General features: G+C 55.5%; 43 protein-coding genes and 1 rRNA gene. 14 read left to right on the top strand and 30 right to left on the bottom strand.

The features are described 5' to 3' along the window. Positions 1 to 436 precede the first annotated feature (436 nt). From tyrB to dnaB, 3 genes are all read right to left on the bottom strand, one after another. Positions 437 to 1,630, bottom strand: a complete 1,194-nt coding sequence (gene tyrB, locus G6Q29_RS20930) for an aromatic amino acid transaminase (RefSeq protein WP_165466964.1) — start codon at positions 1,628 to 1,630, stop codon at positions 437 to 439. Positions 1,631 to 1,739: 109 nt separating this feature from the next. Beyond that, entirely contained in the window at positions 1,740 to 2,819 is a 1,080-nt protein-coding gene (alr, locus tag G6Q29_RS20925; protein WP_165466963.1) for an alanine racemase, read from the bottom strand. 16 nt (positions 2,820 to 2,835) lie between these two features. Then, complete coding sequence (gene dnaB, locus G6Q29_RS20920) at positions 2,836 to 4,248, bottom strand: replicative DNA helicase (RefSeq protein WP_003860298.1); 1,413 nt, start codon at positions 4,246 to 4,248, stop codon at positions 2,836 to 2,838. Between the two features lie 60 nt (positions 4,249 to 4,308). Here dnaB and G6Q29_RS20915 point away from each other — a divergent pair, with 60 nt between their 5' ends. After that, positions 4,309 to 5,292, top strand: coding sequence for a quinone oxidoreductase (locus tag G6Q29_RS20915; protein WP_165466962.1), 984 nt, complete (start codon positions 4,309 to 4,311; stop codon positions 5,290 to 5,292). Between the two features lie 184 nt (positions 5,293 to 5,476). Here the strand turns inward: G6Q29_RS20915 and pspG are convergent, their stop codons facing one another. Together pspG and dusA are read right to left on the bottom strand one after the other, a co-directional pair. After that, on the bottom strand, positions 5,477 to 5,719 hold the full coding sequence (gene pspG, locus G6Q29_RS20910; RefSeq protein WP_165466961.1) for an envelope stress response protein PspG: 243 nt from the start codon (positions 5,717 to 5,719) through the stop codon (positions 5,477 to 5,479). A gap of 136 nt (positions 5,720 to 5,855) precedes the next feature. Beyond that, positions 5,856 to 6,851 (bottom strand): tRNA dihydrouridine(20/20a) synthase DusA, encoded by a 996-nt coding sequence (gene dusA / locus G6Q29_RS20905; protein ID WP_165466960.1) that lies wholly within the window; start codon positions 6,849 to 6,851, stop codon positions 5,856 to 5,858. 147 nt (positions 6,852 to 6,998) lie between these two features. Here dusA and G6Q29_RS20900 point away from each other — a divergent pair, with 147 nt between their 5' ends. Together G6Q29_RS20900 and G6Q29_RS20895 are read left to right on the top strand one after the other, a co-directional pair. Then, positions 6,999 to 7,262, top strand: coding sequence for a type II toxin-antitoxin system HicA family toxin (locus G6Q29_RS20900; RefSeq protein ID WP_165466959.1), 264 nt, complete (start codon positions 6,999 to 7,001; stop codon positions 7,260 to 7,262). Beyond that, a complete protein-coding gene (locus G6Q29_RS20895) occupies positions 7,259 to 7,594 on the top strand; it encodes a type II toxin-antitoxin system HicB family antitoxin (protein ID WP_197092504.1) in 336 nt (111 codons plus the stop codon). Before G6Q29_RS20900 ends, G6Q29_RS20895 begins: the two co-directional genes overlap by 4 nt. Positions 7,595 to 7,626: 32 nt before the next feature. On the opposite strand, the gene traF is transcribed toward G6Q29_RS20895, so the two are convergent. Continuing rightward, positions 7,627 to 8,874 carry a conjugal transfer protein TraF gene (gene traF / locus G6Q29_RS20890; protein WP_165466958.1) on the bottom strand — a complete coding sequence of 416 codons (1,248 nt, stop codon included), beginning with the start codon at positions 8,872 to 8,874 and terminating at the stop codon, positions 7,627 to 7,629. A gap of 168 nt (positions 8,875 to 9,042) precedes the next feature. Next, complete coding sequence (locus G6Q29_RS20885; protein ID WP_165466957.1) at positions 9,043 to 9,531, bottom strand: cupin domain-containing protein; 489 nt, start codon at positions 9,529 to 9,531, stop codon at positions 9,043 to 9,045. Positions 9,532 to 9,647: 116 nt separating this feature from the next. Between G6Q29_RS20885 and zur the strand changes: the two genes are divergently transcribed. Then, on the top strand, positions 9,648 to 10,160 hold the full coding sequence (gene zur / locus G6Q29_RS20880) for a zinc uptake transcriptional repressor Zur (protein ID WP_003860309.1): 513 nt from the start codon (positions 9,648 to 9,650) through the stop codon (positions 10,158 to 10,160). Positions 10,161 to 10,213: 53 nt separating this feature from the next. On the opposite strand, the gene G6Q29_RS20875 is transcribed toward zur, so the two are convergent. The 4 genes from G6Q29_RS20875 to G6Q29_RS20860 form a co-directional block, all read right to left on the bottom strand. Then, the gene (locus tag G6Q29_RS20875) at positions 10,214 to 10,423 is read right to left on the bottom strand and encodes a CsbD family protein (RefSeq protein ID WP_003860314.1); all 210 of its coding nucleotides are present in this window, start codon (positions 10,421 to 10,423) and stop codon (positions 10,214 to 10,216) included. Positions 10,424 to 10,542: 119 nt separating this feature from the next. Then, complete coding sequence (dinF, locus tag G6Q29_RS20870) at positions 10,543 to 11,880, bottom strand: MATE family efflux transporter DinF (RefSeq protein WP_165466956.1); 1,338 nt, start codon at positions 11,878 to 11,880, stop codon at positions 10,543 to 10,545. A gap of 63 nt (positions 11,881 to 11,943) precedes the next feature. Then, positions 11,944 to 12,552, bottom strand: coding sequence for a transcriptional repressor LexA (gene lexA, locus G6Q29_RS20865; RefSeq protein WP_165466955.1), 609 nt, complete (start codon positions 12,550 to 12,552; stop codon positions 11,944 to 11,946). A 108-nt stretch (positions 12,553 to 12,660) separates the two neighbouring features. Beyond that, positions 12,661 to 13,029 (bottom strand): diacylglycerol kinase, encoded by a 369-nt coding sequence (locus G6Q29_RS20860; protein ID WP_165466954.1) that lies wholly within the window; start codon positions 13,027 to 13,029, stop codon positions 12,661 to 12,663. A gap of 154 nt (positions 13,030 to 13,183) precedes the next feature. On the opposite strand from G6Q29_RS20860, the gene plsB reads away from it, so the two are divergent. After that, entirely contained in the window at positions 13,184 to 15,604 is a 2,421-nt protein-coding gene (plsB, locus tag G6Q29_RS20855; RefSeq protein ID WP_165466953.1) for a glycerol-3-phosphate 1-O-acyltransferase PlsB, read from the top strand. 92 nt (positions 15,605 to 15,696) lie between these two features. On the opposite strand, the gene ubiA is transcribed toward plsB, so the two are convergent. The 5 genes from ubiA to malK all read right to left on the bottom strand — a co-directional run bounded on the left by ubiA (position 15,697) and on the right by malK (position 20,809). Continuing rightward, complete coding sequence (ubiA, locus tag G6Q29_RS20850; RefSeq protein ID WP_165466952.1) at positions 15,697 to 16,566, bottom strand: 4-hydroxybenzoate octaprenyltransferase; 870 nt, start codon at positions 16,564 to 16,566, stop codon at positions 15,697 to 15,699. Between the two features lie 12 nt (positions 16,567 to 16,578). After that, positions 16,579 to 17,076: a chorismate lyase gene (gene ubiC / locus G6Q29_RS20845; protein WP_165466951.1), complete on the bottom strand. Its 498-nt coding sequence runs from the start codon at positions 17,074 to 17,076 to the stop codon at positions 16,579 to 16,581. A gap of 172 nt (positions 17,077 to 17,248) precedes the next feature. Beyond that, positions 17,249 to 18,202: a maltose operon protein MalM gene (malM, locus tag G6Q29_RS20840; RefSeq protein WP_165466950.1), complete on the bottom strand. Its 954-nt coding sequence runs from the start codon at positions 18,200 to 18,202 to the stop codon at positions 17,249 to 17,251. A gap of 111 nt (positions 18,203 to 18,313) precedes the next feature. Then, entirely contained in the window at positions 18,314 to 19,657 is a 1,344-nt protein-coding gene (locus tag G6Q29_RS20835) for a maltoporin (protein WP_165466965.1), read from the bottom strand. 42 nt (positions 19,658 to 19,699) lie between these two features. Beyond that, positions 19,700 to 20,809, bottom strand: a complete 1,110-nt coding sequence (gene malK, locus G6Q29_RS20830) for a maltose/maltodextrin ABC transporter ATP-binding protein MalK (protein WP_165466949.1) — start codon at positions 20,807 to 20,809, stop codon at positions 19,700 to 19,702. A gap of 371 nt (positions 20,810 to 21,180) precedes the next feature. Here malK and malE point away from each other — a divergent pair, with 371 nt between their 5' ends. The 3 genes from malE to malG all read left to right on the top strand — a co-directional run bounded on the left by malE (position 21,181) and on the right by malG (position 24,946). After that, positions 21,181 to 22,371: a maltose/maltodextrin ABC transporter substrate-binding protein MalE gene (gene malE / locus G6Q29_RS20825; protein WP_017382618.1), complete on the top strand. Its 1,191-nt coding sequence runs from the start codon at positions 21,181 to 21,183 to the stop codon at positions 22,369 to 22,371. A gap of 125 nt (positions 22,372 to 22,496) precedes the next feature. Continuing rightward, positions 22,497 to 24,041 (top strand): maltose ABC transporter permease MalF, encoded by a 1,545-nt coding sequence (gene malF, locus G6Q29_RS20820; RefSeq protein ID WP_165466948.1) that lies wholly within the window; start codon positions 22,497 to 22,499, stop codon positions 24,039 to 24,041. 14 nt (positions 24,042 to 24,055) lie between these two features. After that, a complete protein-coding gene (gene malG / locus G6Q29_RS20815; RefSeq protein ID WP_006810496.1) occupies positions 24,056 to 24,946 on the top strand; it encodes a maltose ABC transporter permease MalG in 891 nt (296 codons plus the stop codon). A gap of 93 nt (positions 24,947 to 25,039) precedes the next feature. Here malG and psiE read toward each other — a convergent pair whose 3' ends face one another. The 6 genes from psiE to pgi all read right to left on the bottom strand — a co-directional run bounded on the left by psiE (position 25,040) and on the right by pgi (position 31,419). Then, positions 25,040 to 25,450: a phosphate-starvation-inducible protein PsiE gene (gene psiE, locus G6Q29_RS20810; RefSeq protein ID WP_000202963.1), complete on the bottom strand. Its 411-nt coding sequence runs from the start codon at positions 25,448 to 25,450 to the stop codon at positions 25,040 to 25,042. A gap of 178 nt (positions 25,451 to 25,628) precedes the next feature. Beyond that, positions 25,629 to 27,725, bottom strand: coding sequence for a YjbH domain-containing protein (locus tag G6Q29_RS20805; protein WP_165466947.1), 2,097 nt, complete (start codon positions 27,723 to 27,725; stop codon positions 25,629 to 25,631). After that, positions 27,725 to 28,462 (bottom strand): capsule biosynthesis GfcC D2 domain-containing protein, encoded by a 738-nt coding sequence (locus G6Q29_RS20800; RefSeq protein ID WP_165466946.1) that lies wholly within the window; start codon positions 28,460 to 28,462, stop codon positions 27,725 to 27,727. The genes G6Q29_RS20805 and G6Q29_RS20800 overlap by 1 nt, the downstream gene beginning before the upstream one ends. After that, positions 28,459 to 29,097: a YjbF family lipoprotein gene (locus G6Q29_RS20795; RefSeq protein ID WP_207309813.1), complete on the bottom strand. Its 639-nt coding sequence runs from the start codon at positions 29,095 to 29,097 to the stop codon at positions 28,459 to 28,461. Before G6Q29_RS20795 ends, G6Q29_RS20800 begins: the two co-directional genes overlap by 4 nt. A gap of 63 nt (positions 29,098 to 29,160) precedes the next feature. Then, complete coding sequence (gene yjbE / locus G6Q29_RS20790) at positions 29,161 to 29,403, bottom strand: exopolysaccharide production protein YjbE (protein WP_003860341.1); 243 nt, start codon at positions 29,401 to 29,403, stop codon at positions 29,161 to 29,163. Between the two features lie 366 nt (positions 29,404 to 29,769). Then, positions 29,770 to 31,419, bottom strand: a complete 1,650-nt coding sequence (gene pgi, locus G6Q29_RS20785; RefSeq protein ID WP_165466944.1) for a glucose-6-phosphate isomerase — start codon at positions 31,417 to 31,419, stop codon at positions 29,770 to 29,772. Between the two features lie 374 nt (positions 31,420 to 31,793). On the opposite strand from pgi, the gene lysC reads away from it, so the two are divergent. The 3 genes from lysC (at position 31,794) to G6Q29_RS20770 (ending at position 34,504) form a co-directional block, all read left to right on the top strand. Further along, the gene (lysC, locus tag G6Q29_RS20780; RefSeq protein WP_165466943.1) at positions 31,794 to 33,143 is read left to right on the top strand and encodes a lysine-sensitive aspartokinase 3; all 1,350 of its coding nucleotides are present in this window, start codon (positions 31,794 to 31,796) and stop codon (positions 33,141 to 33,143) included. Between the two features lie 93 nt (positions 33,144 to 33,236). Further along, positions 33,237 to 34,181: a ketopantoate/pantoate/pantothenate transporter PanS gene (gene panS, locus G6Q29_RS20775; RefSeq protein WP_165466942.1), complete on the top strand. Its 945-nt coding sequence runs from the start codon at positions 33,237 to 33,239 to the stop codon at positions 34,179 to 34,181. Positions 34,182 to 34,231: 50 nt separating this feature from the next. Continuing rightward, on the top strand, positions 34,232 to 34,504 hold the full coding sequence (locus tag G6Q29_RS20770; RefSeq protein WP_047354151.1) for a DUF3811 domain-containing protein: 273 nt from the start codon (positions 34,232 to 34,234) through the stop codon (positions 34,502 to 34,504). Here G6Q29_RS20770 and rluF read toward each other — a convergent pair whose 3' ends face one another. After that, complete coding sequence (rluF, locus tag G6Q29_RS20765) at positions 34,505 to 35,377, bottom strand: 23S rRNA pseudouridine(2604) synthase RluF (protein WP_003860347.1); 873 nt, start codon at positions 35,375 to 35,377, stop codon at positions 34,505 to 34,507. Positions 35,378 to 35,574: 197 nt separating this feature from the next. On the opposite strand from rluF, the gene G6Q29_RS20760 reads away from it, so the two are divergent. Together G6Q29_RS20760 and G6Q29_RS20755 are read left to right on the top strand one after the other, a co-directional pair. Beyond that, positions 35,575 to 35,877, top strand: a complete 303-nt coding sequence (locus G6Q29_RS20760; protein ID WP_023315213.1) for a type II toxin-antitoxin system RelE/ParE family toxin — start codon at positions 35,575 to 35,577, stop codon at positions 35,875 to 35,877. A 6-nt stretch (positions 35,878 to 35,883) separates the two neighbouring features. Continuing rightward, positions 35,884 to 36,171, top strand: a complete 288-nt coding sequence (locus tag G6Q29_RS20755; protein ID WP_022650216.1) for an addiction module antidote protein — start codon at positions 35,884 to 35,886, stop codon at positions 36,169 to 36,171. Here the strand turns inward: G6Q29_RS20755 and G6Q29_RS20750 are convergent. Together G6Q29_RS20750 and metH are read right to left on the bottom strand one after the other, a co-directional pair. Beyond that, positions 36,168 to 37,799 carry a Na/Pi cotransporter family protein gene (locus tag G6Q29_RS20750; protein ID WP_165466941.1) on the bottom strand — a complete coding sequence of 544 codons (1,632 nt, stop codon included), beginning with the start codon at positions 37,797 to 37,799 and terminating at the stop codon, positions 36,168 to 36,170. The genes G6Q29_RS20755 and G6Q29_RS20750 overlap by 4 nt on opposite strands. A gap of 116 nt (positions 37,800 to 37,915) precedes the next feature. Beyond that, complete coding sequence (metH, locus tag G6Q29_RS20745) at positions 37,916 to 41,599, bottom strand: methionine synthase (RefSeq protein ID WP_165466940.1); 3,684 nt, start codon at positions 41,597 to 41,599, stop codon at positions 37,916 to 37,918. A 193-nt stretch (positions 41,600 to 41,792) separates the two neighbouring features. Here metH and iclR point away from each other — a divergent pair, with 193 nt between their 5' ends. Beyond that, positions 41,793 to 42,620, top strand: a complete 828-nt coding sequence (gene iclR / locus G6Q29_RS20740; RefSeq protein ID WP_165466939.1) for a glyoxylate bypass operon transcriptional repressor IclR — start codon at positions 41,793 to 41,795, stop codon at positions 42,618 to 42,620. Here iclR and aceK read toward each other — a convergent pair. The 5 genes from aceK to rrf all read right to left on the bottom strand — a co-directional run bounded on the left by aceK (position 42,574) and on the right by rrf (position 48,910). Next, positions 42,574 to 44,337, bottom strand: coding sequence for a bifunctional isocitrate dehydrogenase kinase/phosphatase (gene aceK / locus G6Q29_RS20735; RefSeq protein ID WP_165466938.1), 1,764 nt, complete (start codon positions 44,335 to 44,337; stop codon positions 42,574 to 42,576). The two genes, iclR and aceK, sit on opposite strands and share 47 nt — an antisense overlap. A gap of 118 nt (positions 44,338 to 44,455) precedes the next feature. Further along, positions 44,456 to 45,760, bottom strand: a complete 1,305-nt coding sequence (aceA, locus tag G6Q29_RS20730; RefSeq protein ID WP_207309812.1) for an isocitrate lyase — start codon at positions 45,758 to 45,760, stop codon at positions 44,456 to 44,458. A 31-nt stretch (positions 45,761 to 45,791) separates the two neighbouring features. Continuing rightward, the gene (gene aceB, locus G6Q29_RS20725; protein WP_165466936.1) at positions 45,792 to 47,393 is read right to left on the bottom strand and encodes a malate synthase A; all 1,602 of its coding nucleotides are present in this window, start codon (positions 47,391 to 47,393) and stop codon (positions 45,792 to 45,794) included. A 270-nt stretch (positions 47,394 to 47,663) separates the two neighbouring features. After that, positions 47,664 to 48,593, bottom strand: coding sequence for a homoserine O-acetyltransferase MetA (metA, locus tag G6Q29_RS20720; protein ID WP_165466935.1), 930 nt, complete (start codon positions 48,591 to 48,593; stop codon positions 47,664 to 47,666). Between the two features lie 202 nt (positions 48,594 to 48,795). After that, positions 48,796 to 48,910: ribosomal RNA gene (gene rrf / locus G6Q29_RS20715) — 5S ribosomal RNA — on the bottom strand.

Raw genomic sequence — 48,910 nt, 5'->3', positions numbered from 1 at the left:
CTGATGCCCCCACCCCAGCCCTCTCACACAGGGAGAGGGAGAACAACCAGCCCGTAGGCTCGGTAAGCGTAGCGCCACCGGGCGAAATTTACGGCGGCCTGATGCTCTCACCCCAGCCCTCTCACACAGGGAGAGGGAGAACAACCAGCCCGTAGGCTCGGTAAGCGTAGCGCCACCGGGGGGAAATTTACTGCGGTCTGATGCCCTCACCCCAGCCCTCTCACACAGGGAGAGGGAGAACAACCAGCCCGTAGGCTCGGTAAGCGTAGCGCCACCGGGCGAAATTTACGGCGGCCCGATGCTCTCACCCCAGCCCTCTCACACAGGGAGAGGGAGAACAACCAGCCCGTAGGCTCGGTAAGCGTAGCGCCACCGGGCGAAATTTACTGCGGCCTGATGCTCTCACCCATGAGGAGAAAGGAAAATTAGTGAGTACTTACATCACCGCAGCAAACGCCTGCGCCACGCGCTGGACGTTGCCGGCGTTCAGCCCCGCCACGCACATACGGCCGCTGGCAATCAGGTAGACGCCGAACTCTTCACGTAAGCGATTGACCTGCGCTGCGCTCAGTCCGGTGTAGCTGAACATTCCGCGCTGCTTAATCAGATAGTCGAAATTCTGCCCCGGCACCGCCTCTTTCAGCACGTTAACCAGCTCCTGACGCATCGACAGGATGCGTTTACGCATACCTTCCACTTCCGCAAGCCAGGTGGCTTTCAGCTCTTCGTCACCCAGTACGGTCGCTACCACCTGCGCACCAAAGTTCGGCGGGCTGGAGTAGATCCGGCGGACCGTCGCTTTCAGCTGACCGAGTACGCGTCCCGCTGATTCGGCGTCTTCACACACCACGGACAGACCGCCAACGCGCTCGCCGTACAGGGAGAAGATTTTTGAGAAAGAGTTGCTGACCAGAGCGGGAAGCCCCGCGCTGGCAATCGCGCGAATGGCGTAGGCGTCCTCGTCCATGCCCGCGCCAAAGCCCTGATAGGCGATGTCGAGGAACGGGATCAGGTTACGCGCCTTCAGCACCTCGATCACCGCATCCCACTGGGCATTGGTGAGGTCCGCACCGGTCGGATTATGGCAGCATGGATGCAGCAATACGATACTGCGCTCCGGCAGGGTGTTCAGTTTTTCCAGCAGCGCATCAACGCGCACGCCGTTGGTTTCGCTGTCGAACCACGGATAGGTTTCAACCCTGAAGCCTGCACCCTCGAAGATCGCAACGTGGTTTTCCCACGTCGGGTCGCTGACCCACACGCCGGAATCCGGGAAGTACTTTTTCAGGAAATCTGCACCCACCTTCAGCGCACCCGAGCCACCCAGCGTCTGGATAGTCGCCACGCGCTTTTGCGCGAGCACCGCGTGGTCCGCACCAAACAGCAGCGGCGCGATAGTGTTGCGGTAGGTGTTTAATCCCTCCATCGGCAGATAAAGCGAAGCACCGTGCGGAGTTGCGTTAAGACGCGCTTCAGCTTCGGCAACGGCTTTCAACTGAGGAATGATGCCGTCTTCGTTGTAGTAAAGACCAATGCTGAGGTTCACTTTGTCGCTGCGAGGATCTTCTTTGAAACGCTCCATCAAGGAGAGAATAGGGTCGCCGGCGTAGGCGTCTACTTTCTGAAACACGCGATGTTCTCCGGATTATTATGAGGCAGGGAATTCAACAATAAACCGGAAGCGGAAGAAGATCGAGGGGATGTTAACAGAAGCGGGATGCATCGCATCCCGCTCATGCTTAGTCGACGTATTTCATCGCGACCCTTGAGGTAAGGCGCGTGATAAGTTCGTAAGCACTCACTTTTGTTATTTCAGCAATACGCTCTACCGGCAGGCCTTCGCCCCACATCACCGCATCATCCCCCGCTATATCCTGCGCGTCGGGCCCCAGATCAACACAAATCATGTCCATCGCCACGCGACCGACAATCTTCACTTCGCGACCGTTGACCAGCACCGGCGTGCCCGTTGGCGCGGCGCGGGGATAGCCGTCACCGTAGCCCATCGCCACCACGCCAAGACGCGTATCGCGCTCGCTGATCCAGGTGCCGCCGTAACCCACCGGCTCTCCCGCTTTGTGCTCACGCACGGCAATCAGCTTTGAAACCAGCGACATCACCGGCTTAAAGCCAAAGTCCGGCCCCCAGGGTTTGTTCTCAAGCGGCGAAACGCCATAAAGAATGATGCCCGGACGCGCCCAGTCGAAGTGCGACTGCGGCCACAGCAGGATCCCGCCGGACGCCGCAATGGAGCGCATCCCCGGTTTGCCTTCGCAGAAGGTGTTGAAGATATCAAGCTGCTGTTCCGTTGCGCCGCACTCAGGCTCATCGGCGCGGGCAAAGTGGCTGACGATGTTCACCGGCTGACGCACATTTTTGCACTGACACAGGCGCTGATAAAACGCCTCCGCGCTTTCAGGTCGCACGCCGAGACGGTGCATGCCCGTGTCGAGCTTCATCCAGACGGTGACCGGTTCGCTCAGTTCGGCCGTTTCCAGCGCGGCCAGCTGTTCTTCGTTATGCACCGCCGTGTGCAGGTGCTGATCGGCAATGGTCGGCAGGTCCGAGGCTTCAAAAAAGCCTTCGAGGAGCAGAATCGGTTGCGTAATTCCGCCTGCGCGCAGGCGGAGAGCTTCTTCGAGACGGGCGACGCCAAAAGCGTCGGCATCGGGGAGCGTTCGCGCGGTCTCAAGAAGACCGTGTCCGTAAGCGTTCGCTTTCACGACTGCAACGAGCTTACTGGCGGGCGCCAGTTCTCGCAAACGTTGCAGGTTGTGTCGCAGAGCGCGGCGGTTAATCACAACAGTTGCCGCTTGCATTTGAATTCCTTAGAAATTACTCATCATCATATTGAGGACCGGCATAGTTGTCGAAACGCGACCACTGGCCGTTAAAGGTCAGACGCACCGTACCGATGGGGCCGTTACGTTGCTTACCAATAATAATTTCGGCGATCCCTTTCAGATCGCTGTTCTCGTGATAAACCTCATCACGGTAGATGAACATGATTAAGTCGGCATCCTGCTCGATGGAGCCGGATTCACGCAGGTCGGAGTTGACCGGGCGTTTATCGGCGCGTTGTTCCAGAGAGCGGTTCAGCTGCGACAGCGCCACCACCGGCACGTGCAGCTCTTTGGCTAACGCCTTGAGCGAGCGGGAGATCTCTGCAATTTCCAGCGTACGGTTGTCAGAGAGCGACGGCACGCGCATCAGCTGAAGGTAGTCGATCATGATCAGGCCGATGCCACCGTGTTCACGGGCGATACGGCGCGCGCGGGAGCGCACTTCCGTCGGCGTCAGGCCGGAGGAGTCATCAATATAGATGTTCCGTTTTTCAAGCAGAATCCCCATGGTGCCGGAGATCCGCGCCCAGTCCTCATCGTCCAGCTGGCCGGTACGGATGCGGGTCTGATCCACGCGCGACAGGGACGCCAGAGAACGCATCATGATCTGTTCTGAGGGCATCTCAAGACTGAAGATAAGCACCGGTTTATCCTGCAACATCGCCGCGTTTTCGACGAGGTTCATCGCAAAAGTCGTCTTACCCATCGACGGACGCGCAGCGACGATAATCAAATCCGATGGCTGAAGACCTGCCGTTTTCTTGTTGAGATCGTCATAACCGGTGTTCACCCCCGTCACGCCATCGTGCGGCTGCTGGAAAAGCTGCTCAATACGCGCAACCGTGGCGTCGAGCACATCGGCGATATTTTTCGGGCCTTCGTCTTTGTTCGCACGGCTTTCGGCAATTTTAAAGACGCGGGATTCCGCCAGGTCGAGAAGATCTTCGCTGGTGCGGCCCTGGGGATCGAAACCGGCCTCGGCGATCTCATTCGCCACCGAGATCATCTCGCGGACAACGGCACGTTCACGGACGATATCAGCGTAAGCGCTGATGTTCGCGGCACTTGGCGTATTTTTCGACAGTTCTGCCAGATAGGCAAACCCGCCGACGCTGTCGAGCTGTCCCAGACGCTCCAGCGATTCTGCGAGCGTAATCAGGTCAATCGGGCTGCCCGACTCCTGCAAACGCGCCATTTCCGTAAAGATGTGGCGGTGCGGGCGGGTATAGAAGTCTTCCGCGACAACGCGCTCGGCGACGTCGTCCCAGCGTTCGTTATCCAGCATTAAACCGCCCAACACCGACTGTTCCGCTTCAATCGAGTGCGGCGGGACTTTTAACCCGGCGACCTGATAATCACGCTCACGAGGTTCAGTCTGTTTGTTGAAGGGTTTGTTTCCTGCCATAGTGAATGGAGTTACCGAGATAAAGAGTGGGTCGAAAGATTACCACATTCTGGAGGAAGCATGGCAACACGTATTGAATTTCACAAGCATGGTGGCCCTGACGTACTCAAAGCGGTGGAATTTACCCCCGCTGCGCCTGGCGAGAACGAAATCCAGGTGGAAAACAAAGCGATCGGCATTAACTACATCGATACCTATATTCGCGGCGGCCTCTATCCACCACCGTCGATGCCGAGCGGGCTGGGCACAGAGGCGGCCGGTATCGTCAGCAAAGTGGGCCGCGCGGTTAAGCACTTTAAGGAAGGCGATCGCGTGGTATACGCGCAGTCGGCGCTGGGCGCTTACAGCTCCATCCATAACGTTCCGGCCGAGAAAGTGGCACTTCTGCCAAATGCGATCGGCTTCGAGCAGGCTGCCGCCTCATTCCTGAAAGGGCTGACGGTCTATTATCTGCTGCGCAAAACCTACGAAATTAAGCCTGACGAGCAATTTTTGTTTCACGCAGCCGCAGGTGGCGTGGGGCTGATTGCCTGCCAGTGGGCGAAAGCCCTGGGCGCGAAGCTGATCGGCACCACAGGCAGCGCGCAAAAAGCGCAGCGCGCGCTGGACGCGGGCGCATGGCAGGTGATCAACTACCGGGAAGAGAGCATCGTTGAGCGGCTGAAAGAGATCACTGGCGGCAAAAAGGTCCGCGTGGTGTATGACTCGGTGGGGAAAGACACCTGGGAATCTTCGCTGGACTGCCTGCAACGTCGCGGGCTAATGGTGAGCTTCGGTAACGCCTCCGGGGCAGTCACCGGCGTCAACCTGGGCATTCTGAATCAGAAAGGGTCGTTGTACGTCACTCGCCCTTCCCTGCAAGGTTACATCACCAACCGGGAAGAACTCGAGGAAGCCAGCAACGAGCTGTTCTCGCTGATCGCCAGCGGGGTAATTAAAGTAGATGTGGCAGAGGCGCAGAAATATCCGCTGACCGATGCGCAACGTGCGCATGAGGTGCTGGAGAGCCGGGCAACGCAGGGGTCTAGTCTGTTAATTCCCTGAGCCGTAAAAAGAAATTGGGCTTCCCGTGGGAAGCCCTTTCTTTTTTTAGTTCGGCTGTATGTAGGGTACAGCTCGATGAATTCTTTAGCGGCAGCAATAGTGACAGATTCGATAAATAAATCCTATTCTGTTCTAAGGATTGCGGCCGGAAAAGTTGCAGGTATGTGACGTACCCCTCAATACCTTAGTAACGGAAGCGGTTATTACGCTGATAAGTGGGCAGTTTTGGTGATTTAATCGCCCGTATCGCCCATACCACCGCAATCGCCAGAAGTAACCACGGCATGAGTTTAATCGTCAGAGCAAATAAACCACCAACGAACATCACCACTGTGGCCACAACGAGCGCGGCCAGGATACCGAGCAGCGACACGCCCGTGACCATCAGCATGATAAAGAAGCCAATCACAAAAAGTAGTTCCAGCATGGTGCTCTCCCACGAGTTCCCGAATGATGCTGCGATCATTACAAGAAACATGCCAAAAATAAGTCTTTGTTCTGAAAGCAAAACGCCCTGCAATAGTTTGCAGGGCGTGGCGTATTTGACCATCTTTTAGCGAAATTTAACGTTTATCCGCAACCAGACGCAGCGCGTGTTCCAGGACCTCAATATCCGCACCGGCTTTGTGCGCGTTCTCACTGAGATAACGACGCCACTGGCGCGCGCCGGGAATGCCCTGGAACAGGCCGAGCATATGGCGGGTAATGTGGCCAAGGTACGTACCCTTACTCAGCTCGCGCTCAATGTACGGATACATGGCGCGCACGACGGCAACCGGATCGGTGTCAGCACCGTCAACGCCAAAGATTTCCCGATCAACCGTCGCCAGAATGCCCGGGTTCTGATACGCCTCGCGTCCGATCATCACGCCATCCATATGGTCGAGATGCGCTTTGGCTTCATCCAGCGACGTAATACCGCCGTTGATCGACATGGTCAGGTGCGGGAAGTCGCGTTTCAGCTGGTACACGCGCGGGTAGTCCAGCGGCGGGATCTCGCGGTTTTCTTTCGGGCTGAGGCCAGAGAGCCAGGCTTTACGGGCGTGGATGATAAACATCTCGCATTCACCCTTCCCTGATACGGTGTTGATGAAATCACACAGGAATTCGTAGCTGTCCTGGTCGTCTATGCCGATACGGGTTTTGACCGTGACCGGGATAGAGACGACGTCGCGCATCGCTTTGATGCAGTCCGCCACCAGATGTGCATTCCCCATCAGACACGCGCCGAACATACCGTTTTGCACACGGTCGGACGGGCAACCGACGTTGAGGTTAATCTCGTCATAACCGCGTTCTTCGGCCAGCTTCGCGCACTGCGCCAGCGCAGCCGGATCGCTGCCACCCAGTTGCAGCGCAACCGGATGCTCCTCTTCGCTGTACGCCAGATAATCGCCCTTGCCGTGAATAATTGCGCCGGTAGTGACCATTTCGGTGTACAGCAGCGTATGGCGGGAGAGCTGGCGCAGGAAATAGCGGCAGTGTCTGTCCGTCCAGTCGAGCATTGGCGCAATGGAGAAACGGTGTGCAGGGAAAGCGGTCTGGAATTCTGACGACATGGCGAAGTTTTAAGCATTTGGTGGAAAAGGGGCGCTACTATAGCATAGGCTTAAAAAGGATACGATCCGGCTTGATGTGATATCAAAAAGTGATATCATTCAATGCAACTTTGGCGGGGAAGAAAATTAAAATGGACTCTATCAACTATGAAAACATTGAACCCCCGCCACCAAAATACATTGCAGTTGATTTTCTCTGTACCAACGCCAAGCTCTCTGGAATGGCGCAGGATTGAAGCGCTTTTCATCGCACTGGGTGCGAAAGCCTCAGAAGGTAGCGGCTCAAGGGTAAGATTTGAAATCAATGGGGTTGTGGCCTCGTTTCATCGTCCTCATCCGGATAAAGAAGCGAAGGTTTATCAGGTTCGCGACGCAATGGCTTTTCTCATCGCAACAGGGGTTTCTCCATGATTAACACCATGACTTATAAAGGCTATGCCGCAAAAATTGATTACAGCGACGAAGATCTATGCTTCGTTGGGCATGTTGCTGGCATAAGAGATGTTATCGGTTTTCATGCGGATAACGTCGCAGCCCTCCGTAAAGCGTTTGAAGAAGCGGTTGATGATTATCTTGCCTACTGTACAGAACAAGGTCGAGAACCTCTGCGTCCGGCAAGCGGAAAAATCAGCCTGCGCATCGCGCCCGAGATACATTCCGCAATTAACATCGCAGCCGAAGTTTCAGGTAAAAGCGTAAATCAATGGATAAGCGATACGCTGACCAAAGCGGCACACGGATAAGCTAAGGGCACCATTAACGGTGCCCTTTTTATTTAAAACGTCATGCTCAACTGTGCCCCTGCACCCCAGGTCTCGTCTTCGCCATAAAGCCCCATCAGGTCAACGTGGACGGAGTTGAACGGTGCGAAACCGACACCGCCGGTAAAGACGTTGCTGTCGTTCCCTTTCATATCCGCACGATAACCGGCGCGTACTGCCAGCCAGCTCAGCGGCGTGACTTCGGCACCAACGCCAACGTACTGGGAGGTGTCTTCGCTTTTAAAGCCCTTGGTTTCGGTCAGATCGCCGTCTGCGGTCAGCGTGACCAGATCGTTGTGCCAGGCGGCCCCGGCTGTGACGACAGGACTAATTTGATAGGTATCGCGTACCCCATCGACTTCTTTGGTATCGATATCGCGTGAGAAGAGATTCTGCCCGGTCAGACCAACCGTCCAGTTTTCCCCAAAGTCCGCCGCAAGGCCGGCATCGACGTTAAAGCCAGTGTCATCATTACGGTAACGGCTACTGTTTATATCATCACTGTCAAAGTTGTAGATAGAAACAGTGTAATTATAAAGCCATGTTTTTTGGAGCTTTGGAGTGATCCCGACGGAAACCGGCACACCGCTGAGATCAAACTGACGTGCGATTGCAACTCCATAATCTGAAACGATTGCCGCACGGCCATACCCTTTTGATTTAAGATCATTCGGGTTAACGCCAAATACGGCAACAGGCGTAGCCTCTACCAGACGTAACTTATCGATATCGCCCTGATCGATATAAGAGCTCACGCGTGCACGCGCATTGGCTTTCGCTACAAAAGCGACTGAAAGTACATCATTAGGAATGCTTACGGCGATCCCACCCCCCGCTTTACCGCTGGCGTTTTTCCCTTTCAGTGAATTCAGCTGATCGGCAAGATTGCCTGCCGCCGAAGAGACCTGCAAAGAGGCAGGGCTTGAAGGGTTAAAAAGATCGACAGGATTAATATTATTCAGTGTGCTGCGATAGTTATTCACATCATCGCTGATGTCATCGATCTTATCCCGTAGATTGTCTTTATCCGTAATCTGCGCACCAATGGACGGCAGGATCACGGTGACACCATCGTCCGGTCTCGCTTTTGCCAGCAACGCGGGGTTGATTAACGCCCCACTGCCATAGCTCCCTGCCGCGACACCCGTTCCGCCCATTGCGTCGCTACGCGCTTCCGTCCAGGTATTGGCTGCTCCCGCCTGATTTGCCATAAAAAAGGAGACAGCGATGCTAACCATCGAAAATTTATAATGTTTTTTCACAGTATGCTCGTAAATAGTTTGTTATTAGTTAACCCTGTCTGTTATCACCTAAACAGGAACGAACTATTGCTGTGAATAAGTACAAAAAGATCCGCTATTTCCTTAAGTTAAATTCCATCCAGGCCTGTTGTAATATGTGACGGCCATCAATATTTATAGAAGAGGAAATTATTTTCGCCCAGGTTTTCCGTCGTGCGGCCCGAAAAACTGAGGCGGATGGTCGACCCAGCGGTCTTCGCGCGTCGCGGCATACACCGGATTAAGCGGATAGTAGATACGGTTATGTTTTTTATTAGCCTCACCCACCACCAGTAAGCGCACCTCTTCTTCGGTATTATTGATAAAGGTGTGACACACGCCTGTCCCGGCAGGAAATCCCACGCTGTCTCCGGGTTCGAGCTTCCATAAATAGCCATTGATCCAGGCCTCGGGGTAACCCTCCAGAACGTAAACAAACTCCTCTTCGTCGCTTTCCGCATGCGGATATGACGTGCGGCGTCCGGGCGGCAGCCGTTCATGGTGAATACCCATGCGGCCGAGACCCAGTTTGCGGGCCAGCGGCGCGCCTATAGAAAAACGTTCGTTGCTGTCAGGATACGTTGCGTCATCGGCGCCTTCCACGTCCCGCCAGTGCCGAATACAGTCAGGTCTTTTCATTATGCGATCTCCCGATTTGCGATGCGTCAGGTATAGCACAGCCTGGGGATCTCGGTGTTTTTAGCAGAACATGATAAAGTGAAGGTTTTCACCCCTTACCACATCCGAGGTGCCCGATGGACAAGTCCACAAAAGAGCTGTTAGCGCAAGCTGAAAAGCTGTGCGCGCAACGCAATGTGCGCCTGACCCCGCAGCGCCTTGAGGTACTGCGTCTGATGAGCCTGCAACAGGGTGCCATCAGCGCCTACGATCTGCTCGATCTGCTGCGTGAAAGCGAGCCACAGGCAAAGCCGCCGACCGTCTATCGGGCGCTGGATTTTCTGCTGGAGCAAGGGTTTGTGCATAAAGTGGAATCAACAAACAGCTATGTGCTGTGCCATCTTTTTGACCAGCCGACACACACATCCGCCATGTTTATCTGCGATCGCTGTGGCGTGGTGAAGGAGGAGTGTGCGGAAGGTGTGGAAGATATTATGCATACGCTGGCAGCCAGAATGGGCTTTGCGCTGCGCCATAACGTGATCGAAGCCCACGGCTTATGTTCAGCCTGCGTAGAGGTGGAGTCATGCCGCCATCAGGATGACTGTCAGCACGATCACTCTATCCTGGTAAAGAAAAAGCCACGTTAAAGCAAAAGAAAAAGAAAAAGGCGGCTTATAGCCGCCCTTGGGGATAGATACGGTTACCAGCGGTAGTCGTTACGGGTTTCCCAGTCTTTGACTTCGTTTTCCGCCTGATCTTTTTCATAACCGTAGCGCTCCTGGATTTTACCTACCAGCTGATCGCGCTTACCTTCAATGACGGTCATATCGTCATCTGTCAGCTTACCCCACTGTTCTTTCGCTTTACCTTTGAATTGCTTCCAGTTGCCGCCGATTTCGTCTTTATTCATAATCGTGTCCTCGTGTTAAGCGTCTATGAGTATCGTCCGCTTCGTTCTTTTCTGCTGGACGTGATTATTATTGTAGTTAAGGATTCGGTAGTTGTTTTTATATTCGGAATCTTTAACCGTTACGATATATCGTGCGGGGCTGGAAACCAGGTATTGTTTCGCCAGTGACGATGCCAGATAACGGCCAGCGAAAGGCCACGCAGTGATAAAAAGACCGCCAGCGCCAGCCACAGACCGTGATTACCGAGATATGGCAGAGTCAGCAGCGTCAGGCCGAACCCCGCCGCAGCGACGGCCATGCTGTTGCGCATCTCCGCCCCTCGCGTGGCGCCAATAAACATGCCGTCCAGCAAATAACACCACACGCCCACCACGGGTAACACTACCTGCCAGAGAAGGTAGCGATCGGCCAGCTCGCGCAGCGCGGGTATTGAGGTCAGCAGTGCGACAATATGCTCGCCAAAACAGGCGTAAACCAGGGCAAATATCAGCGCCACCAGACCCGACTGACGACAGGCAGCCCGCCAGACTTCTCGTAACTGGCCACTTTCACGCGCGCCATAGGCTTGTCCTGAATGCGCCTCCACGGCGTAAGCAAAACCATCCAGTGCGTAAGCAGTAAAGGTCAGTAACGTCATGAGCACCGCGTTGACTGCGACGATCTCAGGCCCAAGACGAGCACCAAAAACGGTTAATGCGCCAAAGCACAGTTGCAGCAGAAGCGAACGGAGCATGATGTCGCGATTCAGCGCCAGCAGCTTACGAATATTGCCGCGCCAGGCCGATTTCAGTAGTGCAAGCGAGATACCGCGCATCGCCAGCACGCGCCAGACCATCCACAAACCGATCAGCAGCGTACCGTACTCGGCAATCGCCGTAGCCAGCGCCGCGCCCCTGACGTTCATGTGCAGCCCCATCACCAGCCAGAGATCGAGCACAATATTAAGCAGGTTGCCCACCACCAGCAGGATCACCGGCGCGCGGGCGTACTGCACGCCCAGCAGCCAGCCCAGCAGGACCAGGTTTGCCAGTGACGCGGGCGCGCTGAGCCAGCGAATTTCGAGGAACCGCCGGGCCTGCTCCAGTACGGCATCGCTGCCACCCACAATATGGAGCGCAAGATCAATTAGCGGCGTACGCAACAGAACGATTAACGCGCCAGCAGCAAACGCCAGGATAAGCGGCTGAACCAGCGCACGTGCCAGACGAAGGGGATCTTTTGCACCATACGCCTGGGCCGTCAGGCCTGTCGTACTCATGCGCAGAAAGAGCAGCAGCATAAAGAGGAAGCTGGTCGCTGTTGCGCCGATCGCAACACCGCCCAGATAAATCGGCGAATCCAGATGCCCGATTACCGCCGTATCCACCAGCCCCAGCAGAGGAACGGTAATATTGGAAAAAATCATCGGTAGCGCAAGACGCCACAACGCCTTATCGGCAGACGTTAGCAATGCCATGGAAATTACCGGAATCAGAAATTAGGCCAGGCTGTAGAGGAACTACAGCCTGTCAGGAAGAGATTATAGCCACTCACCGTTGCGGATAACGCCGACCGCCAGGCCTTCAATGGAGAAGCTCTGCGCGCGGAGATCCACCACAATCGGGGAGAACTCGTTGTTTTCTGGCAGAAGCTGAACGGTGTTACCTTGTTTTTTCAGGCGCTTAACCGTCACTTCATCATCAATGCGCGCTACCACGACTTGCCCGTTACGCACGTCCTGCGTTTTGTGTACCGCCAGCAGATCGCCATCCAGAATACCGATATCTTTCATGGACATCCCGCTAACACGCAGTAGGAAATCGGCGCTCGGCTTGAACATGCCAGGGTCAACCTGATAATGCCCTTCGATGTGTTGCTGTGCCAGCAGGGGCTCACCTGCGGCAACGCGGCCCACCAGCGGAATACCGGTCTCTTCTTCCACCAGCAGACGAATACCGCGTGAGGCGCCGGAAACTATCTCAATCACGCCCTTACGCGCCAGCGCCTTAAGGTGCTCTTCGGCAGCATTCGGAGAACGGAAACCCAGACGCTGGGCAATTTCTGCACGCGTGGGTGGCATACCGGTCTGGCCGATATGATCCCGAATGAGATCAAACACCTCTTGCTGCCTGGTCGTTAACGCTTTCATACCGCCCCCTGGGTGTATATACAGTTATGCTGTGAGTATATACAGTCAAAGGCGATTTTGGAACCAAAAACTGCACAAAAAACCAGGGACTTAATTATTCCTCGAGGCTCATCGGAAATGCGACCAAAGCAGCGTGACCCAGGTGATCGCCGCAGTGATAATTGACAACAGTACGGCAGCGGAACCCATGTCTTTTGCCCGGCCAGACAGTTCATGGAATTCCGACCCAATCCGATCCACAACGGCCTCAATAGCGCTATTGAGAATTTCCACTATCATCACCAGAAGGACAGATCCGATGAGCAGTACGCGGGTGATAGCATCGACATCAAGGAAGCAGGCGATGATAACGGCAACGATTGCGGCAACCGCTTCCTGGCGGAAAGCGGCTTCATTAATCCATGCGGCGCGGAAACCTTTCCATGAATAACCGGCAGCTTTAATGATTCGGGTTAACCCAGTGGTATTATTGGCCATTAAAAGAACCTTTTATGATAAATAGCGTCAGTTACTACAGTCGCAGCGCGTTTTGCTGCAACCTGAAGTATGACGGGTAACAACAGAAATTTTGCGCGCTTTCTGTTATCCTTGCGCCGCAATTGCATTATTAACCAGAGGCTTTACATCGTTTATGTCCGGCTGGCCACGAATTTACTACAAATTACTTAATTTACCATTAAGCGTACTGGTAAAAAGTAAGTCTATCCCAGCAGAACCCGCGCTGGAATTAGGGCTCGATACGTCGCGCCCGATTATGTACGTTTTGCCTTATAACTCGAAGGCAGACCTGCTTACGCTTCGCGCTCAATGTCTGGCGCATGATTTACCTGACCCGCTTGAACCGCTGGAAGTCGACGGTACGCTGCTGCCGCGCTACGTGTTCATCCATGGCGGACCGCGCGTGTTCACCTATTACACGCCGAAAGAAGAGTCCATTAAGCTGTTCCATGATTACCTCGATCTGCACCGCAGCAACCCCGAACTGGACGTGCAGATGGTGCCGGTATCGGTGATGTTCGGGCGTCGTCCGGGGCGCGAAAAAGGGGAAGAGAACCCGCCGCTGCGTATGCTTAACGGCATTCAGAAGTTCTTCGCCGTCTCCTGGCTGGGACGCGACAGCTTCGTCCGCTTCTCGCCTTCCGTTTCATTGCGCCGCATGGCGGATGAACATGGCACCGACAAAATTATTGCGCAAAAGCTGGCACGCGTTGCGCGTATGCACTTTGCACGTCAGCGTCTGGCGGCTGTTGGGCCACGTCTCCCGGCGCGTCAGGATCTGTTCAACAAGCTGCTGGCTTCTAAAGCGATTGCCCGTGCCGTAGAAGACGAAGCGCGCAGCAAGAAAATTTCGCACGAGAAAGCGCAGCAGAACGCGATAGCGCTAATGGAAGAGATCGCCGCGAACTTCTCTTACGAGATGATTCGTCTCTCCGATCGCATCCTCGGCTTCACGTGGAACCGCCTCTATCAGGGGATTAACGTCCACAACGCCGAGCGCGTGCGTCAGTTAGCGCACGACGGCCACGAGATTGTCTATGTGCCTTGCCACCGCAGCCACATGGATTACCTGCTGCTCTCTTACGTGCTCTATCACCAGGGTCTGGTGCCGCCGCATATTGCTGCCGGTATTAACCTGAACTTCTGGCCAGCAGGTCCGATTTTCCGCCGTCTGGGTGCGTTCTTCATTCGTCGTACCTTTAAGGGTAACAAGCTCTACTCCACCGTCTTCAGGGAATATCTGGGCGAGCTGTTCAGCCGCGGTTATTCCGTGGAGTACTTTGTTGAAGGGGGCCGCTCCCGCACCGGTCGTCTGCTCGATCCGAAGACCGGCACGCTGTCGATGACCATTCAGGCCATGCTGCGCGGCGGTACGCGTCCTATCACGCTTGTGCCTATTTACATTGGTTATGAACATGTGATGGAAGTGGGCACCTACGCGAAAGAGTTACGCGGTGCGACCAAAGAGAAAGAGAGTCTGCCGCAGATGCTGCGTGGGCTGAGTAAATTGCGCAACCTTGGCCAGGGCTACGTGAACTTTGGCGAGCCCCTGCCGCTGATGACATATCTGAACCATCATGTTCCGGAGTGGCGCGAATCTATCGATCCTATCGAAGCGGTACGTCCGGCCTGGCTGACGCCAACGGTCAACGGCATCGCGTCCGAACTGATGGTACGCATCAACAATGCCGGTGCGGCAAACGCCATGAACCTCTGCTGTACCGCGCTTCTGGCCTCTCGCCAGCGTTCACTGACCCGTGAGCAACTGACCGAGCAGATTGATTGCTACCTCGACATCATGCGCAACGTGCCGTATTCCGTGGATTCGACCGTGCCGTCTGCCACCGCCAGCGAGCTTATCGATCACGCGTTGCAGATGAACAAGTTCGAAGTCGAGAAAGATACGATCGGTGACATCATCATTCTGCCGCGCGAGCAGGCCGTGCTGATGACCTACTACCGTAATAACATTACGCATATGCTGATGCTGCCGTCGCTGATGGCGGCCATTATTACCCAGCATCGCCGTATTTCACGTCAGGAGCTGCTGCGCCACATTCAGGCCATCTATCCGATGCTGAAAGCAGAGCTGTTCCTGCGCTGGAGTGAAGATGAGCTGGCGGCAGAACTCGATAAAACGATCGCGGAGATGCATCGTCAGGGGCTGATTACCATCAGTGATGACGAACTGCATATCAACCCGTCACGTTCTCGTACCTTGCAGCTGCTGGCTTCCGGCGCGCGTGAGACGTTGCAGCGCTACGCCATTACCTTCTGGTTATTGAGTGCAAATCCGTCCATCAACCGCGGTACGCTGGAAAAAGAGAGCCGGACGCTGGCCCAGCGCCTCTCCGTTCTGCATGGCATTAACGCCCCGGAATTCTTCGACAAAGCGGTATTCAGCTCTCTGGTGCTGACGCTGCGTGACGAAGGGTTTATTAGCGATACGGGCGACGCCGAGCCGGAAGAGACGATGAAGGTTTATCAGATGCTGGCAGAGCTGATTACCTCGGATGTGCGTTTGACGATTGAGAGTTCAACGCAGGGCGAGTGATGTTAAAAAGCCGGGTGGCGGCTTCGCCTTACCCGGCCTCTTATGCTGCACAATATGTAGGCCCGGTAAGCGCCAGCGCCACCGGGCATTTTTCAGGAAAAGTAACTCATCGCCAGCCCCAGAAACAGCACCAGCCCGACGTAGTTGTTATTCAGAAACGCTTTAAAGCAGGCTTCACGCTCGCGCTTCGCGATCAGCTTTTGCTGGTACGCAAACAGCAGTCCCGCCACCAGCACGGACCAGTAAAACTCCCAGTTCAGCCCGTTCAGGCGACCAATCGCCACCATCAGCGCCAGCACCGCCACCTGCAATATGCCGATGATCAGTTTGTCGTGACGCCCAAACAGGATCGCCGTCGATTTGATGCCAATCCTGAGATCGTCATCGCGATCGACCATCGCGTATTGGGTATCGTACGCAACGGCCCAGAGAATATTCGCCAGGAACATCAGCCAGCAGCTGAGCGGAACAGACTCGCTAACTGCGGCAAACGCCATGGGAATCGACCAGCCAAATGCCGCACCCAATACGACCTGCGGCAGATGGGTGTATCGCTTCATAAACGGATAAACCCAGGCCAGCGCCAGAGCAGCAACGGACAGCAGAATGGTCATGGTGTTAAGGGTTAACACCAGCATGAAAGAGAGAAGCACCAGCACCACAAACAGAATGCGCGCCTCTTTCCCGGTCACCTGACCGCTCGGCAGAGGACGATTCGCGGTGCGCTTAACATGTCCATCAAATTTCCGGTCAGCATAGTCGTTGACCACACAGCCCGCTGCGCGCATCAGCCAGACGCCCGCCACAAACACCGCCAGGATCCACAGCGGCGGCACGCCCGGCGTGGCAACCCACAGCGCCCATAATGTCGGCCACAGCAGCAGCAGCGCGCCAATGGGTTTATCAGTACGCATCAGGCGGTGATAGGCCAGCAGCTTATTCTGCGTCAGACTCCACTCCATTTTTTCTCCCTCTTAGTACAACGGCGATGCAGGCAAAAAAAGTTCCGTCAGGATTAACGGCTTGCCACTCAAACGAAGGCGGGAACGGCGCCCCCACAAACCGGCATCGCAACCAATTTCAATAAAATCACGGGTCAGTTCAGACGAGGTGAACAGATAGCGCCCCAGGGGCGTTTTGCCGAGGCGTTGCAAAGCCAGCTCCGGCCCGGAAAGTGTAGACTCAGGAACCACCGTCCGCCCGGCAAGCCACGGCTCGCCATCTGCACACAGTAAAATTTCACGCAGCCAGTAGCGTTCTTCCTGGGGCAGCAGCGGCAGCTCGCTGGCAATCTCCGCAGGCGAAACAAACCCTTCCTGAATCATCGTCACCGTGACCGTTTTACCCTGCTGCTCAAAACGTTTTGTCATGGAATCTTCCAGCAGCAGCCAGTCCAGTTGCTCCGGGTTAAGCGCGGGTATTTGGTCGAAATAGCGTAGCGCACGCAGCTGCGTGAGCGCGGGGTGTGACATGCCAGACTCTCCGATACATAACGTAAAGGCATTGTATCGCAGATTGGCAAAATGAGGACGGACAAACCAAATTTAGCGATCACTATCGCAACAATGGTGCAACTTAGCCAAAAAAAGTGCGCCCGTGAAGGCGCACTAAACAACTAACAAAATCAGCACTGTGGGGAGACGATTACCCCTTGCCTTTTACACTGCTGATAAAGGTGGAACGGGCAGTGGTTGAACCTAAACGCTCGGCTTCATCAAGCAGTTTCAGCGCTTTATCGACATCGCCGTTTTTAACCGCTTGCTTGATGGCGTTGTTAAAGTAAGTTTCAGTATCGTTAAGCACCGGCTCGGCTTTTTTCGCCGGGGCCGGGGCCGCAGTCGCTACCGGTGCGGCTGTGGTGGCAGCTGGCGCGGTATAGGCAGGTGCAGCGGTATTACCCACGGTTACCGGGCCGCTACCGGAGGAGCCAAACAGCGGGCCGACCAGCACGCTGGAACCGCTGTTAGTTTTCACCTTCAGCTTTAACGTTCCGTCAGTAACGTGACGTGCGATAGGATCTGGAATATCCGGAACCGCGTTACCGGTACCTTTTGCGTAGGCTTTGGCCGGGTCGAGCAACGTGGTGGTTTTTTGAAGATCTTGCTCAGTGGTAAAGACCAGTACATAAAGTTTTTGTTGGCCCAACGCAGGCGTCAGACGCATAACGCCTTCCAGACGATCGGCGCTCATTACGCCAGGTTCCTGATAAGTAAAATATTCACTTGGGAAAAAGGCCGATGGTGTCATGTTCTGATCGAGAATTAACACGTTTGGCGCAAATACGCTCGTCTGCTTGTTGACTTCACTGGTCAAGGTGATGGCCAGTTCTCCGATATTGGCAGGTACGCTATACGCAGCGACCGGGCCTGTAATACCCGGAACATTAATCGTTTGTCCGCCCGTGGAGAGCTGGGTAGTCTGGGTTTTAGACTGATCGACAGGCGTCCAGACCAGCTGTTGCAATGTCGCCGCCGGAATGGCAGGCGCGGATGTTGTGTTTTGCGGAACGAAATTCACGTTAGCGAGCGTGACAGCAGGCGCGCTTGCCAGCAGCCCTGCGGATAAACAAAGGGCAAGAAGAGTTTTGTTCATTTTCATTGTTATCACCTCAAAATGCACAGGTCAGCGGTAGCCAGGCAATAGCGCGCCGTCCCAAGGATTGAGGGGCTTTCGCCCCTCAGTTTGGTCATTACGTCAGATTAAGACGGATTACCACCAGATTTCCATCTGGGCGCCGAAGGACCACTCATCGTTGTCGCCGCGACCGAAGGAACCACCGTTGAAGCCATCTTTAACCGCTTTACCGAAGTTAGGGTTATTCGCTGGGCTACCGTTGTAGTCATAGCCCCACTTTTCATCCCACTTCGCATAGGTTGCGAAGACGCGGATAGCAGGACGAGACCAGATGCTGTCGCCAGCCTGCCACTGTTGAGCCAGGGTGATTTTGTACTGGTTGTTGGTTTCGCCAGTTTCCTGGGATTTGACGTTGTCGTAGCCCACTTCCAGCAGGGTGCTCATGATTGGCGTCCATTTGTACATTGGACGTACGCCCACGGTCCACCACTTGGTGCCGTTGTTGTTATCCCAGTCGATGTCCTGATACATCCCGACGTACATCAGGTCCCAGCTATCGCCCAGGGAGATTGCACCGTGGTCGAGGATACGCAGCAGGCTGCCGTTGTTGTTGATGTCATACGCAAAGCCGGAGTTGCCATCAATGCCTACGCCAGAACCTTGAGACAGGCCTTTACCCTGAGAGGTCATGGAGTCGGTGGCGTACTGAACCACAAACTTGTTGTAGCCTTTCAGCATGCTCTGGGTGTGTTCAGCGGTGAACATCCAGCCGTCTTTAGACGCGCCGTCAACCAGGCGATAGTCATCACGTGGGTTAGCACGACCGTAGTCAACACCCAATTCCAGCGTACCGCCTGGGTTGATTTCCATCTGCGCTAAACGAACGTCAAAGACATCGTTCGCTGTGCGGGTGGTGTAATCATAAATACTGTTGCTGGCGAAGGAGGAAGAACCGCCTGCTTCAGAAGAACGGGTTGCTGCCAGAGAGAGTTTACCGAAGCCGACGTCGATATTTTCCAGGCCCGCACCAGGACCAGAGATATCCCAGTAGTAGAAGTCGATCATGTGTACGTCATGACGCTGATAGAAGCGCTTACCGGCCCAGATGGTGGAGCCTGGCAGCCATTCAATCAGGTTTTTACCCTGCACGTTAGCTTCACGGAACGCCGGATCGGTACCTTCCCAGTCGTTCTGCTGTGCCACGGAATACGCTACGTTGGTGTCGAAGTAGAAGCTCTTGTCACCTTCTTTCCACACTTCCTGGCCCAGTTTCAATTCCGCATAGGTTTCACATTCGTTACCCAGACGGTATTTACTTTGAGCACCGGTTGCCTGGAAGCACTGTTGTTCGCCGCCACTACCCGTCCAGCCGATACCGGAACGAGCATAACCATGGAAATCCACTGCCAGTGCCTGAGCAGACATTACGCCCGCTGCGACGGCAACTGCCAAAGGAAGTTTGCGCAGAGTAATCATTATTCTATCTCCTGAGATCATTGCTTTTCTTTGTAATTGGAATGCTTAAACGCCTGGCTCTTTGTGCAACCGACGACATGCAGTGCCATCCTCACGGAACAGATGGCAACGCTCTGGCGGCAAACCGATAGCGAATGTGGCACCCTCTTCTACCAACACCACGTCATTCTGGCGGTAGACCAGGTTCTGACGGATGGCGGGGATCTGGATATGAATCTGTGTTTCGTGACCAAGCTGTTCGACGACCTGAACGTCACCTTCCAGCGTCACATCAGCGATGTGGCTCGGCAGTAAATGCTCAGGGCGGATACCGAGGGACATATTGGCCCCCACCTGTACGTTGGCGCTGTCGACCGGCAGCCAGACCTGCTGGCGGTTTGGCAGCTCCACCTGTACCTGTTCAATGGCTGTCGCGGTCACTTTTACGGGCAGGAAGTTCATCTTTGGCGAACCAATGAAGCCCGCAACAAAGCGGTCTGCCGGGTAGTGATACAGCTCCAGCGGTTTGCCCACCTGCGCCACGCGACCGGCGTCCAGCACCACGATTTTGTCGGCGAGCGTCATCGCTTCGACCTGATCGTGAGTGACGTAAATCATCGTGCGTCCAAGGCGTTTGTGCAGACGGGAGATTTCGATACGCATCTGGACGCGCAGGGCGGCATCCAGGTTGGAGAGGGGTTCATCGAGCAGGAACACGCGCGGCTCGGCCACCAGCGTACGGCCAATCGCCACACGCTGACGCTGACCGCCGGAAAGCGCCTTCGGTTTACGCTCCAGCAGGTGCGCCAGCTGGAGCACTTCCGCCACCTGGGTGACGCGCTGGTTAATGGTCTCTTTTTTAGCGCCGGCCAGCTTCAGGCCAAAGGACATATTCTCGGCAACGGAAAGATGCGGATAAAGCGCATAAGACTGGAACACCATGCCCACGCCGCGTTCGGCTGGCGGGATGTCGTTCATTCGGGTATCACCAATAAATAAATCGCCACTGGTGATGGTTTCAAGACCGGCAATCATACGCAGCAGAGTCGATTTACCACAGCCTGATGGACCCACGAACACCACAAATTCACCTTCGTGGATGTCCAGATTGATGTCTTTTGACACCACAACGTCGCCCCAGGCTTTCGTTACATTACGCAGCTGTACGCTCGCCATGCCCTTCTCCCTTCGTTACAACCTGTCACCGACAGAAACATTCAAGATAAGTTCACTATGCGTGTTCCATTACTTTCGTGAATCCTCCACCCCCCGGCTTTTTTATGGGGGAGGAGGCGGGAGGATGAGAGAGCAGACTCTGCGACCGCAGCTGGGGAGCCGTGGCGAAAATCGTGAAGCGGCCTGCAAAATTCAGTGGGTTTTTATGTGCGCCAGCACTCATAACTTAAATTTATGTTACAGGGATCACACAAACAGGGGGTGGGGCGTAGGGACTGGGAGGATGGAAAGAGGATGTCAAATAAGGAGACTGGGTCACGTTGAACCACCTTATGTATCCACGAGCACATCACCAATAAAGGATGGCAGATATGAAGATCAAGACTGGCGCACGCGTTTTCGCATTGTCCGCCCTCGCAGCAATGATGATTTCCGCACCGGCTCTCGCCAAAATTGAAGAAGGTAAGCTGGTTATCTGGATTAACGGCGACAAGGGCTATAACGGTCTGGCCGAAGTGGGCAAAAAATTCGAGAAAGACACCGGTATCAAAGTGACCGTAGAACATCCGGACAAGCTGGAAGAGAAATTCCCGCAGGTTGCGGCAACCGGCGACGGTCCGGACATCATCTTCTGGGCGCATGACCGTTTCGGCGGCTACGCGCAGTCTGGCCTGCTGGCAGAAGTCACGCCTGACAAAGCGTTCCAGGACAAACTCTTCCCGTTCACCTGGGATGCCGTTCGCTACAACGGCAAGCTGATCGCTTACCCTATCGCGGTTGAAGCGCTGTCTCTGATTTACAACAAAGACCTGGTGCCAAACCCACCGAAAACCTGGGAAGAGATCCCTGCTCTGGATAAAGAGCTGAAGGCGAAAGGTAAATCCGCTCTGATGTTCAACCTGCAAGAGCCGTACTTCACCTGGCCGCTGATTGCTGCCGACGGCGGTTACGCGTTCAAGTTTGAAAACGGCAAATATGACGTGAAAGACGTGGGCGTGGACAACGCGGGCGCGAAAGCGGGTCTGACCTTCCTGGTGGATCTGATCAAGAACAAACACATGAACGCGGATACCGATTACTCCATCGCGGAAGCGGCGTTCAACAAAGGCGAAACCGCGATGACCATCAACGGTCCGTGGGCCTGGACCAACATCGATAAGAGCAAAATCAACTACGGCGTAACGCTGCTGCCAACCTTCAACGGCAAGCCATCTAAACCGTTCGTTGGCGTACTGAGTGCAGGCATCAACGCCGCCAGCCCGAACAAAGAGCTGGCGAAAGAGTTCCTCGAAAACTACCTGCTGACCGATCAGGGTCTGGATGAAGTGAACAAGGATAAACCGCTGGGCGCCGTTGCGCTGAAATCCTTCCAGGATCAGCTGGCGAAAGATCCACGCATCGCGGCCACCATGGATAACGCCCAGAAAGGCGAAATCATGCCGAATATCCCACAGATGGCTGCGTTCTGGTACGCCACCCGTACCGCGGTCATCAACGCTGCAAGCGGTCGCCAGACTGTCGATGCCGCACTGAAAGATGCTCAGGGCCGTATCACTAAGTAATGCCGTAGTTCCCTCTCCCTTTGGGGGAGGGTCAGGGTGAGGGTTGTCGCGATCCGCACGCCCTCACCCCGGCCCTCTCCCCCAGGAGAGGGAGAAAAGATCACACGTTGTAGAGGAAGAACCCCATGGATGTCATTAAAAAGAAGCACTGGTGGCAAAGCGACGCACTGAAGTGGTCAGTGATAGGTCTGCTGTGTCTGCTGGTGGGCTACCTTGTTGTTTTAATGTACGTACAAGGGGAATATCTCTTTGCCATCATGACGCTGATCTTAAGCTCTGCTGGCCTGTATATTTTCGCCAACCGTAAAGCCTATGCCTGGCGCTATGTTTACCCTGGCGTAGCCGGAATGGGGCTGTTTGTCCTCTTCCCGCTGATCTGCACCATCGCAATCGCGTTTACCAACTACAGCAGCACCAACCAGCTCGCGCAGGAACGCGCCACTCAGGTGCTTCTGGACCGTTCTTATCAGGCCGGTAAAACCTTTAACTTCGGTCTGTATCCTGAGGGAGACGAGTGGAAGTTAGCGCTCACTGACGGTGAGAGCGGAAAAACCTATCTCTCCGACGCGTTTAAATTTGGCGGCGAACAGAAGCTGGCCTTAAAAGAGGCGGCGGCCCTGCCTGAAGGTGAACGCGCTAATCTGCGTATCATTACCCAGAATCGCCAAGCGCTGACCCTGCTCACCGCCGTGCTGCCCGATGACAGCAAAGTAACCATGAGCTCGCTGCGCCAGTTTTCCGGCACGCAGCCGCTGTATACCCTGGCGGATGACGGCACGTTGACCAACAACCAGAGCGGCGTGAAGTACCGTCCGAACAACGATATCGGTTTTTATCAGTCGGTGAATGCTGACGGCAGCTGGGGCGACGACAAACTCAGCCCAGGCTATACCGTCACCATCGGCTGGGACAACTTTACCCGCGTGTTTACCGACGAAGGCATCCAGAAACCGTTCTTCGCTATCTTCGTCTGGACGGTCATCTTCTCGGTGCTGACCGTGATCCTGACCGTGGCCGTAGGCATGGTGCTGGCCTGCCTCGTGCAGTGGGAGTCCCTGAAGGGCAAAGCGATTTACCGTGTGCTGCTGATTCTGCCGTACGCCGTGCCGTCGTTTATCTCGATTCTGATTTTCAAAGGGCTGTTTAACCAGAGCTTCGGTGAAATCAACATGATGCTGAGCGCCCTGTTCGGTATCAAACCGGCCTGGTTCAGCGACCCGACCACCGCCCGCTCGATGATTATCATCGTGAATACCTGGCTGGGCTATCCGTACATGATGATCCTGTGCATGGGCCTGCTGAAGGCGATTCCGGACGATCTGTACGAAGCTTCGGCGATGGACGGCGCAGGTCCGTTCCAGAACTTCTTTAAAATTACGCTGCCGTTGCTCATTAAGCCGCTGACCCCGCTGATGATTGCCAGCTTTGCCTTTAACTTTAACAACTTCGTGCTGATTCAGCTGTTGACCAACGGCGGCCCGGACCGCCTTGGCACTACGACGCCAGCAGGGTATACCGACCTGCTTGTGAGCTACACCTACCGTATCGCCTTCGAAGGCGGCGGCGGTCAGGACTTTGGTCTGGCGGCAGCCATTGCCACCCTGATCTTCCTGCTGGTTGGCGCCCTGGCGATTGTGAACCTGAAAGCCACACGAATGAAATTTGACTAAGGAGGGCATCGATCATGGCAATGGTACAACCCAAATCTCAGAAACTGCGCCTCCTGGCGACGCACTTAGGCCTGCTGATTTTCATCGCGGCAATCATGTTCCCGCTGCTGATGGTTATCGCCATCTCCCTGCGCTCGGGCAACTTCGCGACCGGGAGTCTCATCCCGGACGAAATCTCGTGGGAGCACTGGAAGCTGGCGCTGGGCTTCAGCGTAGAGCATGCGGATGGACGCGTGACTCCCCCACCGTTCCCGGTGCTGCTGTGGCTGTGGAACTCGGTGAAAGTAGCGACCATCACCGCGATCGGCATCGTAACGCTCTCCACTACCTGTGCTTACGCCTTCGCCCGTATGCGTTTCCCGGGTAAAGCGACCCTGCTGAAAGGGATGCTGATTTTCCAGATGTTCCCGGCCGTTCTGTCGCTGGTGGCGTTGTATGCCCTGTTTGACCGTCTGGGCCAGTACGTACCGTTTATCGGCCTGAACACGCACGGCGGCGTGATCTTCGCCTATCTTGGCGGTATCGCCCTGCATGTTTGGACCATCAAAGGTTATTTCGAGACCATCGACGGCTCGCTGGAAGAGGCGGCATCTCTGGATGGTGCCACCCCGTGGCAGGCATTCCGTCTGGTTCTGCTGCCGCTGTCGGTGCCAATTCTGGCGGTAGTCTTTATCCTGTCGTTTATCGCGGCGATCACCGAAGTACCGGTTGCCTCACTGTTACTTCGCGATGTGAACAGCTACACCCTGGCCGTGGGTATGCAGCAATACCTCAACCCGCAAAACTACCTGTGGGGCGACTTTGCCGCAGCGGCCGTACTTTCCGCCATCCCGATTACTGTAGTCTTCCTGCTGGCCCAGCGCTGGCTGGTGAATGGCCTGACGGCGGGCGGTGTGAAAGGTTAAGTTTCATTTGTTATGCCACTGCAACCCTCAACTTTAGACGTATTGTATTGAACCAACTTGTGACTGTTAGGCGCTCTTCGGAGCGCCCTTTTTTTATTCCCGTTTCAGCCGCTTCGAGTTGCACAGCCAGAGGGTGATCACCAGCAGCAGGATCGCCGCCGAGTAGATCAGCACGTCGAGCGGGGATTTATGATCGACGATAATCAGCCGCACAATGGCGGTGATGCCAATGTAGACAAAATAGCGCAGCGGGAAGTGAAAGCCGGACTGAAAGTACTTCACGATCAGTGCGATAAATTCAAAGTAGAGAAAGTAGACCACCAGGCCTTCCACCAGCGCGTATTTGCTGGTTTGCTCAGGGGCGAAGAGCACATCCGCCAGATGCACCGTCTCTTTACCCAGAAACACGACCAGGATCAGGCCAAGGCTCAGCAGACCGAGGTTCAGCACGGTCTGGAGTATCGTTGAGATAAACTCAACGCGCGGACGAGTCAGGGATGTCATACAGCACCTCATTCTCCAGGGCGAGGTTCCTGTATAACGCAAAAATGTGACGGGGATCTATATTTTTTGTTTATGTTTTGTCCAGATGAACATTCTTGCCGGGCGGCACTGCGTTTGCCCGGCCTACAAAAACACTCTCGTAGGCCCGGTAAGCGCAGCGCCACCGGGCAAATAAGCATCAGCGGAAGTTAATGTTCTTATCGCTGGTCATGTCATACAGCTGGAACTTACGTCCAAGCTGCTGACCGCCGTCGCGCGTCAGCGGCGTCCAGCCCACTGCCGCACGGCTGCGGGTTGGGCCTGACGAGAACAGATCCAGCGGAATCGACACGTATACCCCTTTGGTAAAGTCCCCTTCCCCGTACTCGTCCGGCGAAACGTTGGTGATGGTAGCGTAGCCGCCCACCACGACGCCGCTTTCGAAGTGTTTGGAGATATCCAGCGTGCCGCCCTTATCGCCAGCCAGGTACTGCCCGACGCTGGCTTTCACCAGCACGTCCTGCGCGAACGACGGCGTCCAGTAGGCGGTCAGGTGGCCGGTTTTGACGCTATAGTCGGTGAACTTCATCATGTCCTGCGCGCTGCGCCAGTCACGCTGTTTCACGTAGTTGGCATCAATCCCAAACGCCCAGTTGCTGTCGACAGGACGATAAAGCACTTCTGCCCCGGCGCCGCCGAACATGGTTTCCAGATAGCCACCGTAAACCTGGCCGTAGAAGCCGTTGCCGAAGTACTGGAAGTAGTTGGCCTGGAGGTTATTCACGTAGATATCGTTCTGCACATATTCGCGAACGCGGGTACGCACGCGCGGCAGTTTTGAATCATTCGGCGGGTTGGTGTAGTTAAATTTGTCGTAGTTGTTCGCAATGTTGCCGAACAGACTACCGGTGGTCAACAGGTGGTCGGTCACCCACAGATCCGCCGTCGCCATCGCGCCCAGCTGATACATGTAAAAGTTTTCCGGCCCACCCACGGACTGGTTCAGCACCGGATCGATATGGAAATCGAAGCGGGATTTATCGATATACCAGCCCTGCTCGGTGCTCTCTGGCACCACCGGCTCAACGCGTTTTTGCACCAGCTCGGTTTCATGTCCCAGCGGTTCGCCTTCAAGATGACGCTTAAGGCTGGCAACATCGGTTTCGGTGGTGACCTGCGGCAGGTTGAGACGGTTCTCCGTCACGCGGATCGTGCGGATCCCCTCCGGCAGATCGTTCATGACGATCCGGTTGGCGCGCGCGATCCCTTCGCGGGAGTCGCGGTATTTCACCTGCTCGCCGGTAACATACAGCGTATCGCCTTTGGTCTGGATCTTCGGATCCGCCAGGCCCGCGTTATATTTCAGCAGCGTCAGCTGGTTCGCTACCACGGAGTGCTGAATGATCGCATCCTGCGGCTCCGGCTGATATTTTGGCCGCGGGTTGTCATTGTAGTGCGGGCGCATATCGTTAAAGTTAGTGCGCAGGGTAAAACCAAACATCAGGGTATTACCGCGCTCATAGCTGAGGTTAACGTCGGCCCAGTCGGTAACGCGGTAAATGGCGCCGACGTTAAACTTGCTCTTCTGCTCAATCTTGCCGGCAAAATCTTCGCTGTAGTTATTGCCTTCATACTCCAGCTTCAGGCGCAGCGGCTGCCACGGCGTTTGATACTCTACGCCGCCAAACAGCGAGGCCGGGCCGTGGAACATCTGGTCGCCGTTGATGGAGCCCGCTTTCTGGTAGCTGTTATCGCGGTAGCAGTATTTATCACTGTAGGAGCAGAACGGGTTTTTGACGTTGCCGCTGGTGCCGAGATAGCCCCATCCCAGACCGAGTGAGAAATCAAACGGTCCCCAGGCTTTGCTGGCCACGATGTATTCCGCGTCAAACAGGCCGGTCCCGCCGATATCCTTCGCACCAACGGAGACCTGCGGCATCCAGTAGCTCTCTTCCCACAGGCGCAGCTTCACGTCGAAGGCTTTGTCTTTGTAGGTCTGATCGCCGGAGAAGGCGTCCACGCTGCTGTACTGTTTTGTACGCACGTCGGTGTAGCGCAGCGTGGTCTCCAGCCAGGGGAACAGCTGCACGGACGCAGAGTAGTAACGGTACTGATCGTTATCGCGATAGTTAAGGCTGATTTCCCCCTCGCGGGCCATACGCGCGGTCGGGGTTTGCAGTAAGCCCACGCCGCCAAAATCAGACTGCGACGGGCCGATGGGTGCCGGATACGTTTCTGCATGACAGGCGGCACTCACGCACAGTGCAAGCATGCTGTAGAGATAGGTTTTTTTCATTATTCCGGTATCCGCTGTATCAGGGAGCGAAGGATATCGGCATTAAGCCCGTCATACGCTTTCGTCCAGAAATGGTCGGCAAAACCGACAAAAATGATGCTGCCTGGCATAGGTTCGATATGGCTTTTATTCCAGTAAGCCACCGGCGCTTTCTGCGTATGCCCGTCCGGATAGACCACCCAGGCATAGCTGTTATCCGCTCCGCTGAGCAGACGTTGATCGTCAAGATAGCGCGCGACGTCCCGGCCCGGCGTAAACGGCTTATTGCCAGGGCTGCTGATAAGCCCCATCACGGTGACGGTAGACGGCTGAGCCGGAAGCCACAGGGTATAGTCCCCTTCCAGCGACGGGTTGCCGTTTTCCGCGACGCGTACCGCATCCGGATCGAGATTCACCCTCTGGCGCCCCGTTACCTTAACCGCCTGAAGCTGCTGACGCAGGCTGGTAATGGCCGCGGCGTCGTCGGCGTCTTCCTTCTGTGCCAGCCCGCTCAGTCGGGCAAGCAGCGCCTGATGTTTTTGTTCCGCTACGATCGTCGCCTGACGCTCGCCGATCACCGCCCCGGTCCACCAGCTTTTCGCCAGCCTCGGCTGCCCCACCAGATCGAGCAGATGCCCGGCATTAGTTAAGGTTTTAGGTTTTTCGCTGTCCGGGGTGTAGACCTGAACCGTTCCCGCAGACCATGCCAGCGGCGAGGCCAGGCTGGCGAGAAGCGCAACGTGGATAAGTGTTTTCATGATTTCGCCGCCTTGATCAGGGTGGTCTTCACCGGGAAGAAACCGGCACCGAGATACTGTAATGACTGGCGGATTTGCCCCTCTTCGTCCACCCAGTAGCGGTTATGCCAGGTGGCCTGATCGGTTGCCACCTCTTCATCCAACACGCGCACCTGCGTTTCGTCGCTGCCGACTTTCACGCTGTCCGTGCCGTCCCAGCGGAAGGAGGAGCGGGCCGTGGCGTAGCGCACCTGTTTATGCTCGGTCCAGCCCATCGTGCGCGTCCAGCTTGCGCCATCGACGATCTGATTCGGCTTGATGAGCGGATCGTCAGCCAGGTTGTTCACCTCAAGCAGGTTGTCGCCGCCGAGCATCGTTTTCACGATTCGGGAATGTTGCGTCACGATGGTGGCCTGATCCTGCGTCACCCATTTCTGCTGCCCGTTTTCATCAAAAGCGAGCACCACAAACAGTTGCGGACCATCGTTTAGCTGCATGTACTGGCTGGCATACGGCATGTTCTGAAGTTCGTCATCGGTCAGATGCACGCCCGGCGTGCCGAACAGGCTGTCCCACAAGGAATGTCCCAGCCCTTTGGTGGTGGCTGAGCACGCCTGCAACAGCAGGCAAATCAGGATGATTGCAGGTCGCTTCACGACTCTTCTCCGAAGGGGCGAAATAACCACACCGAAGTGTGGTTATGATTAAAACACCCGGTATTACTGGGTGCTGGTCGTCGTAGTGGTCGTGGTTCCGGTATTGGAGCCATCACCGCCACCGGTTGCCGCCAGCGCGACACCCACGGCAGAACTTACGGCGCTGGTGCTGGCTGCGGTAGAACTCCCCGCAGACGCAGACGTCGCTGCCGACCCTGCTGCTTCCCCGACCTGGACCGGGGCTGCATAGACAGACGTCGCCGCAAGCGCAGATATGGCAAAAATGCCATACAGTACTTTCTTCATAACAATTTCCCTTCAATGAATGAATGGAGATTTGCCCGAAAAGAAATTCAGGCGGATTCGAGTATACACAACTAAAGCTGTGGGTTTACCGTAGGGGTAAATAGGGAGGAGGTTTTCAGACTAATGGTTAAAAATGAAAAGAAAAAAGAATCAATGAAATATATAATCATTAAAGATCAAACAGTTATAATATAAAAGCATTAAAGTATTACTCCGTATTTTCTTAAAATAAACCTCAACAATTAACGGGGTAACCGTCTTTTTCGGATTAAACTCAGATTCAGAATTTGAGTTAACTAACAGACATCAGGAATTATCCGATAAAAAAATGCCGGCATATTGCCGGCATTGTTCATGACATATTTATTACGCACGCCAGGCTTTATAACGGTTAATCAAACCATTGGTGGAGCTGTCGTGACTGTCGATTGCTTTATCGTCGCCCAGCTCTGGCAGAATGCGGTTTGCCAGCTGTTTGCCCAGCTCAACGCCCCACTGGTCAAAGGTGAAGATGTTCAGGATAGCGCCCTGAGTGAAGATCTTATGCTCATAAAGGGCAATCAGCGCGCCCAGGCTGAACGGCGTGATTTCACGCAGCAGAATGGAGTTAGTTGGACGGTTGCCTTCGAACACTTTAAACGGCACAACGTGCTCCAGCGTGGCCGGATCTTTACCCTGGTCACGGTACTCCTGCTCAACCACCTCGCGGGATTTACCGAACGCCAGCGCTTCGGTCTGGGCGAAGAAGTTAGACAGCAGCTTCGGATGGTGGTCGGACAGCGGGTTGTGCGTAATCGCCGGGGCGATGAAATCGCACGGTACCATTTTGGTGCCCTGGTGGATCAGCTGGTAGAACGCGTGCTGACCGTTGGTGCCCGGCTCACCCCAGATGATTGGGCCAGTCTGGTAATCCACCGCGTTGCCGTTACGGTCAACGTACTTGCCGTTGGATTCCATGTTGCCCTGCTGGAAGTAGGCCGCAAAGCGGTGCATGTACTGGTCGTACGGCAGAATCGCTTCGGTTTCAGCGCCGAAGAAGTTGTTGTACCAGATCCCGATCAGCGCCAGCAGCACCGGCAGGTTTTTCTCAGGCGCGGTGGTGGAGAAGTGTTTGTCCATCGCATGCGCGCCGGAGAGCAGTTCAACGAAGTTGTCGAAGCCCACGGACAGGATGATGGACAGACCGATCGCAGACCACAGTGAGTAGCGGCCGCCCACCCAGTCCCAGAACTCAAACATGTTCGCGGTATCAATACCGAACTCGCCCACCGCTTTACCGTTGGTGGACAATGCTGCGAAGTGTTTCGCCACGTGCTTTTCGTCACCCGCGGTTTTCAGGAACCAGTCGCGCGCGCTGTGGGCGTTGGTCATGGTTTCCTGGGTGGTGAAGGTTTTTGACGCCACCAGGAACAGTGTGGTTTCCGGGTTCACCTTTTTCAGCACTTCAGCGATGTGCGTCCCATCGACGTTAGAGACGAAGTGCATATTAAGGTGGTTTTTGTACGGACGCAGCGCTTCGGTCACCATGAATGGGCCGAGGTCAGAGCCGCCGATACCGATGTTCACCACGTCGGTGATCGCCTTGCCGGTGTAGCCTTTCCACTGACCTGAGATGATCGCTTCCGAGAAGGTTTTCATCTTTTCCAGCACCGCGTTTACTTCTGGCATCACATCTTTGCCGTCAACGATAATTGGAGTATTGCTACGGTTGCGCAGCGCCACGTGCAGCACGGCACGATCTTCGGTGCGGTTGATCTTCTCACCGGAGAACATGGATTTGATGGCATCTGCCAGTTGAGTCTCTTTCGCCAGATCTTGCAGCTTCGCCAGCGTCTCTTCGGTGATACGGTTCTTGGAAAAATCCACCAGCATCAGGTCATCGAAGGTGGCGGAAAACTTGCTGAAACGATCGGCATCTTTCGCGAACAGATCCGCGATGGTGACGTCTTTCATTTCATCAAAATGTTTCTGTAGTGCCTGCCATGCAGCGGTCTGCGTTGGGTTGATGTTTTTCATAGCAATACTCTTCTGATTTGAGAATTGTGACTGCGGTCGATTGTAGCGCCTGCAAATAAAAATTGTGATGGTTTTTATGCCATTGCCCTGGTCTGCATCAAACGCAGGTGAAAAGACCCGAAAAGTATAGCTGCTGAAGTGCCCTCCCGGAGCGGCGAATTGTCGGTCAAAAGGGGGGTAAAAGGAGCATAAAATAGGGGCCTGTTATAAGTCCTGTTTCTGAGGGGTACCCCCCCATGAAAAATCCGCATAATCCCAGCATTGACAGGACCTCCCCCGCATTTTATTTATAGGGCCGTATTTTGCGCCTGCACCTGTTCTCGCTCCATTCTTGTGCCAAGGTCGCTCTATTCATTCCCTGACACGAGGTTGTTATGACGAGTTTTGTGGTCGCCAAGTTTGGCGGCACCAGTGTGGCAGACTACGATGCCATGAACCGCAGCGCCGATGTGGTGCTGGCCGATCCGAATACCCGCCTGGTGGTGCTTTCCGCCTCTGCTGGCGTGACGAACCTGCTGGTTTCTCTGTCTGAAGGGCTGGAAGCGACCGAACGTTTCGTTAAGCTGGATGCACTGCGCAAAATTCAGTTCGATATTCTTGAACGTCTGCAAAACCCGAACGTCATTCGTGAGGAAGTGGAACGCCTGCTGGAAAATATCACCACCCTGGCAGAAGCGGCGTCGCTGGCTACCTCCAGCGCACTGACCGACGAACTGGTCAGCCACGGCGAACTGATGTCCACCCTGCTGTTTGTTGAGATCATGCGCGAGCGTAATATTCAGGCGCAGTGGTTCGACGTGCGTAAAGTCATGCGCACCAGCGACCGTTTTGGCCGCGCCGAGCCGGACGTTGAAGCCCTGGCAGAGCTAACGAACCAGCAGCTTGCCCCGCGCCTGGATGAAGGCATTGTGATCACCCAGGGTTTTATCGGCAGCGAAGCCAAAGGGCGCACTACCACGCTGGGCCGTGGCGGCAGCGACTATACCGCCGCCCTACTGGGTGAAGCCCTGCATGCCACCCGCGTGGATATCTGGACGGACGTGCCGGGTATCTACACCACCGATCCGCGCGTGGTATCTGCGGCAAAACGTATTGATGTGATCGCCTTTGAAGAAGCGGCTGAAATGGCTACCTTCGGCGCGAAAGTGCTGCATCCGGCCACGCTGCTGCCCGCCGTGCGCAGCGACATTCCGGTCTTTGTCGGCTCCAGTAAAGATCCAAAAGCAGGCGGGACGCTGGTCTGCAAGAAAACAGAAAATCCGCCGCTGTTCCGCGCGCTGGCTCTGCGTCGTAAGCAGACGCTGGTTACCCTGCACAGCCATAATATGCTGCACTCCCGCGGCTTCCTGGCAGAAGTGTTTGGCATCCTGGCGCGCCATAATATCTCCGTAGATCTGATCACCACGTCAGAAGTCAGCATCGCGCTGACACTCGACACCACCGGCTCAACCTCAACGGGTGATACCCTGCTGACGCAGTCGCTGCTGATTGAGCTTTCCGAGCTGTGCCGCGTGGAGGTGGAAGAAGAGCTGGCGCTGGTAGCGATCATCGGCAACAAGCTGTCGCGCGCCTGCGGCGTGGGCAAAGAGGTCTTCGGCGTGCTCGACCCGTTCAATATCCGCATGATCTGCTACGGCGCATCCAGCTACAACCTCTGCTTCCTGGTCCCTGCCGATCAGGCCGAGCAGGTCGTGCAAAAACTTCATCAGAATTTGTTTGAATAAAATTCGTTAGCACGTTAAACAATATCGATAAGCCGGGCACAGACCCGGCTTTTTCATAACAAAACAACACGACAATACTGCAAGGAATTCACTATGTTATCCGCTATCACCCGGCTGTTCCCGTTATGGGCGCTGCTGCTCTCCGTACTCGCGTATTACACGCCCACCACGTTTACGGGCATTGGTCCGTGGGTCACCACGCTGCTGATGCTCATTATGTTCGGCATGGGCGTGCATCTGAAAATCGACGATTTCAAACGCGTACTGTCTCGCCCGGCACCGGTTGCCGCAGGGATTTTCCTGCACTATCTGGTGATGCCGCTCGCAGCGTGGCTGCTGGCGATGGCCTTTAAGATGCCGCCCGACCTTTCCGCCGGGATGGTGCTCGTGGGGAGCGTCGCCAGCGGCACGGCATCTAACGTCATGATCTATCTGGCGAAAGGCGACGTGGCGCTTTCCGTCACCATCTCGTCCGTTTCCACGCTGGTGGGCGTGATTGCCACGCCTCTGTTAACCCGCCTGTACGTGGACGCACATATCCAGGTGGACGTGATGGGCATGCTGCTCAGCATCCTGCAAATCGTGGTGATCCCAATTGCGCTGGGGCTGGTGATCCACCATCTCTTCCCGCGGGTGGTAAAAGCGGTTGAGCCGTATCTGCCCGCGTTTTCGATGATCTGCATACTGGCCATTATCAGCGCCGTGGTAGCCGGCTCCGCCTCGCACATTGCTTCGGTGGGCTTTGTAGTGATCGTCGCGGTTGTGCTGCATAACACCATTGGTCTGCTGGGCGGATACTGGGGCGGGAAGCTGTTTGGCTTTGACGAATCCACCTGCCGCACGCTGGCGATCGAAGTGGGGATGCAGAACTCCGGCCTGGCGGCGGCGCTGGGTAAAATTTACTTCTCACCGCTGGCAGCGCTGCCGGGGGCGCTGTTCTCCGTCTGGCACAACCTGTCCGGCTCGCTGTTAGCAGGTTACTGGTCCGGTAAGCCGATTGATGAACAACCGAAAAAAGATGCGGTGAAACAGGGTTAATTGTCTCGGCTTGCTTTACACTGAAGCCTCCCCATCAGGAGGCTTCAGCAATGGCTACACCACGTTTGACCCAGAAAGACATGACCGAAGCCGAGCAGCGCGAACTGAAAACGCTCCTCGACCGCGCCCGCATCGCACATGGCCGCACGCTGACGAACGCCGAAACCAATCAGGTTAAAAAAGAGTACATCGACAAGCTGATGGCGCAACGTGAGGCCGCGGCGAAAAAAGCCCGCAAGCTGAAAAAAGAGCAGGCTTATAAACCGGATGCAGAGGCAACCTTCTCCTGGTCCGCCAGCACATCAACCCGTGGAAGGCGCTAATCAACGCCCTTTCTTTTTACGGCCCGGCTGGGTAAAACGTTTCCCGTTGCCCGGCTTGCCTCGCCCTTTCTCTTCCGCCTGCGGCGCCTTCACCACCGGACGCTTAATCGCCTGCGTTTTCGGTTTGGCTTTGGCCTTCGGCTTCGCTTCGGACGAGGAGTTTTCGATAAGTTTGAACAGCTCGATCAGCTCGTCATCCGTTAAGTCACGCCACTCCCCCAGCGGGATCCCGGACAGGCTGACGTTCATGATGCGCGTGCGTTCCAGTTTCGTCACTTCATAACCGAAGTACTCGCACATGCGGCGGATCTGGCGGTTCAGGCCCTGCACCAGCGTGATACGAAACGCAAACGGCGCCTCTTTTCTGACTTTACACTTCTTCGTCACGGTGCCCAGAATCGGCACGCCTGCGCCCATACCGCGGATGAACTCGTCCGTAACCGGCTTGTTCACCGTAACAATATACTCTTTCTCGTGGTCGTTACCGGCACGCAGGATTTTGTTGACCAGGTCACCGTGATTGGTGAGGAAAATCAGCCCCTGAGAGTCTTTATCCAGACGGCCAATCGGGAAGATACGGCTGCTGTGGTTAACGAAATCAACGATGTTGTCCCGCTCGCCGTCTTCCGTGGTGCTGACAATCCCAACCGGTTTGTTCAACGCGATAAACACCAGGTCTTCAGCATCACGCGGTTCGATGACCTGACCATTCACTTTCACCACGTCGCCAGGCACCACCTGATCGCCAATGGTGGCGCGTTTGCCGTTAAGAAACACGTTACCCTGTTCAATGTAACGGTCAGCCTCGCGACGTGAGCAGATCCCGCTCTCGCTAATGTATTTGTTTAATCGGGTTGATTGAGTTGGCAGCATAGTTTCTCCTGTGAAGGGCGAAATATACCTTAGGTTTGGGCTGGAAAAAAAGATTAGCCGACGGTTACTGAGACGGGTTTTTTAGTTTGCGAGACGCTTTCAGGATTTAGCGTCAGGCTATTTATTCTTGAGCTAACCCCTTTTAGCTTTACTCTCCAGAGACAATTGCTTGTAGTTTATAAATCACAGTGAGTAATATGAAGGAGATCGTTCAGACAGAATCCTTCCGACGCTGGGAGCAAAATTTAAAGGACAGGCGGGCAAAGACGATTATCGCTTCCCGCCTCTTTAGGCTGGCAAATGGCTTAGCGGGCGACATTAGACCCGTGGGGGAAGGTATCAGTGAACTGAGGATCCACTTTGGCCCGGGCTACAGAGTCTATTTTAAGGACCAGGGCAATTGCATCATCGTGCTGTTATGTGGTGGTGACAAAAGCAGCCAGGCCAGAGACATACTTATGGCAAAAATGCTGAGCAATGTATCCCAATGGCAGGAGTGAATGAGCATGCATAAATTAACACCCTACGATCCAGCCAACGCACTGGTGGATGACGAGGAAATCGCTGTGTTTATGGCTGATGCATTAGAGACGGGTGACTCAGCGTACATTGCTAAAGCGCTGGGCGTCATCGCCCGAGCGAAAGGGATGTCGACCATTTCCCAGCAAACGGGCCTGTCACGAGAACAACTGTATCGATCGTTCAGTGATAAGGGGAACCCAACGCTCAAAACCACGCTGGCGGTCATGAAAGCATTGGGCCTTGGGTTAACAATCAAACCCTCTGGGGATTAATACTCATCCCGCTCGTCGTCTTCATCCGGTTGCTCCATCACGCTGTACGCCACCGCGCAGAACAACGAGTTGAGACGTTTCATATCCCCCAGCAGCCCCAGGTGCAGGGAGCTGGTCTCGATACTCTGCACGTTCTGCTGATGCAGGCGCTCAACGTGGGCGTGCGAGTAGCGGCGATTAAGGATGCGGAAACGGTGCTTATTGCGGCGCAGGCGGCGCGCCCCCGGCACGTCGCTGGAGAAGAAGACGGACATCGCCAGCTTCAGATTGCTGACCAGCTGCTCGTGCAGCGCTTCCAGCTCTTTCAGCCCTTCAACAGAAAACGCCCGGCGTGCTGCCAGGGATTTGTCCGCAATTTCACTGCCCATACGCTCGACAATATCCGAAGCCTGCTCCAGGTTTAGCGACATTTCGATGATTTCCGCCCAGCGGCGCGACTCCTCTTCCGCCAGCTCATCCTGCGGGATCCGCGCCAGATAGAGCTTGATGGCGGTATAAAGCACGTTGATATCGTCCGCCAGCCTGCGCAGCTCTTTCTCCTCGCGCGGCTCGCCGTGCATCACCTTTTGCAGCCCTTCCAGCATGGTTTCCATCGCATCGCCCATGCGCAGGGTTTCGCGCGCGGCATTCGCGATGGCCAGCGCGGGCGTGTCCAGCACCGCGGTGTCCAGATGCTTCGGCTTGAGCCGCGCGTCCAGCTCCGGTTCATCACGAATAAGCCGCTCGCAGAAACGGGCCATCGGCGCGGCAAAGGGCACCATCGCCAGACAGCGCACCAGGTTGTAGAAGACGTGGAAGTAGATCACCAGCTCCGCTTTTGGCAGAGAGAGATTGTCCATCAGGTTCGCCAGCGGATGCACAAACGGCAGAATAATCAGGCTACCCACCAGCTTAAACAGCAGGCTCCCGAGCGCCACGCGGCGGGCAGCGGCATTGGCCGCGCTGTTGTTGAGCATTGCCAGCAGGCCTGAGCCGAGGTTGGCACCGATCACCAGACACAGCGCCACAGGGAAAGAGATTACCCCTGCGGCGGTTAAGGTCGCCGTCAGCAAGACCGCTGCCAGGCTGGAGTAGCTGACAATGGCAAATACCGCGCCGATCAGCGCATCCAGCATAATATCGCCGGTCAGCGAGGCGAAGATGACCTGCACGCCGCTGGCCTGGGTGATTGGCGTGACCGCCTGCACAATCAGCTCCAGCGCCAGCAGGATAAGCCCGAGGCCAATCCCAACGCGGCCAAGCTGCCCGGCACGGCTTTGCTTACGGCCAAGGAAGAAAATAACGCCTATAAAAATCAGCAGCGGCGACAGCCAGGAGAGATCGAAGGTCAGGATACGCGCCATCAGCGCGGTACCGACGTCGGCACCAAGGACAATCACCAGCGCCGGGGCGAGCGCCACCAGATCCTGTGCCACGAACGAGGTGACGAGCATGGTGGTGGCATTGCTGCTTTGCACCAGCGCCGTCACGCCAATACCCGCGCAGAAGGCGAGCGGCTTCTTCTCAACGCTGCCGCTGAGCACGGTACGTAAACGTGCACCAAACACGCGCATTACGCCGGTACGAACGATATGGGTGCCCCATACCAGCAGTGCGACTGCGGAGAGCAGGTGTAACAACGTCAACACGGTAGGCATTCCTCCTTATCGTTATTCGTATTCCTGAGGTTCAGTATAAGGGTTTAAACGTAAGAAAGAGACAGGGCACCTTAGCGGTGCCCTGTTTGTTGTAAGGAAAAGTGACGTTAGTCTGCGTCGTAGCCTAAATTCGGCGCCAGCCAGCGTTCTACCTCTGATACGCTCATACTTTTACGCAGGGCGTAATCCTCAATCTGATCGCGCTGAAGCTGTGCCACGGCGAAATACTTGCTGTCCGGGTGGCTGAAATACCAGCCGGAAACGGACGCGCCCGGCCACATGGCGAACGACTCGGTAAGTTTCATGCCCGTATGCGCTTCAACGTCGAGAAGTTTCCAGATGGTGCCCTTTTCGGTGTGTTCCGGGCAGGCCGGATAGCCTGGCGCCGGACGAATGCCCTGGTAGTTTTCGCGGATCAGCTCCTCATTACTGAGGTTCTCATTCGCCGCGTAGCCCCAGTACACCTTACGTACGCGCTCGTGGAGGTACTCAGCAAAGGCTTCCGCCAGGCGATCGGCGATCGCTTTCACCATGATTTTGTTGTAATCATCGTGCTGTGCGTCGTACGCATCCGCCAGCGCGTCTTCTTCCAGACCGCCGGTTACGGCAAACGCGCCGATATAGTCGGCTTTACCGGAGAGTTTCGGTGCGACGAAATCCGCCAGGCAGTAGTTGGCAAAGCCCACTTTCTCGGTTTGCTGGCGCAGATGGTGGCTCACGGCCAGCACATGGGTGCGGGTTTCATCGCGGTAGATTTCTATGTCGTCGCCCACGCGGTTCGCCGGGAACAGCCCCACCACGCCGCGCGGGTTGAGGGCTTTCTCTGCGCTCAGCCTGTCGAGCATGTCATTGGCATCTTTAAACAGGCGCTTCGCCTCAACGCCAACCACCTCATCTTCAAGAATGCGCGGATATTTGCCCGCCAGCGACCAGGTCATGAAGAACGGCGTCCAGTCGATGTAGTTACGCAGCGTTTCGATGCTGGCCGTCACGTCCTGCACGCCCAGACGGTGCGCGACCGGCGGCGTATAGCTGGACCAGTCGAACGCCAGATCGTTATCGCGCGCCGCCTGAAGCGAAACCGGCGGTGTGCGCGGTTTCTTACGTCCATGCTGAATGCGGACGGTTTCATACTCTTTGCGGGTGCGGGCGACAAAGTCATCGCGCTGGGTGTCGGACAGCAGCGCGGAGACCACGCCCACCGTGCGCGAGGCATTTTGAACATACACCGTCGGCCCACTGTAGTTCTGCTCGATTTTCACCGCCGTGTGGGCTTTCGAGGTGGTTGCCCCGCCAATCAGCAGCGGAATGGTGAAGCCCTGGCGCTCCATCTCTTTTGCCACGTTGACCATTTCGTCCAGCGACGGCGTGATCAACCCGGAAAGACCAATCAGATCCGCATTCACTTCGCGCGCGGTTTTGAGGATTTTATCCGCCGGGACCATCACGCCCAGATCGATAATTTCATAGTTATTGCACTGCAATACCACGCCAACAATGTTTTTGCCGATGTCGTGCACGTCGCCCTTCACGGTGGCGATAACCATCTTGCCGTTGCTGGAGCCTTTCTCTTTGCTGGCCTCGATAAACGGCTCCAGATAAGCGACGGCCTGCTTCATCACGCGAGCCGATTTTACCACCTGCGGCAGGAACATTTTGCCCTCGCCGAACAGATCGCCGACCACGTTCATGCCATCCATCAGCGGCCCTTCAATCACTTCAATCGGGCGGGCTGCCTGCTGACGTGCCTCTTCGGTGTCCTGCTCGATGAACTCGGTAATGCCTTTGACCAGCGAGTATTCCAGACGTTTTTTCACGTCCCAGGAACGCCATTCGGCCTGCTGAACGTTGGCAGAGTCGTCAGACTTACTGCCGCGGTATTTCTCCGCCAGATCCAGCATGCGCTCGGTGGCGTCATCGCGGCGGTTAAGGATCACATCTTCTACCGCGTCGCGCAGCTCGGCAGGGAGGTCGTCGTAAATGGCCAGCTGGCCGGCGTTAACGATGCCCATGTCCATGCCGTTGCGGATGGCGTAATAAAGGAATACCGCGTGGATCGCTTCGCGCACCGGGTCGTTGCCGCGGAACGAGAACGAGACGTTCGATACGCCGCCGGAGATCAGCGCATGCGGCAATTCGCGTTTAATGTCTTCACACGCGCCGATAAAGTCCTGCGCGTAGTTATTGTGTTCTTCGATACCGGTCGCGACGGCGAAGATGTTCGGGTCGAAGATAATGTCTTCCGGCGGGAAGCCCACCTCTTCGGTCAAAATTTTGTACGCGCGGCGGCAAATCTCGATTTTGCGCTCGCGGGTATCGGCCTGGCCCACTTCATCGAAGGCCATCACCACCACGGCGGCACCGTAGCGGCGCACCAGCTTCGCGTGGTGGATAAAGGTATCGACGCCCTCTTTCATTGAGATGGAGTTAACGATGCCTTTGCCCTGAATGCACTTCAGCCCCTTCTCAATGACGTCCCATTTTGAAGAGTCGATCATGATCGGCACGCGGGCAATGTCCGGCTCGCCGGCGATCAGGTTGAGGAAACGCACCATCGCCGCCTCGGCGTCGAGCATCCCCTCGTCCATGTTGATATCGATAATCTGCGCGCCGCTTTCCACCTGCTGGCGGGCAACGTCCAGCGCTTCGCTGTACTTCTCTTCTTTAATCAGGCGCTTGAACTTCGCGGAACCGGTGACGTTAGTACGCTCACCCACGTTCACAAACAGGCTGTCGTCGCCGATGGTCAACGGCTCAAGGCCGGAAAGGCGGCAGGCTACCGGAAGCTCGGGCAGCTTGCGCGGTGGAAGCCCGGCGACGGCGTTGCTCATGGCGGCGATATGCTCCGGCGTGGTGCCGCAGCAGCCGCCGACGATGTTCAGGAAGCCCGACTCTGCCCACTCGCGGATTTGTGCCGCCATGGTATCGGCATCGAGATCGTATTCACCAAACGCGTTCGGCAGACCCGCGTTCGGGTGCGCGGTGACGTAGCACTCTGCGATGCGCGAAAGCTCCTGCACGTACTGGCGCAGCTCGTCCGGCCCCAGCGCGCAGTTCAGGCCGAAGGAGAGCGCTTCGGCATGGCGCAGAGAGTTATAAAAGGCTTCGGTTGTCTGGCCGGAAAGCGTGCGCCCCGAGGCGTCGGTGATGGTGCCGGAAATCATGATTGGCAGGTCAACGCCCAGCGCTTCAAACTCCTCTTTCACCGCGTATATCGCGGCTTTGGCGTTGAGGGTGTCGAAAACCGTTTCGATCAGGATCAGGTCGGAACCGCCTTCCACCAGCGCGTTGGTCGATTCACGATAGGCTGCGACCAGCTGGTCAAAGGTGATATTGCGGAATGCTGGATCGTTCACGTCCGGAGAAATCGACGCGGTGCGGTTGGTTGGGCCAAGCACCCCGGCAACGTAGCGCGGTTTGTCCGGCGTGCGGGCCGTCCATTCGTCGGCGCAGGCGCGCGCCAGCTTCGCCGCTTCAAAGTTGATCTCCGCCGACAGGGATTCCATCTGGTAATCCGCCATGGCGATGGTTGTCGAGTTAAAGGTGTTGGTTTCAACGATATCCGCGCCCGCTTCAAAGTAGGCGTTGTGGATATCCCTGATAACAGACGGTTTGCTCAACACCAGCAGGTCATTGTTTCCTTTCAGGTCACAAGGCCAGTCGGCAAAGCGCTCGCCGCGGAAATCGTCTTCACTCAGACGATAACCCTGGATCATGGTGCCCATGCCGCCGTCCAGCACCAGAATTCGTTCATTTAACTGCGCACGCAGTTGCTCTACTTTGCTGCTCACACTTGCTCCCGACAACGCTCAACATGGCCAAAAGGCTGCGTTCCATACTGGCATAATCTCGCAGGGTCGAAAAGCCACACAGCGGTAACATGAGACATGTTCACCATCACTCCTCCGATCAGTCAGGAAAGCGGTTGCAAAAACACCAAATAAAACGAAAATGATTTCCACGATACAGAAAAAGGAGTTCGTCATGGTTACGACTGTTCCCGCTAAACGCGGCAGAAAACCTGCTGCCAATCCTGCCGCACAGCCCGGCGGACAGGTTCAATCCCTGACGCGTGGCCTGAAGCTGCTGGAATGGATAGCCGAATCGCAGGGTAGTGTGGCCCTGACGGAGCTGGCCCAGCAGGCTGGCCTGCCGAACTCCACCACGCACCGCCTGCTGACCACCATGCAGCAGCTGGGCTTTGTCCGCCAGGTCGGTGAACTGGGACACTGGGCGGTGGGCGCACATGCGTTTATTGTCGGCAGCAGCTTCCTGCAAAGCCGCAACCTGCTGGCGATTGTCCACCCGATTCTGCGCAAGCTGATGGAGGAGTCCGGCGAGACGGTAAACCTGGCTGTGCTGGATCAGAGCGATCACCAGGCGATTATCATCGACCAGGTGCAGTGCACGCAGCTGATGCGCATGTCCGCGCCGATTGGCGGCAAGCTGCCGATGCACGCCTCTGGCGCAGGAAAAGCGTTTCTCTCGCAGCTCAGCGAAGAGCAGGTGACAGGGCTGCTGCATCGTAAAGGGCTGCACGCCTATACCCATGCCACGCTGGTTTCGCCGGTGCATCTGAAAGAGGATCTGGCGTTAACCCGCAAGCGCGGCTATTCGTTTGATGATGAAGAACACGCTTTGGGGTTACGCTGCATCGCGGCCTGTATCTTTGACGAGCATCGCGAGCCGTTTGCCGCAATTTCCATCTCCGGGCCGATTTCGCGCATGACCGACGACCGCGTAACCGAGTTAGGTGCGCTGGTGATTAAGGCCGCGAAAGAGGTAACGCTGGCGTATGGTGGGATTCGTTAAACCGGATGCAAAACCGCTGCTTGCGGCGGTAAGCGTACACATCTTCCACGTGCCCATTTTTAATCCGCGTTTGCAGTCCGCGCCAGTAGCTGGCACGGAACAGATCGGCATGCATCTCTTCAAATAGCGGCCCGATGCGCGGGTCGGCGCACAGCCAGTGGCGAAACTCTTCGGGAAACACATCGCCCGGCGAGACGCTGTACCACGGCTCGCCGGAAAGTTCATCTTCCGGATAGCGGGGCGGCGGGATATCGCGGAAATTTACTTCGGTCATGTAACAAATTTCATCGTAATCGTAGAACACCACTCGCCCGTGACGGGTAACGCCAAAGTTTTTAAACAGCATGTCGCCCGGAAAAATATTGGCCGCGGCAAGCTGGCGGATCGCGTTGCCGTACTCTTCAATGGCATCCCGCAGCGCCTGACCCTCGGACTGCTCCAGCCAGATGTTCAGCGGCACCATGCGACGCTCAATATAAAGATGGCTAATCACGATTTTGTCGCCAAGATCGGTGATTTTCGCGGGCGCTTCCTGCATTAATAGTCCCATGAGTGCCGGGTCGATCTGCTGCTTATTCAGCACAAAGTTTTCGAATTCCTGAGTATCCGCCATACGCCCGACGCGATCGTGCTCTTTAACCAGCTGATAGCAGGCACGAACGTGCGCGGCAGTCATCTCTTTCTGCGGCGCGAACCGGTCTTTAATCACCTTAAAAACCCGGTCGAAACCCGGAAGCGTAAACACCAGCATCACCATACCTCGAATGCCGGGTGCCTCAATAAACTGCTCATCGGCCGTGGTGACATAACGCAGGTATTCCCGATAGCTTTCCGTTTTAGCGTGCTTCTGACAGCCAATCGCCATATACAGCTCGGCGGTGGTTTTGCCCGGCAGGATCTCGCGCAGCCACTCCACCAGCGCGGCAGGCAACGGCGCATAAACCATAAAATAGGAGCGGGCGAAACCAAATACGATGCTGGCCTCGGCGCTGGTGGTCAGACAGGTATCGACAAACAGTTCCCCGTCTTCGGTACGGTGGATCGGTAACAGAAACGGCACGATGGCCGTCGGCGTAACCAGTTTCCCCACCAGCCAGGCGGCTTTGTTGCGGTAGAAAAGCTCGTTGGCAACCTGCAAATGGCTTTGACTGAGTACCTCGGCGCCGAAGGCTTCATTGAGATGTGCATGGATATAGCCAATATCGCGCGCTTTATTCTCCCACGGCAGGCGTAGCGGTAAATCCGTTAAGACGCGGTGCAAGAGCTTTTCCCAGCCGCGATCGGGAAAGAAATCTTTCGCCAGCGGACGCGGAATGGTACGGAAGCGGCGTTCCGGCTGAGAGCTGAAGATAAATAACCGCTCAGGAGATAATGAGCGGTGGTCAAATAACCGGCAATAGACGGAGTTGAAAAAGCTCTCCGCAATCTCGAAGCGCGGGTAGTCCGGTAGCAGATGGGTGTAATGCGCTTTCACGCGCAGTAAAAATTCCGCATCCGGGCTTTTACCGTCGGTAATGCAGCGCAGCTGCTCCACCACCAGACCCACGTGGTGGTCATAAAGATGGATACGCTGCTTCATGGCCTGCTGAACCGCATGCCAGTCAGCGTGCTCAAAACGCTGTTGCGCGCCGGAGGTGACTTCCAGAAAACGACCATACTGGGCATCGAAGCCCTGCAAAATAGTTTGGGCAATCAGTAATTCCAGACCACGCGACATATATTCCCCCTCCCCCCTCACCCTGGCCCTCTCCCCAAAGGGAAGAGGAGACGGTCTGGTGCGAATCTGTTTTCCCCCTCGCCCCTTCTGGGAGAGGGTCGGGGTGAGGGGAAAAACATCAGAACTGTGCTTCTTCCGTTGAACCCGTTAAGGCGGTGACGGAGGAGGCGCCGCCCTGAATAATCGTCGTCACGTTGTCGAAGTAGCCCGTCCCCACTTCCTGCTGGTGAGAAACGAAGGTATAACCCTCTTTTCCGGCGGCGAATTCTGGCTGCTGCACCTTCTCAACATAGTGCTTCATACCTTCGCCCTGCGCATAAGCATGTGCCAGGTCGAACATGTTGAACCACATGCTGTGAATACCCGCCAGGGTAATGAACTGGTACTTGTAACCCATGTCTGACAGCTGCTGCTGGAAGCTGGCGATGGTTTTATCATCCAGATTCTTCTGCCAGTTGAAGGACGGCGAACAGTTATAGGCCAGCAGCTTGCCCGGATACTTCGCATGAATCGCATCGGCAAAGCGCTTCGCCATCGCCAGATCCGGCGTGGAGGTTTCACACCAGACCAGGTCGGCGTAAGGAGCATACGCCAGGCCGCGGCTGATCGCCTGTTCAATACCGGCATGCGTGCGATAGAACCCTTCGCTGGTACGCTCGCCGGTGATGAATTCACTGTCGTACGGATCGCAGTCAGAGGTGATCAGATCCGCCGCGTCCGCATCGGTACGGGCAATGACCAGCGTCGGCACGCCGAGCACGTCAGCAGCCAGACGCGCGGCAACCAGCTTCTGGATCGCTTCCTGGGTTGGCACCAACACTTTCCCGCCCATATGCCCGCACTTCTTCACCGACGCCAGCTGATCTTCAAAGTGTACGGCCGCTGCACCGGCCTCAATCATCGATTTCATCAGCTCAAAGGCGTTCAGCACGCCGCCGAAACCGGCTTCCGCATCGGCGACGATCGGCAGGAAATAGTCGATAAAACGCGGATCGTGGGGTTCGATACCCGCAGCCCACTGGATCTGATCCGCACGGCGGAAGGTATTGTTGATCCGATCCACTACCGACGGCACCGAGTTCGCCGGATAGAGGGACTGATCCGGATACATACTGGAGGCCAGGTTGGCATCCGCCGCGACCTGCCAGCCGGAGAGATAAATCGCTTCAATACCGGCCTTCGCCTGCTGTAATGCCTGACCACCAGTCAGTGCGCCGAGGCTGTTGATATAGCCCTTTCTGGAGCCACCGTGCAGCAGCTTCCACATTTTCGCCGCACCGTTCTGCGCAAGCGTGCACTCCGGATTGACAGAGCCGCGTAATTTCACCACTTCCTCTGCGCTGTATGGGCGACGAATGCCTTCCCAGCGCGGTTGAGTCCACTCTTTCTGTAATTCTTCGATTTGTTGGGTACGGGTTTTCATGTGCAGATGCTCCATATTGTTATGTGGTGAATTACGCCAGGAAGCGGTAGCCCGGCAGGGTCAGGAAGTCGATTAAGTCATCAGAGGTGGTGATTTGCTCCATCAGGCGTGCGGCATCGTCAAAACGCCCGCTGCTGAAGCGGTGCTCGCCCAGTTCGTCCTGGATGACCCGCATCTCTTCGGCCAGCATCTGACGGAACAGGGCTTTGGTTACCGGTTTGCCGTTGCTGAGCGTTTTTTGATGGTGGATCCACTGCCAGATGGAGGTACGTGAAATTTCCGCCGTGGCGGCATCTTCCATCAGGCCGTAGATCGGCACGCAGCCGTTGCCTGAAATCCATGCCTCGATGTACTGCACGGCAACGCGAATGTTGGCGCGCATCCCCTCTTCCGTGCGTTCGCCCGCACACGGCGCCAGCAACTGTTCTTCTGCAATTGGCGCATCGTCTTCACGGGTGACAAACAGCTGGTTTTTGTTGTCGCCGAGTACACGGTTAAAGACTTCCATTGCCGTATCGGCCAGACCCGGGTGGGCAATCCACGTCCCATCATGGCCGTTACGCGCTTCCAGCTCTTTATCGGCTTTCACCTTGTTGAGCACCTGATTGTTACGCTCTGCGTCTTTGCTCGGGATAAACGCCGCCATACCGCCCATCGCAAAGGCACCGCGCTTGTGGCAGGTTTTGATCAGCAGGCGCGAGTAGGCGCTGAGGAACGGTTTATCCATAGTGACGACCTGACGATCCGGCAATACACGGTCGGCATGGTTTTTCAGCGTTTTAATGTAGCTAAAGATGTAATCCCAGCGACCGCAGTTCAGGCCCACAATGTGGTCGCGCAGCGCATGCAGTATCTCGTGCATCTGGAATACGGCAGGCAGGGTTTCAATCAGAAGCGTGGCTTTAATGGTGCCGCGCGGCAGGCTGAAGCGGTCTTCTGCATAGCTGAATACTTCACTCCACCACGCCGCTTCCTGCCAGGACTGGGTTTTCGGCAGGTAGAAATAGGGGCCGCTGCCTTTCGCCAGCAGGTTTTTATGGTTGTGGAAGAAGTACAGGGCAAAGTCGAACAGGCTGCCCGGAATCGCTTCTCCGCGCCAGGTGACGTGTTTTTCTGGCAAATGCAGACCGCGTACGCGGCAGATCAGCACCGCCGGATTCGGTTTGAGCTGGTAAATTTTACCGGCTTCGTTGGTATAGCTGATGGTGCCGTTGACGGCGTCGCGCAGGTTGATCTGCCCGTCGATAACTTTCCGCCAGTCCGGCGCGAGGGAATCTTCAAAGTCCGCCATAAACACTTTGACGTTGGCATTCATGGCGTTGATCACCATTTTGCGCTCTACCGGGCCGGTGATCTCCACGCGACGATCCTGCAAATCGTCAGGTATTCCACGGATTTTCCATTCACCATGTCGAATGGAAGCGGTTTCCGAAATAAACCCTGGCAACTTGCCGTTATCGATTTCCTGCTGTTGATGAATGCGTGCCGCTAGCAGCTTATTACGCTGTGGCGTAAAGCGGGTCACCAGTTCAGTCAGAAACTCTACCGCTTCGGCCGTTAAAACTTGCTGTTCTTGCTCACCATCCGGCTGGCTAAAGGCCAGTTCATCGACCGTTGTTGCCTGTTGAGTCATCGTTCTGCTCCTTATCAAAGATCCAAAATCACGCCCCCGATGCGAGCGAAAGATCGTTGTATGGTTTTCGCTCAGCAGAATTAAGACTATCTATAATTTTTCCAAAATCAAAAACAATTTCCATTTTAATTTATTTTTATCCATAACAGATTGATAAATATAAAATTAAAGTTTTATCAGATGTTGAGTATGATTTCGGAAATAAAAAAAGCACCCGAAGGTGCCTGATTTGAATAGCTGAAACGCTTTAGGATCGTTTAAAGCAGACGATTACTCCAGCGTCGGATTCATGTGGCGAAGATCGTACGGCGTAATCTGATAGACGTAATAGTTGAGCCAGTTGGTGAACAGCAAATTTCCGTGGCTTCGCCAGGTTGCCCGAGGCGTGTTTTGTGGATCGTTTTTCGGGAAATAGTTGTATGGGACATCCGGATTCAGGCCCGCTTCAACGTCACGAAAATACTCTGACGCAAGGGTGTGCGGATCGTACTCAGGATGGCCGGTAACAAACGCGATGCGTTTGTCTTTGCTGGCGAACAGGTAGGCATCGCCGTCTTCCGTTTCGGCCAGGATTTCCAGGTCGGTGTAATCGCGGATCAGCTGTGCCGGAAAATCGGCGTAGCGAGAATGCGGGGCCAGGAAAGTGTCATCAAAACCACGCGTCAGCAGCGCATGTGGGTGAAGGATGTGGTGTTCGTATACACCTGAAAGTTTGTCACTGCGGGTTTGCTTCGGAATGCCATAGAGGATATTCAGTGCGGCCTGCACCGCCCAACAGACAAACAAAGTGGACGTGACGTGATCCTTTGCCCACTCCAGCACCTGCCTGATCTGCGGCCAATAGGCTACGTCATTAAATTCCACCAGACCCAGTGGTGCACCCGTGACGATCAATCCATCGAAGTTTTCATCGCGAATGTCGTCAAAGTTACAGTAGAAGTTATTCAGATGCTCAGCAGGAGTGTTGCGTGACTCACGCGCATCAATGCGTAGCAGCTGAATATCAACCTGAAGCGGAGAGTTCGAAAGCAAACGCAGGAACTGGTTCTCCGTTTCGATCTTCTTTGGCATCAGATTAAGGATCAGCACCTTCAGCGGGCGAATTTCCTGACCAGAAGCACGTGAAGTTGTCATTACGAAGACATTCTCTTCACGCAAGAAATTGACGGCTGGTAGCTCGTCCTGCACCCGAATCGGCATAACCTAAAATCCTCACAGCATACGTATAAACGTTTAGACATCCAGACAGCTAACGATAACCAGAAACGGTATGAATGTCGAGTCTGCAAACGAAAGGTGAGAAAGTTTCAAGGAGAGGTGAGTGGGATCTTGCGTACCCGGTGGGGCTGCGCCCAAAGCAAAAAACCCCGCACCTTTCGGTACGGGGTTCTTCTTAATTGATGCCTGGCAGTTCCCTACTCTCACATGGGGAGACCCCACACTACCATCGGCGCTACGGCGTTTCACTTCTGAGTTCGGCATGGGGTCAGGTGGGACCACCGCGCTAAAGCCGCCAG

The organism is Enterobacter cloacae (assembly GCF_011078175.1).
In the GTDB taxonomy this organism is placed as follows: Bacteria; Pseudomonadota; Gammaproteobacteria; order Enterobacterales; family Enterobacteriaceae; genus Enterobacter; species Enterobacter cloacae_Q.
Note: the sequence above shows the minus strand (reverse complement) of the source record. Positions and strands in the feature narration are given on the sequence as shown.

Excerpts from the sequence above, each read along its gene's own strand:
- alr (WP_165466963.1), bottom strand. The coding sequence starts at position 2,819 with ATGCAAGCGGCAACTGTTGTGATTAACCGCCGCGCTCTGCGACACAAC.
- dnaB (WP_003860298.1), bottom strand. The coding sequence starts at position 4,248 with ATGGCAGGAAACAAACCCTTCAACAAACAGACTGAACCTCGTGAGCGT.
- G6Q29_RS20915 (WP_165466962.1), top strand. The coding sequence starts at position 4,309 with ATGGCAACACGTATTGAATTTCACAAGCATGGTGGCCCTGACGTACTC.
- pspG (WP_165466961.1), bottom strand. The coding sequence starts at position 5,719 with ATGCTGGAACTACTTTTTGTGATTGGCTTCTTTATCATGCTGATGGTC.
- dusA (WP_165466960.1), bottom strand. The coding sequence starts at position 6,851 with ATGTCGTCAGAATTCCAGACCGCTTTCCCTGCACACCGTTTCTCCATT.
- G6Q29_RS20900 (WP_165466959.1), top strand. The coding sequence starts at position 6,999 with ATGAAAACATTGAACCCCCGCCACCAAAATACATTGCAGTTGATTTTC.
- G6Q29_RS20895 (WP_197092504.1), top strand. The coding sequence starts at position 7,259 with ATGATTAACACCATGACTTATAAAGGCTATGCCGCAAAAATTGATTAC.
- G6Q29_RS20885 (WP_165466957.1), bottom strand. The coding sequence starts at position 9,531 with ATGAAAAGACCTGACTGTATTCGGCACTGGCGGGACGTGGAAGGCGCC.
- zur (WP_003860309.1), top strand. The coding sequence starts at position 9,648 with ATGGACAAGTCCACAAAAGAGCTGTTAGCGCAAGCTGAAAAGCTGTGC.
- G6Q29_RS20875 (WP_003860314.1), bottom strand. The coding sequence starts at position 10,423 with ATGAATAAAGACGAAATCGGCGGCAACTGGAAGCAATTCAAAGGTAAA.
- dinF (WP_165466956.1), bottom strand. The coding sequence starts at position 11,880 with ATGGCATTGCTAACGTCTGCCGATAAGGCGTTGTGGCGTCTTGCGCTA.
- lexA (WP_165466955.1), bottom strand. The coding sequence starts at position 12,552 with ATGAAAGCGTTAACGACCAGGCAGCAAGAGGTGTTTGATCTCATTCGG.
- G6Q29_RS20860 (WP_165466954.1), bottom strand. The coding sequence starts at position 13,029 with ATGGCCAATAATACCACTGGGTTAACCCGAATCATTAAAGCTGCCGGT.
- plsB (WP_165466953.1), top strand. The coding sequence starts at position 13,184 with ATGTCCGGCTGGCCACGAATTTACTACAAATTACTTAATTTACCATTA.
- ubiA (WP_165466952.1), bottom strand. The coding sequence starts at position 16,566 with ATGGAGTGGAGTCTGACGCAGAATAAGCTGCTGGCCTATCACCGCCTG.
- ubiC (WP_165466951.1), bottom strand. The coding sequence starts at position 17,076 with ATGTCACACCCCGCGCTCACGCAGCTGCGTGCGCTACGCTATTTCGAC.
- malM (WP_165466950.1), bottom strand. The coding sequence starts at position 18,202 with ATGAAAATGAACAAAACTCTTCTTGCCCTTTGTTTATCCGCAGGGCTG.
- malK (WP_165466949.1), bottom strand. The coding sequence starts at position 20,809 with ATGGCGAGCGTACAGCTGCGTAATGTAACGAAAGCCTGGGGCGACGTT.
- malE (WP_017382618.1), top strand. The coding sequence starts at position 21,181 with ATGAAGATCAAGACTGGCGCACGCGTTTTCGCATTGTCCGCCCTCGCA.
- malF (WP_165466948.1), top strand. The coding sequence starts at position 22,497 with ATGGATGTCATTAAAAAGAAGCACTGGTGGCAAAGCGACGCACTGAAG.
- malG (WP_006810496.1), top strand. The coding sequence starts at position 24,056 with ATGGCAATGGTACAACCCAAATCTCAGAAACTGCGCCTCCTGGCGACG.
- psiE (WP_000202963.1), bottom strand. The coding sequence starts at position 25,450 with ATGACATCCCTGACTCGTCCGCGCGTTGAGTTTATCTCAACGATACTC.
- G6Q29_RS20805 (WP_165466947.1), bottom strand. The coding sequence starts at position 27,725 with ATGAAAAAAACCTATCTCTACAGCATGCTTGCACTGTGCGTGAGTGCC.
- G6Q29_RS20800 (WP_165466946.1), bottom strand. The coding sequence starts at position 28,462 with ATGAAAACACTTATCCACGTTGCGCTTCTCGCCAGCCTGGCCTCGCCG.
- yjbE (WP_003860341.1), bottom strand. The coding sequence starts at position 29,403 with ATGAAGAAAGTACTGTATGGCATTTTTGCCATATCTGCGCTTGCGGCG.
- pgi (WP_165466944.1), bottom strand. The coding sequence starts at position 31,419 with ATGAAAAACATCAACCCAACGCAGACCGCTGCATGGCAGGCACTACAG.
- lysC (WP_165466943.1), top strand. The coding sequence starts at position 31,794 with ATGACGAGTTTTGTGGTCGCCAAGTTTGGCGGCACCAGTGTGGCAGAC.
- panS (WP_165466942.1), top strand. The coding sequence starts at position 33,237 with ATGTTATCCGCTATCACCCGGCTGTTCCCGTTATGGGCGCTGCTGCTC.
- G6Q29_RS20770 (WP_047354151.1), top strand. The coding sequence starts at position 34,232 with ATGGCTACACCACGTTTGACCCAGAAAGACATGACCGAAGCCGAGCAG.
- rluF (WP_003860347.1), bottom strand. The coding sequence starts at position 35,377 with ATGCTGCCAACTCAATCAACCCGATTAAACAAATACATTAGCGAGAGC.
- G6Q29_RS20760 (WP_023315213.1), top strand. The coding sequence starts at position 35,575 with ATGAAGGAGATCGTTCAGACAGAATCCTTCCGACGCTGGGAGCAAAAT.
- G6Q29_RS20755 (WP_022650216.1), top strand. The coding sequence starts at position 35,884 with ATGCATAAATTAACACCCTACGATCCAGCCAACGCACTGGTGGATGAC.
- iclR (WP_165466939.1), top strand. The coding sequence starts at position 41,793 with ATGGTTACGACTGTTCCCGCTAAACGCGGCAGAAAACCTGCTGCCAAT.
- aceK (WP_165466938.1), bottom strand. The coding sequence starts at position 44,337 with ATGTCGCGTGGTCTGGAATTACTGATTGCCCAAACTATTTTGCAGGGC.
- aceA (WP_207309812.1), bottom strand. The coding sequence starts at position 45,760 with ATGAAAACCCGTACCCAACAAATCGAAGAATTACAGAAAGAGTGGACT.
- aceB (WP_165466936.1), bottom strand. The coding sequence starts at position 47,393 with ATGACTCAACAGGCAACAACGGTCGATGAACTGGCCTTTAGCCAGCCG.
- metA (WP_165466935.1), bottom strand. The coding sequence starts at position 48,593 with ATGCCGATTCGGGTGCAGGACGAGCTACCAGCCGTCAATTTCTTGCGT.